The 56,144-nt window shown below is 50.4% G+C and carries 50 protein-coding genes and 1 pseudogene; 13 read left to right on the top strand and 38 right to left on the bottom strand.

Annotated elements, in window-relative coordinates:
- Positions 1-46: 46 nt before the first annotated feature.
- From HMPREF2696_RS10010 to HMPREF2696_RS10025, 4 genes are all read right to left on the bottom strand, one after another.
- Entirely contained in the window at positions 47-1,837 is a 1,791-nt protein-coding gene (locus HMPREF2696_RS10010; RefSeq protein ID WP_049344187.1) for an assimilatory sulfite reductase (NADPH) flavoprotein subunit, read from the bottom strand.
- Between the two features lie 190 nt (positions 1,838-2,027).
- Complete coding sequence (locus tag HMPREF2696_RS10015; RefSeq protein WP_004520006.1) at positions 2,028-2,351, bottom strand: DMT family transporter; 324 nt, start codon at positions 2,349-2,351, stop codon at positions 2,028-2,030.
- 27 nt (positions 2,352-2,378) lie between these two features.
- Complete coding sequence (locus HMPREF2696_RS10020) at positions 2,379-3,248, bottom strand: ABC transporter six-transmembrane domain-containing protein (protein WP_070588398.1); 870 nt, start codon at positions 3,246-3,248, stop codon at positions 2,379-2,381.
- Positions 3,249-3,263: 15 nt separating this feature from the next.
- Positions 3,264-3,689, bottom strand: coding sequence for a MarR family winged helix-turn-helix transcriptional regulator (locus tag HMPREF2696_RS10025; RefSeq protein WP_070588400.1), 426 nt, complete (start codon positions 3,687-3,689; stop codon positions 3,264-3,266).
- 182 nt (positions 3,690-3,871) lie between these two features.
- Here HMPREF2696_RS10025 and yddG point away from each other — a divergent pair, with 182 nt between their 5' ends.
- Both yddG and HMPREF2696_RS10035 read left to right on the top strand, forming a co-directional pair.
- Complete coding sequence (gene yddG / locus HMPREF2696_RS10030) at positions 3,872-4,786, top strand: aromatic amino acid DMT transporter YddG (RefSeq protein WP_039862220.1); 915 nt, start codon at positions 3,872-3,874, stop codon at positions 4,784-4,786.
- 129 nt (positions 4,787-4,915) lie between these two features.
- The gene (locus tag HMPREF2696_RS10035; RefSeq protein ID WP_004520002.1) at positions 4,916-6,226 is read left to right on the top strand and encodes a sulfate adenylyltransferase subunit 1; all 1,311 of its coding nucleotides are present in this window, start codon (positions 4,916-4,918) and stop codon (positions 6,224-6,226) included.
- A gap of 70 nt (positions 6,227-6,296) precedes the next feature.
- On the opposite strand, the gene glyA is transcribed toward HMPREF2696_RS10035, so the two are convergent.
- Both glyA and HMPREF2696_RS10045 read right to left on the bottom strand, forming a co-directional pair.
- Entirely contained in the window at positions 6,297-7,547 is a 1,251-nt protein-coding gene (gene glyA / locus HMPREF2696_RS10040; protein WP_004520001.1) for a serine hydroxymethyltransferase, read from the bottom strand.
- Positions 7,548-7,680: 133 nt separating this feature from the next.
- A complete protein-coding gene (locus HMPREF2696_RS10045) occupies positions 7,681-8,055 on the bottom strand; it encodes a hypothetical protein (RefSeq protein ID WP_039862199.1) in 375 nt (124 codons plus the stop codon).
- A 221-nt stretch (positions 8,056-8,276) separates the two neighbouring features.
- Between HMPREF2696_RS10045 and HMPREF2696_RS10050 the strand changes: the two genes are divergently transcribed.
- The gene (locus tag HMPREF2696_RS10050; RefSeq protein ID WP_003746288.1) at positions 8,277-8,495 is read left to right on the top strand and encodes an HP1242/YdcH family protein; all 219 of its coding nucleotides are present in this window, start codon (positions 8,277-8,279) and stop codon (positions 8,493-8,495) included.
- Positions 8,496-8,638: 143 nt separating this feature from the next.
- On the opposite strand, the gene HMPREF2696_RS10055 is transcribed toward HMPREF2696_RS10050, so the two are convergent.
- Genes HMPREF2696_RS10055 through HMPREF2696_RS10065 form a run of 3 tightly spaced genes read right to left on the bottom strand, consistent with a single transcriptional unit; the run spans position 8,639 to position 11,362 of the window.
- A complete protein-coding gene (locus tag HMPREF2696_RS10055) occupies positions 8,639-9,928 on the bottom strand; it encodes an ISL3-like element ISPpu12 family transposase (RefSeq protein ID WP_049331821.1) in 1,290 nt (429 codons plus the stop codon).
- A 21-nt stretch (positions 9,929-9,949) separates the two neighbouring features.
- A complete protein-coding gene (lspA, locus tag HMPREF2696_RS10060) occupies positions 9,950-10,462 on the bottom strand; it encodes a signal peptidase II (protein WP_003821921.1) in 513 nt (170 codons plus the stop codon).
- A 3-nt stretch (positions 10,463-10,465) separates the two neighbouring features.
- Entirely contained in the window at positions 10,466-11,362 is an 897-nt protein-coding gene (locus HMPREF2696_RS10065; RefSeq protein ID WP_070588402.1) for a cation efflux transmembrane domain-containing protein, read from the bottom strand.
- Between the two features lie 95 nt (positions 11,363-11,457).
- Here HMPREF2696_RS10065 and cadR point away from each other — a divergent pair, with 95 nt between their 5' ends.
- Complete coding sequence (cadR, locus tag HMPREF2696_RS10070) at positions 11,458-11,865, top strand: Cd(II)/Pb(II)-responsive transcriptional regulator (protein ID WP_004364961.1); 408 nt, start codon at positions 11,458-11,460, stop codon at positions 11,863-11,865.
- 242 nt (positions 11,866-12,107) lie between these two features.
- Positions 12,108-14,453 (top strand): FepA family TonB-dependent siderophore receptor, encoded by a 2,346-nt coding sequence (locus HMPREF2696_RS10075; protein ID WP_049336815.1) that lies wholly within the window; start codon positions 12,108-12,110, stop codon positions 14,451-14,453.
- A gap of 177 nt (positions 14,454-14,630) precedes the next feature.
- Here the strand turns inward: HMPREF2696_RS10075 and HMPREF2696_RS10080 are convergent, their stop codons facing one another.
- From HMPREF2696_RS10080 to HMPREF2696_RS11645, 4 genes are all read right to left on the bottom strand, one after another.
- Positions 14,631-15,293, bottom strand: coding sequence for an NAD(P)H-dependent oxidoreductase (locus tag HMPREF2696_RS10080; RefSeq protein ID WP_070588404.1), 663 nt, complete (start codon positions 15,291-15,293; stop codon positions 14,631-14,633).
- 245 nt (positions 15,294-15,538) lie between these two features.
- Positions 15,539-16,936: an aspartate ammonia-lyase gene (gene aspA, locus HMPREF2696_RS10085; RefSeq protein WP_049336813.1), complete on the bottom strand. Its 1,398-nt coding sequence runs from the start codon at positions 16,934-16,936 to the stop codon at positions 15,539-15,541.
- An 89-nt stretch (positions 16,937-17,025) separates the two neighbouring features.
- Positions 17,026-17,226 (bottom strand): hypothetical protein, encoded by a 201-nt coding sequence (locus tag HMPREF2696_RS10090; RefSeq protein WP_004519993.1) that lies wholly within the window; start codon positions 17,224-17,226, stop codon positions 17,026-17,028.
- Positions 17,227-17,417: 191 nt separating this feature from the next.
- Positions 17,418-17,564: a hypothetical protein gene (locus HMPREF2696_RS11645; protein WP_049336812.1), complete on the bottom strand. Its 147-nt coding sequence runs from the start codon at positions 17,562-17,564 to the stop codon at positions 17,418-17,420.
- A 297-nt stretch (positions 17,565-17,861) separates the two neighbouring features.
- Here HMPREF2696_RS11645 and HMPREF2696_RS10095 point away from each other — a divergent pair, with 297 nt between their 5' ends.
- The 3 genes from HMPREF2696_RS10095 to HMPREF2696_RS10105 all read left to right on the top strand — a co-directional run bounded on the left by HMPREF2696_RS10095 (position 17,862) and on the right by HMPREF2696_RS10105 (position 22,824).
- Positions 17,862-18,554 carry a VIT1/CCC1 transporter family protein gene (locus HMPREF2696_RS10095; RefSeq protein ID WP_004519991.1) on the top strand — a complete coding sequence of 231 codons (693 nt, stop codon included), beginning with the start codon at positions 17,862-17,864 and terminating at the stop codon, positions 18,552-18,554.
- Between the two features lie 131 nt (positions 18,555-18,685).
- Complete coding sequence (gene mfd / locus HMPREF2696_RS10100; RefSeq protein WP_070588520.1) at positions 18,686-22,090, top strand: transcription-repair coupling factor; 3,405 nt, start codon at positions 18,686-18,688, stop codon at positions 22,088-22,090.
- A 269-nt stretch (positions 22,091-22,359) separates the two neighbouring features.
- Positions 22,360-22,824, top strand: coding sequence for a hypothetical protein (locus HMPREF2696_RS10105; RefSeq protein WP_049336811.1), 465 nt, complete (start codon positions 22,360-22,362; stop codon positions 22,822-22,824).
- A gap of 208 nt (positions 22,825-23,032) precedes the next feature.
- Here HMPREF2696_RS10105 and HMPREF2696_RS10110 read toward each other — a convergent pair whose 3' ends face one another.
- The 13 genes and pseudogenes from HMPREF2696_RS10110 to HMPREF2696_RS10165 all read right to left on the bottom strand — a co-directional run bounded on the left by HMPREF2696_RS10110 (position 23,033) and on the right by HMPREF2696_RS10165 (position 37,975).
- Positions 23,033-23,335 carry an ArsR/SmtB family transcription factor gene (locus HMPREF2696_RS10110; protein WP_049336810.1) on the bottom strand — a complete coding sequence of 101 codons (303 nt, stop codon included), beginning with the start codon at positions 23,333-23,335 and terminating at the stop codon, positions 23,033-23,035.
- 79 nt (positions 23,336-23,414) lie between these two features.
- Entirely contained in the window at positions 23,415-23,936 is a 522-nt protein-coding gene (locus tag HMPREF2696_RS10115) for a rhodanese-like domain-containing protein (RefSeq protein WP_049336809.1), read from the bottom strand.
- A gap of 12 nt (positions 23,937-23,948) precedes the next feature.
- Entirely contained in the window at positions 23,949-24,143 is a 195-nt protein-coding gene (locus HMPREF2696_RS10120; protein ID WP_003746314.1) for a YgaP family membrane protein, read from the bottom strand.
- 445 nt (positions 24,144-24,588) lie between these two features.
- The gene (locus tag HMPREF2696_RS10125) at positions 24,589-26,685 is read right to left on the bottom strand and encodes a TonB-dependent receptor plug domain-containing protein (RefSeq protein ID WP_049344199.1); all 2,097 of its coding nucleotides are present in this window, start codon (positions 26,683-26,685) and stop codon (positions 24,589-24,591) included.
- Positions 26,686-26,996: 311 nt separating this feature from the next.
- On the bottom strand, positions 26,997-28,490 hold the full coding sequence (gene cls / locus HMPREF2696_RS10130; protein WP_070504698.1) for a cardiolipin synthase: 1,494 nt from the start codon (positions 28,488-28,490) through the stop codon (positions 26,997-26,999).
- Positions 28,491-28,634: 144 nt separating this feature from the next.
- Complete coding sequence (gene hemE, locus HMPREF2696_RS10135; protein WP_070504695.1) at positions 28,635-29,696, bottom strand: uroporphyrinogen decarboxylase; 1,062 nt, start codon at positions 29,694-29,696, stop codon at positions 28,635-28,637.
- 135 nt (positions 29,697-29,831) lie between these two features.
- The gene (locus HMPREF2696_RS10140; protein ID WP_070504692.1) at positions 29,832-31,055 is read right to left on the bottom strand and encodes a heme biosynthesis protein HemY; all 1,224 of its coding nucleotides are present in this window, start codon (positions 31,053-31,055) and stop codon (positions 29,832-29,834) included.
- Positions 31,052-32,323: a uroporphyrinogen-III C-methyltransferase gene (locus tag HMPREF2696_RS11875; protein WP_224783372.1), complete on the bottom strand. Its 1,272-nt coding sequence runs from the start codon at positions 32,321-32,323 to the stop codon at positions 31,052-31,054. Before HMPREF2696_RS11875 ends, HMPREF2696_RS10140 begins: the two co-directional genes overlap by 4 nt.
- Positions 32,324-32,536: 213 nt before the next feature.
- Positions 32,537-33,175 (bottom strand): annotated as a pseudogene (locus HMPREF2696_RS11880) (uroporphyrinogen-III synthase); the annotation flags it as partial.
- Positions 33,176-33,247: 72 nt separating this feature from the next.
- Positions 33,248-34,024 (bottom strand): ferredoxin--NADP reductase, encoded by a 777-nt coding sequence (locus tag HMPREF2696_RS10150; protein WP_003746329.1) that lies wholly within the window; start codon positions 34,022-34,024, stop codon positions 33,248-33,250.
- A gap of 85 nt (positions 34,025-34,109) precedes the next feature.
- Positions 34,110-35,876 (bottom strand): lipid A export permease/ATP-binding protein MsbA, encoded by a 1,767-nt coding sequence (gene msbA / locus HMPREF2696_RS10155; protein ID WP_004519977.1) that lies wholly within the window; start codon positions 35,874-35,876, stop codon positions 34,110-34,112.
- A 228-nt stretch (positions 35,877-36,104) separates the two neighbouring features.
- Positions 36,105-37,514, bottom strand: a complete 1,410-nt coding sequence (gene thrC, locus HMPREF2696_RS10160) for a threonine synthase (protein WP_070588405.1) — start codon at positions 37,512-37,514, stop codon at positions 36,105-36,107.
- Positions 37,515-37,600: 86 nt separating this feature from the next.
- Positions 37,601-37,975, bottom strand: a complete 375-nt coding sequence (locus HMPREF2696_RS10165) for a hypothetical protein (protein ID WP_063068685.1) — start codon at positions 37,973-37,975, stop codon at positions 37,601-37,603.
- Between the two features lie 151 nt (positions 37,976-38,126).
- Here HMPREF2696_RS10165 and HMPREF2696_RS10170 point away from each other — a divergent pair, with 151 nt between their 5' ends.
- The 4 genes from HMPREF2696_RS10170 (at position 38,127) to HMPREF2696_RS10185 (ending at position 42,866) form a co-directional block, all read left to right on the top strand.
- Positions 38,127-39,434 (top strand): replication-associated recombination protein A, encoded by a 1,308-nt coding sequence (locus HMPREF2696_RS10170; protein ID WP_049336804.1) that lies wholly within the window; start codon positions 38,127-38,129, stop codon positions 39,432-39,434.
- A 101-nt stretch (positions 39,435-39,535) separates the two neighbouring features.
- Positions 39,536-40,837 (top strand): polyamine export protein PaeA, encoded by a 1,302-nt coding sequence (locus HMPREF2696_RS10175; protein WP_003679774.1) that lies wholly within the window; start codon positions 39,536-39,538, stop codon positions 40,835-40,837.
- A 59-nt stretch (positions 40,838-40,896) separates the two neighbouring features.
- Positions 40,897-41,700, top strand: a complete 804-nt coding sequence (locus HMPREF2696_RS10180) for an RNA ligase family protein (protein ID WP_004519970.1) — start codon at positions 40,897-40,899, stop codon at positions 41,698-41,700.
- Positions 41,701-41,732: 32 nt separating this feature from the next.
- Complete coding sequence (locus tag HMPREF2696_RS10185) at positions 41,733-42,866, top strand: AAA family ATPase (RefSeq protein WP_004519969.1); 1,134 nt, start codon at positions 41,733-41,735, stop codon at positions 42,864-42,866.
- Positions 42,867-42,964: 98 nt separating this feature from the next.
- Here the strand turns inward: HMPREF2696_RS10185 and HMPREF2696_RS10190 are convergent, their stop codons facing one another.
- The 12 genes from HMPREF2696_RS10190 to HMPREF2696_RS10245 form a co-directional block, all read right to left on the bottom strand.
- On the bottom strand, positions 42,965-43,270 hold the full coding sequence (locus HMPREF2696_RS10190) for a hypothetical protein (protein WP_003746349.1): 306 nt from the start codon (positions 43,268-43,270) through the stop codon (positions 42,965-42,967).
- A gap of 26 nt (positions 43,271-43,296) precedes the next feature.
- On the bottom strand, positions 43,297-44,187 hold the full coding sequence (locus tag HMPREF2696_RS10195) for an NAD(+) kinase (RefSeq protein WP_036491160.1): 891 nt from the start codon (positions 44,185-44,187) through the stop codon (positions 43,297-43,299).
- Positions 44,188-44,214: 27 nt separating this feature from the next.
- Complete coding sequence (locus HMPREF2696_RS10200; RefSeq protein ID WP_004519967.1) at positions 44,215-44,787, bottom strand: ubiquinone biosynthesis accessory factor UbiJ; 573 nt, start codon at positions 44,785-44,787, stop codon at positions 44,215-44,217.
- Between the two features lie 50 nt (positions 44,788-44,837).
- Positions 44,838-45,611, bottom strand: coding sequence for a Rossmann-fold NAD(P)-binding domain-containing protein (locus HMPREF2696_RS10205; RefSeq protein WP_004519966.1), 774 nt, complete (start codon positions 45,609-45,611; stop codon positions 44,838-44,840).
- Between the two features lie 89 nt (positions 45,612-45,700).
- Positions 45,701-46,342 carry a TetR/AcrR family transcriptional regulator gene (locus HMPREF2696_RS10210; RefSeq protein WP_070588407.1) on the bottom strand — a complete coding sequence of 214 codons (642 nt, stop codon included), beginning with the start codon at positions 46,340-46,342 and terminating at the stop codon, positions 45,701-45,703.
- A gap of 18 nt (positions 46,343-46,360) precedes the next feature.
- On the bottom strand, positions 46,361-47,401 hold the full coding sequence (gene murB, locus HMPREF2696_RS10215; protein WP_004519964.1) for a UDP-N-acetylmuramate dehydrogenase: 1,041 nt from the start codon (positions 47,399-47,401) through the stop codon (positions 46,361-46,363).
- Between the two features lie 46 nt (positions 47,402-47,447).
- Entirely contained in the window at positions 47,448-48,221 is a 774-nt protein-coding gene (locus tag HMPREF2696_RS10220; protein WP_004519963.1) for an LEM-3-like GIY-YIG domain-containing protein, read from the bottom strand.
- Between the two features lie 63 nt (positions 48,222-48,284).
- A complete protein-coding gene (locus HMPREF2696_RS10225) occupies positions 48,285-49,664 on the bottom strand; it encodes an MATE family efflux transporter (protein ID WP_070588409.1) in 1,380 nt (459 codons plus the stop codon).
- Between the two features lie 103 nt (positions 49,665-49,767).
- Positions 49,768-50,205: an acyl-CoA thioesterase gene (locus tag HMPREF2696_RS10230; protein ID WP_004519960.1), complete on the bottom strand. Its 438-nt coding sequence runs from the start codon at positions 50,203-50,205 to the stop codon at positions 49,768-49,770.
- A 26-nt stretch (positions 50,206-50,231) separates the two neighbouring features.
- Complete coding sequence (locus HMPREF2696_RS10235; protein WP_070588410.1) at positions 50,232-51,161, bottom strand: LpxL/LpxP family acyltransferase; 930 nt, start codon at positions 51,159-51,161, stop codon at positions 50,232-50,234.
- Between the two features lie 4 nt (positions 51,162-51,165).
- On the bottom strand, positions 51,166-51,891 hold the full coding sequence (locus HMPREF2696_RS10240) for a glycosyltransferase family 2 protein (protein ID WP_070588412.1): 726 nt from the start codon (positions 51,889-51,891) through the stop codon (positions 51,166-51,168).
- Positions 51,892-52,036: 145 nt separating this feature from the next.
- The gene (locus HMPREF2696_RS10245; protein ID WP_070588414.1) at positions 52,037-53,803 is read right to left on the bottom strand and encodes an ABC transporter ATP-binding protein/permease; all 1,767 of its coding nucleotides are present in this window, start codon (positions 53,801-53,803) and stop codon (positions 52,037-52,039) included.
- 233 nt (positions 53,804-54,036) lie between these two features.
- Here HMPREF2696_RS10245 and HMPREF2696_RS10250 point away from each other — a divergent pair.
- Positions 54,037-56,144 (top strand): TonB-dependent receptor (locus HMPREF2696_RS10250; RefSeq protein WP_070588417.1); only part of this gene is annotated, 2,108 nt, incomplete at its 3' end.

Below are 56,144 nucleotides of genomic sequence, written 5' to 3' on the forward strand. Positions count from 1 at the left end.
CGTCTGAAAACTGAATTTCAGACGGCCTTTATTTTTGTTTATCCAATCAATAAATGTCGCGTTGGTAGCGTTTGTCTTCGCGCAGGTCGTTGAGGTAGTCTTCGGCTTCGTCACGGCTGAGTTTGCCTTGGGTTTCGATGACTTCGATCAGGGCGTTTTCGACATCGCGTGCCATGCGTGTAGCGTCGCCGCAGACGTAGATGTGTGCGCCTTGTTGCAGCCAGTTCCAAACTTCGGCGGCGCGTTCGGTGATTTTGTGTTGGACATAGACTTTGTGTTCGCCTTGTCGGCTCCATGCGAGGTCGGCGCGGGTGAGGAGGCCGTCTTTGCGCCAATCGCTCCATTCGAGTTGGTAGAGGAAGTCGTCGGCTAGGCGTTGGTTGCCGAAGAAGAGCCAGTTTTTGCCGCTGTCGCCATTGGCGGCGCGTTGTTGCATGAAGGAGCGGAAGGGGGCAACACCTGTGCCTGCGCCGATCATGATGATGGGTGTATCGCCCTTTTGGGGCAGGCAGAAGTTGGGGTTGGGTTCGACAAAGACACGGATTTCGCTGCCTTCTTCGAGGCGTTCGCCCAAGTAGCCGGAAGCTGCACCGGTGTAGGTGTGGTCGTGGTGGTCGAAACGGACGACGCCGATGGTGAGGTGGACTTCTTCGCCGACTTCATCTTGTGCGGAGGCGATGGAGTAAAGGCGAGGGGTTTGTGGACGGAAGAGGCTGTATAGGGTTTGTGCGTCCAGTGGGTGCGGATAGGCGGCAAGTACGCCTACGGGCGGTGTGGCGGCGAGGTAGGCATCCAGTTGGGCTTTATCTGCAACTATGGTTTTGAGTTCCTCGTTGTTTGTTAATTCGGCGTATTGTTGGACGAATGCCGGTGTGTTTTGGGTGATGTCTGCGGATTCGGTCAGGGCGGTGCGGATGTCGGTTTCGCGGCCGTCTGAAAGTTGGACGGTTTCGTTGCCGTTCAGTTGGTTGAGGTCGAGGATTTCTTGAACGAGGTCGGCGGAATTAAGCGGCCATACGCCGAGCGCGTCGCCTGCCTGATAATACAAACCTGAGCCGCTGAGATCGATTTCGATGTGTTCGACGTCTTTTTCCGCGTCGCGCGAGGTGATTTTTTGGCGCACGGATAGGGTGGCTATGTAGGGGTTTTCTTTGGTGTAGATGGCATCGTTGCTTGGTGTGGCTGAGCTGTTTGGTGCAGCGGTTGTACTTGGACTTGTTGCTTGGGCGGTTAACTCAGCCACTTTGGGTACGACGGCGGCAATCCATGCGTCGGCATCGGCCTGGAATTCTAAGTCGCAAATGCCCAAGTCGTTCAGACGGCCTGCACCCAGTTCGGCAAATTTGGCATCAAAGTCTTTGCCTGCTTGGCAGAAGTTGGGATAGGAGGAATCGCCAAGGCCCAAGACGGCAAAGGTGAGTTTGCTGAGATCAGGTTTCTTTTTGCCGTAGATGAATTTGTACAAGGGTAGGGCTTCTTCGGGCGGTTCGCCTTCGCCTTGGGTGGAGGTAACCAAAAGGACGATGTCTTCGTCGGGCAGGGTTTTGCTTTTGAAATCGCCTGCGCTGCTGAGGCGGGCTTCTACGCCGGCGGCTTGAAGTTTGGCGTGTAGGGATTCGGCAACGCTGCGGGCATTGCCGGTTTGGGAGGCGGAGAGGACTAACACGCGGCGGCTGACTGCCGAAGCGGCCGTTTGCAGGGCAGATGGTTCGGCTACTATACCGGATACGCCTTGGCTTTGCGCCCAGCAATAGCCGGAGAGCCAGGCAAGTTGGGTGGGGGATAGTGTGGAGAGTTGGACGGAGAGTTCGGGGGGAAGCGGATTGGCTTGGCTCATTTGGATTCCTTTATTGGACGGCTATAACCGATTGTTTGAATAATGGACAGTCGCCACTTTAAACAGGCCGTCTGAAAAAAGGAAAGAATGCTTGGTTTTAATTTAAGATGATTTCGTTATATTCGGGAAGGTATTAGGCCGTCTGAGCATACCTGTTCAGACGGCCTTGGATTGGATAGAAACGAGATTTTCAGTTTCCGCTGGAGAGTTTCATCACTACGACGCCGGAGATGATGAGAAATGCGCCAAGCCAGCGGCCGAAGTTGGCAGCATCGTTGAAAAATACAACGCCTACCAAAAAAGCCCCTGCCGCGCCTATGCCTGTCCAGACGGCGTAGGCTGTACCCATCGGAATACTTTTTTGGGCAAGGTAAAGGAAGTATCCGCTGCCGACGATGCAGGCAAGCGCGGCGGCAAAGCCATGCCAGCGGTAGCCTTCCTGTTGTGCCAGCTTCAAGCCCAATGGCCAGCCGATTTCCAGCATACCGGCTAAGATTAAATAAAACCAACTCATAATATGTCCTGATAGTGTGTTAAGGTTTCAGACGGCCTTAGAAAGATTGTTTTCTTCCGAAAGTTCAACGCGTTGTCCGATATCTTTTAGATTGGAGTATTGTTCGACCAAGCGCGGTACATCGTCCAAGCTCATTGCAAACATCCATAAATAAGTGCTGACGGAATAGATATGGCCGGCGCTTCCGTAGCCTTTAAGCGTCATGTGTATAAAGGCGAAGCCGAACAATACGCTCATCGCCATGCCGATACTGAGATAGCCTAAGGCTTCGCGGTTGGAAATCAGCACGCGTAGTTTGGCAAACCAGCCATAGTGGCGGTAGAGCTGATGCTCGTTGCCGTCGCGGATAAGGTGGTTGTCGCGTTCAAACCGATTGTTTAAATGGAAATATAGGTTTTCGCTGATGGCGGCAAAACGCGGCAGCAACCATAAAAACAGGGCAAGTATCGCGACAGCCAATACGCCCACCCAAAATTCCAATATCAGCAACATCATACATGCACCGAAGATGGAGACCAGCGAAGTAGCAGCGATGGGCAGGTGTTCTTCAAAAAAACTGACAAACTCGCGCGATAGGGCAACGCGTGCGGTAATGGCGGAATGCGGTACTTCTCGCTTGCGCTGTTCCAAAACGACCGGGACGGCTATTTCAGTATAGATTTTGGTAAATGTACGCGTATCGGCTATCCTTCGGGCGGCGCCGATTATCCACATTAATAAGACCACCACACCATACAACATTGCCTGCCAGACGTTGCCTTCCATAACGGCATTAATCGCCCAGCCTCCAAACACGGGATATACCAGCAAGAGCAGATTATCCAAGCCGACGAGAGAGAAGGTTGTGATGAGTTTGCGGCGGTGTGTTTGACCGATGTGTTTCAACATTTTCCACATGGTTGCCCTCCTTCCTTATTTAGTATTGAGGGTTTGCGCCATTAATTCGGCCAACGCGTCCAAATCGGCAAACAGTCGGGCTGCACGTTTTTCACCGAAGGCGGTAAAAATTCGTTTGCTGAATTCCTGCATGTTTTGCACCAATGGTGCGGCGGATTCTTTGCCTTGCTCGGTCAGCGACAATAAGCGTTCGCGTTTGTCTTGTTCGCTTTCGTGAAATGTCAGCAAGCCTTGTTCCGCCAGCGTTTTGCATGTGCCGGAAACGGTTTGCTTGGGCAGGCTCCATTCTTCGCCTATGTGTTTTTGAGTGCGGCTGCCTTCGGTGGCCAAGGTGTAGAGAACGGCGAAGGTATTGTAGTTGGTGTTTTGCTGTTTAATCCATTGGTCAAATGCGCTGTCTATGTGGCTGATACGCATGCCGAGTTGGTCGAGCTGATTCATAAATTGGTCTCAATATTGACTAATTGGATGCGGATTATAGTCATGTTTAGGACTAATTGCAAATGGAGGGCCGTCTGAAACAATCATTTTCAGACGGCCTTGAAACCGTTAAAATAATTAATGTAGAAACGATATATTCAAACTACGATAAACCTAATAAAACCATCTTCAGCACATACGCCATGATTCATTTCTTATCTCAAAACATCTCCTCTAAACAAGCCACTGCCATCGGGCTGCTTGCCGTTGCTTTGTGGAGCTTTGTCATTTCTCTGATACGCTCTTTGAGCCTGCATATGGGGGCAGTGGGCGGAGCGGCAATGATGTACACCCTGTCCACCGTATTGATTTGGCTGATTTTCGGCCGGCCGCATTTACGCAATTACAACCGCAGCTATCTGTTTTGGGCGAGTGTGTTTTTTGTCGGCTGCGAACTGTGTTTGTCGCTCTCGGTCGGTTTTGCGCAAAACGCGAGACAGGCGGTGGAAATCGGCATGGTCAATTATTTGTGGCCGACGTTTACCATCGTCGGAGCGGTATATTTCAACAAACAGCCGTCAAAATGGTGGATAGTCATCGGCTTTGTGCTGTCGTTTTTAGGGATTGCCACTGTATTGGGCGGCGATGTCGGCTTGTCAATTTCCGGCATCTACCACAATGTCCGCACCAATCCCGGCGGCTACATCATGGCATTTGCGGATGCGGTGTTTTGGGCGGCATATTGTACGCTGACGGCGCGCGTGAAAGCGGAAGGCAGCAGCGTCGGCTTTTTCTTTGCGCTGGTGTCGATATTGTTGTGGATAGAGTATTTTCTCAGCGGCGCGGATACGTTGAGTTTTGATTCCGTATCGCTCGGCTATGCCGTTGCCGCCGCGTCTTGTATGGGCTTGGGCTATGCAGTGTGGAATATCGGTATTTCGCGCGGCAACCTGACCGTATTGGCAGGCGCATCTTATTTCATTCCGGTATTGTCTGCGGTAGTGTCATCATTTTTGATTAGCGCGCCTTTGTCCATGACATTTTGGCAGGGTGCGGGAATGGTGTGCTTAGGGTCGATTGTATGTTGGTTGGCGACCCGGAGAAAACGGATGGTGTGAGGTAATATCCCATAGTTTTGCGATATAACGAAAACAGCTTTTTTAACAACCAAACATTCTTTCCCATTTTCAGACGGCCTGTTTAAAGTAGCAGTCAGTTTGAGAAATCACGAGAAATGGGAAAGAATCATGACCGTAGCTTCCGCTCCGCTTTTACGCTTCATTACCGCTGGCAGTGTCGATGACGGCAAATCCACCCTCATCGGCCGCCTGCTCTACGACAGCAAAACCTTACTGACCGACCAGATTGACAAGCTCAACCGTGCCACTGAAAACGGCGAAACGCCTGATTTTGCCAGTTTGACAGACGGCCTTGCCGCCGAGCGCGAACAAGGCATTACCATTGACGTGGCCTATCGTTATTTCGCCACGCCCAAACGCAAATTCATTATTGCCGACACGCCGGGACACGAGCAATACACGCGCAATATGGTTACCGGCGCATCAACTGCTGATGCCGCCATTATTTTGGTCGATGCCACGCGCGTCGATTTTTCCGGCAGCGAGCCTGTCCTCCTGCCCCAAACCAAACGCCACAGCGCGATTCTAAAACTTCTGGGCTGCCCCAACATCATCGTCGCCGTCAACAAACTCGACCTGCTCGACTTTGACGAAGCCAAATATCAAGCCATTATCGAGGCCTATCGAAAACTGGCGGAACAAATCGGCCTCAAAGCACAAATCCACTTCCTACCCATCAGCGCCTTAAAAGGCGACAATATCGTCAATGCCAGCAGCCAAACCGCGTGGTATGAAGGTTTGCCGCTTTTGCCTTTGCTTGAAAGCCTACCTGTCAACCGTCAAAATGCCGCTGACCAAGCCGCGCATTTTCCCGTACAACGCGTAGCGCGCCAAGATGGCAGCAGCAGCGACGACTTCCGCGGCTATCAAGGCAGATTGGAAGCAGGCCGTCTGAAAGTGGGCGATGAAGTTAAAGTTTTACCCAGCGGCCATGTTGCCAAAGTTGCCGAAATCTATAATGCAAACGGTAAAACCGAATCTGCCGAGGCAGGGGAAGTGTTGACTGTCGTTTTGGATACCGATATCGATATTTCACGCGGCAACAGTATTGTTTCAGCCGACAGCGCCATTGTTCCCGAACAACAATTTCAAGCCGCGCTTTGCTGGTTTGACGATATTCCGCTCAATCTGCGCCGCAAATATTTGCTGAAGCACACTACCCAAACCACGCCCGTAAAAATCAGCGAAATTGCCTATGTTTGGGACGTGAACACCCTCAGCCGCGTCGAATCCGCCGAAACGCTCAAGCTCAACGACATCGGCAGCGTCAGCCTCAAAACCCAGCAGCCGCTTTCTGCTGCCGCATACGAAGACAACCATGCACAAGGCGCGTTTATTTTGATTGACGAAGCCACCAACCATACTGTCGCAGCAGGCATGATACGCAAAGTCAGTGAAACAAACAGTTTTGAAATTTAAAAGAAAGTTGCAATAAAAAAAGGCCGTCTGAAGTTTCAGACGGCCTGTTATTTTATCCAAGGCGAAATGCTTATGCGCCGTAAACCGGATATTTATTGCACAAAGCAGTCACTTGTTCGCGGACTTTGGCGAGGTTGGCTTCGTCTTCAGGGTTGGCCAATACGTCGGCAACCAAGTTTGCCAATACGCGCGCGTCGGCTTCGTTAAAGCCGCGTGTGGTCATGGCGGCGGAGCCGATGCGGATGCCGGAGGTAACGAATGGTTTTTCCGGATCGTTCGGGATGGCGTTTTTGTTGACGGTGATATGAGCTTTGCCCAAAGCGGCTTCGGCGGCTTTGCCGGTGATTTTCATCGGTTGCAGGTCAACGAGGAAAACGTGGCTTTCAGTACGGCCGGAAACGATGCGCAAACCGCGTTTAACCAACTCTTCCGCCATAGCGGCAGCATTGATTTTCACTTGTTTTGCGTATTGTTTGAACTCAGGTTGCAACGCTTCTTTAAACGCCACGGCTTTGGCAGCGATAACGTGCATCAACGGACCACCTTGCAGGCTTGGGAAGATAGAAGAGTTCAGCGCTTTTTCGTGGGTATTGTCACGGCACAAAATCACACCGCCGCGAGGGCCGCGCAGGGTTTTGTGGGTGGTGGTGGTTACGAAGTCGCAGAATGGTACGGGGTTAGGATATTCGCCGCCGGCAATCAGGCCGGCATAGTGCGCCATGTCGACAAAGAGGTATGCGCCGACTTTATCGGCGATTTCGCGGAATTTTGCCCAATCGATTTGTAGCGCATAGGCAGATGCGCCGGCCACAATCATTTTAGGTTTGTGTTCAAGCGCCAAGCGTTCTACTTCGGCATAATCGAGAACTTCGTTTTCATCCAAACCATAAGTAATGGCGTTGTAGAGTTTGCCGGAGATGTTAACGCTTGCGCCATGGGTCAAGTGGCCGCCGTGTGCCAGAGACATGCCCAAAATGGTGTCGCCCGGTTTCAAAACTGAAGCATATACGGCTTGGTTGGCTTGCGAGCCGGAGTGCGGTTGGACATTGACATATTCTGCGCCAAACAACTCTTTAGCGCGGTCAATCGCCAATTGTTCGACAATATCAACGTATTCGCAGCCACCGTAGTAGCGTTTGCCAGGATAGCCTTCGGCGTATTTGTTGGTCAATTGCGAACCTTGGGCTTCCATAACGGCACAGCTGACGTAGTTTTCAGAGGCGATTAGCTCGACGTGGTCTTGCTGGCGCTTGTCTTCTTGGGCGATGGCTGCTGCCAAATCGGGGTCATATTGTGCGAGGGTAACGCTTTTTGAAAACATGTTCTCGATTCCTTTGTGATGGGCTGAAAATATGGGATGGAGTGCTGCGGATTGGTTCAAGATGAACTATTTTTCTTGCATTGTCAACAATTGTGTCGGGTGTTTGGTTTCAGACGGCCTGAGATTGAAGGGTTTATTTGAAAATATCATCTTGTTTTAAATGAAAATCCATTTTTTCCAGAAGTGCGACCAAATCGGATTCGGCTTGGGCGGCTTTAAGATTTTTTGCCAGTTCTACCAAGGCTACTGCATTTAATCGTTCTTTCTCCAACCGTAGAGCTTCTTCGCTGAAGATTTTGATATTGTCTGCCGATTCGGCGGCATCTATTTTTTCAAATGGATAAAATGATTCTTCGTGCACGGCCAAACCGTCAGGCAAGGGGGCAGCATGGTTGAAATCGGCATCATTGACCGGCATCCATGAAGGATGGTTTTCAAGCAGGATAAATTGTCCGTCCATGCCGTTGATATGACGGAATAGGGTGGTTCGGCCATTGTGTAAACGCATAAGCCCGATTGTATGCCCAAGTCGGCAAACCGTCTAGAAACCTGTTTCTTTCCATTGGGACGATGGCTAATGGTGATATTATTAATTTTGACATAAAACAGTTTCGGCTTAAAAAAGACTGGATAAAACGCCCGTGTTTGTTATAATGAAGCTAAAGATTAATTCGTCCTAGTTTTTGGCAGCAGTACTTTTTTATTTAATTAACAAGAGAGGAAAACAAAATGTTTCCAGAATATCGCGATCTGATTTCTAAACTGAAACAAGAGGATGCACACTTTGCCCGTTTGTTTGAGGAGCACAACGAGCTGGACGATAAAATTACCGGTTTGGTGAATAACGTGGTAACCAGCGGCGCCGAAGAAATCGAGGAGCTGAAAAAAGCCAAACTCAAACTCAAAGACGAATTGTATGCCCTTTTGCAAAAAGCAGCAGGCAAATAATTAAAATTTGAATAAGGCCGTCTGAACGGTATGATGGAAATCTCAGATTCCCTTTCATGCCGGTTTAGACGGCCTTTTTAATTATGGGTATACGGATTTAATGGTTGATGGGGCACCTTCACCCCATCAATCTGATACCACCCTCAGATGGTTGATAGATCGACTCCGTAGTTGAGTTCCTCTGCGAAGTCCGGCAGTCCGTAACCGATGGTTTTCTTGTAGAAAGGAGAGACCTTCGCAGTCGGTGCCTTCTTCTTGTGCTTCGTGGTGTAGAGCATTCGTGCCCGCATCACCTCGAAGGAGTAACCGCGCCCTTCACGGTTCTTGTCCTTGGCCAGTCGGTTGATGGACTCCGTGTAAGCGTTGGTGACGGGCATGTCCATCTCGAAGTAGGTCATGGTCTCTTCACGCCAGTTTCCCACTGCCCTGACCAGATCGCTCCAGACTTCCTTTTGGCCCTTCGGGATGGTGGCTATCCACTCGTCCAGGGCGGCTTCTGCCTGGAGCCGTGTGGTGGCGTCCCAGATGCCGTAGAAGCGCTCCTTGTGCTCGTAGGCGGCCAGCAGTTGCGGGAACGCGCCTGTCCAGGTCTCCATGATGAGGCGCTCCCGGTCTGAGACTTCGTGAGCGCGTTTCAGCAGGATTTTCCGGTCTCCCTTGAGAGTCCGGCTCTGGGACGGTTTCAGCTCCTTTCTGAGGCCCTTGCGCACTCTCTCTAGGGCATCGTTGGCCATGCGCACCACATGGAACTTATCGACCACGATACGGGCCTGGGGCAGTACAGCCTTGACCGCTGCCCGGTAGGGGTTCCACATGTCCATGCTGACGATCTCGACCTTCTGCCGGTCTTTCAGCTTCATCAGGTAGTTGGTCACCACGTCCTGGCGGCGGGTGGCCAGCAGGTCGAGCAGGGTTCGCTCCTCAATGTTGGTCAGAATGCAGCGGTAGCGCTTGTTCAGGTATAGCTCGTCAATGCCCAGGATGCGGGGCGTCTCGAAGCGGTGCCAGCGCCCCAAGAACTCGGCGCGGGCGTTGAAGATGTCGCGCACCGTCTTCTCGTCCAGGCCGGTCTGTGCCGCCACAAAGGTGTAGGGGTGGTTGAAGGATTCCTTCTCCACGTACTCATGCAGCCGCAGTGTCATACGGAATCCGTCCACCATCTCCGGTAGCTGGGGCCTGAATGTTGTCTTGCAGGCCCGGCAGGTGTATCGGCGGCGGACCACCCAGAGAGTGACCCGCTTGCCGTGGATGGGCAGATCACGATAGGGAACGTCACGCTTGCCGAACCGTACGAACTCACCCTGCACGCCGCATTCCTCGCAGGCGATGGGATCGGGCACGTCCACCTGGAAGTGCATTTCGTCGTCGGTTGATTTGCAGCCCAGTACTTGGTATTGCGGCAGGTGAAGGATGTTGTCGGGAAGTTCGGTCATGGTGTTGTATAGGCGTAGGTGTCAGTCAGATCCATCCGACTCGGCATTGGTGTTTGCTTTTTTACCCAACAAGCTGCTGGAAACGAAAAGTAAGGCACCGAGGACAATTGCAATATCAGCCAGGTTGAAGGCCGGCCAATGCCAGTCTCGCCAATAGAAATCAAAGGAATCCACAACATAGCCGCGAAAGACCCGGTCAATCAGGTTGCCCATGGCGCCACCGAGGATAAGACTGTAAGCGATGGCTTCTCCTTTATGACGATTTTCAAGGATCAGCTTGATCAGAAAAATCGAGACCACTACCGCGATTCCGATAAAAAAGTAGCGCTGCCAGCCTCCACCATTCGCAAAAAGACTGAATGCGGCACCGGTGTTCCATAGGTGCACCCAGTTAAAGAACGGGGTCACCGAAACATACTCGCCATAGGCCATTGATTGCTGCACCAGCCACTTTACAGCCTGATCAGACGCTGCCAGCAGGCCCGATATGGACAATAGGGCATACGGCGAGAGCTTTTTGCCAATAATGAGCATTATTTAACCCTTCAACGCCAAAATGCGTCTGGCACCGTTAAGTACAATCACCCCCGTGATGGTGCCGATAATCAGATCTGGATAATTGGAACCGGTCCACGCGACCAGGGCGCCGGCGGTGATGCCCCCCAGGTTGATCACCACGTCGTTGGCCGAGAATATCAAGCTTGCCTTCATGTGCGCCCCGCCTTCCCGATGTTTGGATATGAGCAGCAGACAACTGGTATTGGCAATCAATGCGACGAATGCGATAGCCATCATCACCAGAGATTCAGGCTCACTACCGAATACAAAGCGTCTCACCACCTCTACGAGCACGCCCACAGCCAAGATCAGTTGCAGTACACCAGCAAGATGCGCGGCACGTACCTGCATTTTCACGCTATGTCCAACCGCATAAAGGGCAAGCCCGTACACCGCCGCATCGGAAAAATTGTCCAGGGATTCTCCAATCAGGCCGGTGGACTGGGCGATCAGACCGGCAGTCATTTCCACTACGAACAGAAGTGCATTGATGCCGAGCAACCAGCGCAGGGTCCAGGATTCTTGCTTAGCAGAAGCTGCCGAAAACTCGGCGGCCTTGATGGTCTCTGGATTTGCAGCGACGGTTTCCTGAAGCGAGGCGCCTAGCCCCAAGGTCTTCAGTTTCGAGGTGACGGGCTCGATCTCGCCGTCATGCACGACCTTCAGCCGGCGGTTCGACAAGTCGAAGGACAGCGCCCGAATCTCCTCAAAGCCGTTCAGGGCTAGGCGAATCATTCGTTCTTCTGATGGACAGTCCATCTTCGGCACTGCATAAACACTGACCCATCTCCCTGTCGCCTCGGAGGAGGCCTGTATATCGGTATCCGCTGCGGACGTTGCATCACCGCCACAGGCGCCACCACAGGATTTGCTCATAATATGACTCCACTTGAACAATGTTGTGGTACCATTTTAAACTATAAAGCTACTATAAGGTCAATAGAGTAAAGAATCCGTTGGGGAGGAGGCTGATGCGCATTGGTCAGTTGGCGCAGTTGGTAGGGGTCGAAACACAGACGATCCGCTTCTATGAACAGCAGGGCTTATTGCCGCCGCCTGATCGGCAGGACAACGGTTACCGTGTCTATACCGAGAAGCATGGTGAGGGGCTGGCCTTCATCCGTCGCTGCAGAATCCTGGGCCTGTCACTGGCTGAGATTCACGAACTACAGAGCTATCAGGACGACCCTCATCAGCCTTGTACCGCCGTCAACGCCTTGCTCGATGATCACATCTCTCATGTGCGGTCGCAGATAACCGCTCTGCAAGCGCTTGAGAAACAACTCGTTTCACTGAGAGCGAGTTGCAACGATGACCGGGAAGTTGAGGCGTGTGGGGTTCTTGCTGGAATTAGCGAAGGAAACATGCACCAGCAGTAGGTGAAGCATCAACCAGATAATCCGATGAGATGCTAGTCTGTCTCACTCTCATGCAAAGGTAAGATCAACCATTTAATCCGCTTACCCTTAATTATTAGGCATTTGGTTATTTTTATTGGCTTAATTTAACGAATAATTGTAAATCACTCTTAATTGCATTGAAAACTCTGTTAAGTTTATTTAAAATCTCGAATAATTTTTATTTTGATTTTTAACAAACAAAGTTAAAGAGAAACGATGCAATGAAAACATTCACACTCGCCATTTTGCCTTTGGCGTTAATTAGTGCATTCTCACACGCAGCTGAAGAGAAAGCAGTTGAGCAGGCTGAAGTCGATACCGTTTACGTTACTGCCGAGAAGCAGTTGCAGCAATCGCTCGGCGTATCGCGTATTTCGAAAGACGACATTGACAAGCGTCCGGCCGTCAACGATATTTCCGAATTTGTCCGCACCATGCCGGGCGTCAACCTGACCGGCAATACAGCGACGGGTCAGCGTGGCAACAAACGCCAAATCGACTTGCGCGGTATGGGCCCTGAAAACACATTGATTCTGATTGACGGCAAGCCTGTGAACTCGCGCCAATCCGAGCGTATCAGTATGCGCGGCGAACGCAATACGCGCGGCGACAGCAACTGGGTGCCGGTTGAAGAAATTGAATCCATCACCGTTTTGCGCGGTCCGGCGGCAACGCGTTATGGCTCGGGTGCGATGGGCGGCGTGGTCAACATTGTCACCAAAAAAGTACCGAAAGAATTCAAAGGATCAGTGAACTATTACACTAACCAGCCGCAAGACAGCAAGGAAGGGGCAACCAACCGTGTCGGCTTCAACCTTGGCGGGCCGATTATCCAAGACGTATTGGGCTTCCGTATCTACGGCAATTTCAACAAAACCGATGCCGATTCCACAGACATTAACCGCGATTCTATCACCACTGTTACTACGAAAAACGGCCCGATACGGGAACGCGGACGTGTCGTTGTGCCTGCCGGACAAACCCGCACTGTTACCAACACCACCTATGGAGCGGCAGGGGTGGAAGGTGTGAAGAATAAAGACATAGCCGGCCGCCTACAATGGAAAATCAGTCCGTCACAAACCCTGATTTTAGACAGCAGCTACAGCCGTCAGGGCAATATCTACAACGGCGATTCGCAAAATTCCAATGCTGCCAATACACGGACCGTCATTACAGATACTGCCACAGGCGTGGTGATTTCCGACACCGATTCGACCCTGCGCGAAATTTACCGGAGCGGCATTAAGGAAACCGCTCGCCTCTACCGTTCCTCCTACGCCCTGACCCATGACGGCGCGTGGGACTGGGGCGACACCAAAAACGTATTGAGCTACGAACGCACCACCAACAGCCACCTGCCCGAAGGTTTGGCAGGCGGGCCTGAGGGCAGCTATGTCGGCACGGAATACGTCCAAAGCCGTCTGAAAAACCTGCGTTTCAGCAGCGAGGCCAACATACCGTTCAAACTCGGCGTAGAAAACGTACTGACCGTCGGTGCGGAATTTACCGACAGCAAACTGGACGATCCCTCATCCAACCGCCAAGGCTTTACCGACCAAGGCCAAACATCGACCTTCCCGGGCGTTTCCGCCATACGTGGCGGCAAAACATCGCAGCAGAACAAGGCAATCTATGTCGAAGACAATATTTCGCTGACCCCGTCCACCAAACTGATACCGTCCCTGCGCTACGACCACAACAGCAAAAGCGGCGGCAACTGGAGTCCCGCGCTCAACTTCTCCCAGCAGATCGGCGCAAACTGGCTGGTCAAAGGCGGCATCGCGCGCGCCTACAAAGCCCCCAACCTGTACCAAAGCAACCCCGAATTCATCCTGTACACGCGCGGTAACGGCTGCCCCGTGGAATTGGGCAGCGACCCACACTGCTACTTTATGGGCAATGCCAACCTAAAACCCGAAACCAGCGTCAATAAGGAAATCGGCATCGAATTCGAAAAAAACGGCTGGCAGGCCTCGGCAACCTACTTCCACAATGCCTACCGCAACAAAATCATCACCGGCACGGAAATCATAGCCCGCAGCAGCACCAGCTCAGGCATCCTCTACCAATGGGACAACTCACCGAGGGCGACTGTTTCCGGCCTGGAGGGCAACCTCGTCATCCCCCTGCACAACACGCTGAAATGGAGCAACAACTTCACCTACATGCAGAAATCGGAAGACTACAAAGGCAACCCCCTGTCGCTGATTCCGAAGTTCACTATCAACAGCACGCTGGCCTGGACGCCGAACGAACGCTTTGACGCCAACCTGACCTTCACCCAATACGGCCGCACCAAACCGCGTTCGGTCGCCATCAACAACATCGAACAAAGCGGCAGCGGCGGCAGCGGAGAAACCCTGGCTTCAGCCCGCAACCAAACCGTTTTGGGCGGATACAGCATCTGGGGCATCAACGCCGGTTACAACTGGAACAAACGCGTGGCCGTGCGCGGCGGCATCAGCAATCTGTTCGACAAAAAACTGTACCGCACCGGCAACGGCGCGCAGACCTACAACGAGCATGGCCGTGCCTTCTACGGCAGTTTGAAAGTATCGTTTTAAGTAGAAGCGTATTAAATCAGGCCGTCTGAAACGGTGTGAAATGAAATCTAGGATTTCTGACACATGGTTTCAGACGGCCTTCTGATTTTAAATTTAGAAGTATTTGTTGTTACGGAATTTGCTTCTCTTTTTGGAAAAGTAAAAGGGCGGTTTTGCCGCCCTGAGAATACAAACTACTTATTCGACCCAAGTCACCATTTCATCAATCGGCTTGCGTGATTTTTTAGTGATTTCTTTGGCGCGATAGCCGAATGTTGCCGCTACGGATACGCCCCATTCGTTGGCATCAAACAGGCCTTCTGCTGCCAATACTTCGTTCATTTTGTCGTAGTTGAAGCCTTCGATTGGGCAGGAATCGATGCCGATGGCCGCTGCACCTGTAAGCATATTGGCCAAAGCAATATAGGTCTGCTTGCCGCTCCAGTCAAAGAGTGCGCGTTGGTCGTCGGCAATTTTAATGTCGGTTTCTTGGAAGCTTTTGTATCTTGCCAATGCTTTTTCCAGTTGCTCTCCTTGCAGGCCCCTGCGTTCGGCAACACTGCGGAAGAACGGGGTATCGTAACGGGCATTTTTCTTGGCAAGGATAATCACCAGATGGCTGCAGTCATCCAGTTGCGATTGCATCCCCCAGCTGAAAGGCTTGATTTTCTCACACAGGGCTTTGTTTTGAATCACCAAGAATTTCCATGGCTCGGAGCCGACGGAGCTTGGGGAGAGGCGGGCAAATTCTAGAATCGCTGCAAAATCTTCTTGGCTGATTTTTTTGTTGGGATCGTAATAACGGGTGGAGCAGCGATTTTCGAATACTTGCAGCATTTGTTCGCGTGTAATTTGATTCATCTGGTTTTCCTAATAAATGAAGATGTTATTCCAATATCCGGTTCCTTTTGAGGCATCATTACCGGCATAACCTTAAGGAGGAAACAGGCTGGGGCAACACCATGTTAAATCAAACCTGACGGTCAGGCTATCTTTTAATTCTGAATTTCGCAAAAAAAATTCGATAAATATCAATATCAATACGAAAAGGCCGTCTGAAACTTTAAACGTTAAAGTTTCAGACGGCCTTTGATTTCAAATCCTAATTACAGATGAGGATTAATCAGGTTTTCTGGAGAGAGGATGCGGTTGAGCTCTTCTTCGCTCAACAGGCCGCGCTCCAGTACGACTTCGCGCACGCCTTTGCCGGTTTGGGCGCAGATTTTTCCGACCAAGTCGCCATTGCGGTGGCCGATGTATGGGTTCAGATAAGTGACCAAACCGATGGAGTTGAAGACGTAGTGTTCGCAGATTTCGCGGTTGACCGTAATGCCTTTGACGCATTTGTCGGACAGGTTGACCGCGGCATTGCCCAAGAGGGAAATAGTTTCAAACATACATTGGGCGATGACCGGCTCCATAACGTTCAGCTGCAACTGACCTGCTTCGGCTGCGAAAGTGATGGTGGTGTCGTTGCCGATGACTTTGAAGCAGACTTGGTTGACGACTTCGGGAATCACGGGATTGACTTTGGCAGGCATAATGGAAGAACCGGCCTGCAATTCAGGCAGGTTGATTTCTTTCAAACCAGCGCGCGGACCGGAAGAGAGCAGGCGCAAGTCGTTACAGATTTTAGACAGTTTGACGGCTGTGCGTTTCAATGCGCCGTGTACCATCACATATGCGCCGCAGTCGGAGGTCGCTTCGATCAGGTTTTCAGTCAGTTTGCAAGGCAGGCCGCTGACTTCGGAGAGTTTCTCAACAACCAAAGCCGCATAGCCTTTAGGCGTATTCACGCCGGTACCGATGGCTGTGGCGCCGAGGTTGACTTCAAGCAGTAGGGAGCGGGTACGGTCGAGGTTGAGGATTTCTTCTTCCAACAACACTTGGAAAGATTGAAACTCTTGTCCGGCAGTCATCGGCACGGCATCTTGAAGCTGGGTGCGGCCCATTTTCAAAACATCTTTAAACTCTTCGGCTTTTGCGGCAAAAGAGTTTTTCAAGATGGCCAGTTTGTCGAGCAATTCGCCGATGCTGTAATACACGGCAAGGCGGAAGCCGGTAGGGTAGGCGTCGTTGGTGGATTGGCTGGCGTTAACATGGTCCATCGGATTGACGATGTCGTAGTGGCCTTTTTCGTGACCCAAGACTTCTAATGCGAGGTTGGCAATGACTTCGTTGGTATTCATGTTGACCGAAGTACCGGCGCCGCCTTGATAAACGTCGGACGGGAATTGGTCGAGGCAGCGGCCTTTGACCAATACTTCATCGCAGGCTTTTTCGATGGCGGCCGCGATTTCCGGCTTGATGGCACCCAATGCGCCGTTGGCTTGCGCGGTGGCTTTTTTAACCATGACCATGCTGCGGACAAATTGCGGTACGTCGGAAATTTTTTGCGTGGAAATTTTAAAGTTTTCAATGGCGCGCAAAGTATGGATGCCCCAATATACTTCAGCAGGGATCTCGCGGTCGCCCAATAAATCGTGTTCGATTCGTACAGTCATTTCTCTTACCTTCTCGTATAGTTGTGTTGGTGTGCGTTATGCGTTTGGAACATTAGCCCAGTTTGGCAAGATTGTCCAGTCGGTAAGGCTTAATCGTCAGGGTGAAGGCGCGCTGCTTCGCGTTCCTTGGCAACCGTATCTTTGTCTTTCAGCTTCGCACCCAGGCCCAACATTTTTTCATATTCGGATTGTGGCGTTCCGTCATCCTGCATACCGAACGCGCTGGCGTTGACCCAGAGGGCGAGCAGGGAAACGATAATGGCGAAAAAGCTGACGATATACCAAAACATTTTTTTCTTCCTTGTGTGTCTGCGTGTGCAGATTGTTGTGGTTTGTAAAGATGTGAATGTAGCACAAACGCGGTTGGGTTTAAATTCTTCTCCCGCATCCTTTCATTGATTTACCTGTAATTGTTTAGAAAGGAAAAGGCCGTCTGAAAAGTAAGACTTTTCAGACGGCCTTGGGGGCTTTGTCGGGAAGATTAGCCGCCGCATGCGCCGCAGCAACCGCCTTCGCCATGACCGCCGCGTTTTTCTTCGTTGTTGATAACGGGCAGCTCGGTTTCTTCGGTTTGCTCTTTTTTATCTTCAGGCAAATCGTTTACTTTGATTTTGTTTTCTTCGGCCATGATACATCCTTTCAATGGATTGAGGAGTGGAAAGATTCATAAAGATAGCATCTTTAAACGAATAAACCAAGCAGCACAAAACTGCCTTGTGATAATGCCATGACTTGGAACAATAAATTTGCTTGTAAAAGCGTTAAGGCCGTCTGAAAAAATCCAAAGAGGAGTGTTGGTTTTATGGTTTGAAATGGCAGCAGAAAGATTTAAGAATGCTTGATTTGAAGGGATAAACTGACATTGATTTCAAAAAACAATACAATGTTATCATCATCTGGAAACAGCCAATTTATCGGAGCATATATGTATTCACACCACAGCGAACGCCATTTCAGCGACCGCAACAACTGGCTTCGGGCAAGCGTATTGGGTGCCAATGACGGCCTGATTTCCACTGCCTCGCTGTTGACGGGCGTAGCCGCTGCCGCGCCTGATTTCCAAACCCTGCTGTTGACGGGCGTTTCGGCGCTTATCGGGGGCGCAGTATCAATGGCGGCGGGGGAGTACGTTTCTGTGTCCAGCCAATCGGATACGGAAAAAGCCGATTTACACAAAGAGCGTTTTGAGTTGGCAAATAATCCTGATGCGGAGTTGGAAGAGCTGACGGAAATTTACCGCCTCCGCGGTTTGTCCGATGCGCTTGCCGCAGAGGTGGCCAAAGCCTTGATGGAACACGATGCGCTCGCCGCCCACGCGCGTGACGAAATCGGCATTACCGAAGCTTCTTCCGCCCGTCCCATGCAGGCTGCGCTGGCTTCTGCCGCTTCATTTTGTGCCGGCGCGATTTTGCCGTTACTGGTCGCATTGACAGCTTCTAGCGCCATTGTTCCGGCCTTGGCAGTTTCCACTTTGTGCGGACTGGCAGGACTAGGCTATGTCTCCGCCAAACTCGGTGGCGCGCCTGTTGTTCCCGCCGTTTTGCGCGTGTGCCTATGGGGCGTTGCGGCATTGGTGATAACCGGATTTATTGGAAAACTGGCCGGCGTGGCCGTCTGAATGTAAGGGCTTATATTCTTTTAAACCTGTATCCAGTAAAATTGAAAATCTATTTGATCGCTAAAGGCCGTCTGAAAATTTTTCAGACGGCCTATGGTGCTTGTATTTACTTACTTACAAACTGTTTTGTCATGACCTATCCGATTCCCAAACCTCGTGAAAAATCCCGTTGGCTCAATCTGTCTCAAGGCTCGCTGCCCTTGGCTTTGGCGCGTTATCTGCCGCATAAGCAGCTCAAGGTTGTCTTGACCCAAGATGCGGAACAGGCGCTACGCCTTCAGACGGCCTGGCTGTTTTTCCGTCCGCACGATACGGCGGTATTCCTGCCGGACTGGGAAACGCTGCCTTACGAGCGTTTTTCACCGCATCAGGATTTGGTGTCGGAGCGCTTGTCAGCATTGTGGCAGATTAAAAGCGGCACTGCGGATGTGTTGTTCGTACCGGTTGCCACGGCGATGCAGAAGCTGCCACCCGTGCCGTTTCTGGCAGGGCGTACGTTTTGGCTGAAAACAGGGCAGACTTTGGATATAGGCCGTCTGAAAAGTGATTTGGTGGATGCAGGTTATAACCATGTTTCCCATGTTGTCGCGGCAGGCGAGTTTGCCGTGCGCGGCGGTATAGTCGATTTGTTCCCGATGGGCAGCGAAATACCGTACCGCATCGATTTGTTTGACGATGAAATCGACAGCATTAAAACCTTCGATACTGAAACGCAACGCACCATTTCCCCCGTTTCCGAAATCCGCCTGCTACCGGCGCACGAGTTTCCCACCGACAGCGAGGCGCAAAAGATTTTCCGCAGCCTCTTTCGTGAGGAAGTCGATGGCAATCCGAACGATGCCGCTGTGTACAAAGCCGTCAGCAACGGCCACTTCGGCGCGGGCGTGGAATATTATCTGCCGCTGTTTTTTGAAAACGAGCTGGAAACGCTGTTTGACTATATCGGCGAAGATGCGCTGTTTGTCTCTTTGGGCGATGTTCATGCCGAGGCAAACCGTTTTTGGAGCGACGTCAAATCGCGTTACGCCATGGCACAGGGCGATGAAACATATCCGCCTTTGCTTCCACAGCATTTGTATCTCTCTTCTGATGTCTTTGCAGGCCATCTGAAAAACTACGGACAAGTGCTGCCCGATGTTTCCGGCAAGGAACACACCCTGCCCGACCTTGCCGTCAACCGCCAATCCGACGAGCCGTTGCAGGCATTGAAGGATTTTCAGACGGCCTTTGAAGGACGGATTTTGCTGTGTGCCGAAAGTCTGGGACGGCGCGAAACCATGCTCGGTTTCTTGCAGCAAAACGGCTTAAAAGTCAAAAGTGTATCCGACTGGCAGGGCTTTTTGTCGGCACATGAGCCGCTGATGATTACAGTGGCGCCGTTGGCTTACGGGTTTAAATTAGAAGATCAAAACATCGCGGTCATTACCGAATCCGATCTTTATCAATATGTTGCCCGCTCACGCAAACATCATCGTAAGAAACACGCCGCCGTTTCAGACGGCCTGTTGCGCGACCTTGCCGAAATCAATATCGGCGATCCTGTTGTACACGAAGAACACGGCATCGGGCGCTATATGGGCTTGGTCACAATGGACTTGGGCGATGAAACCAACGAAATGATGTTGCTCGAATACGCGGGCGAAGCGCAGCTTTATGTGCCTGTTTCGCAGCTGCATTTAATCAGCCGCTACTCCGGTCAGGCGCATGAAAACGTTACTTTGCACAAGCTCGGCAGCGGCGCGTGGAACAAAGCAAAACGCAAAGCTGCCGAAAAAGCGCGCGATACCGCCGCCGAGTTGCTCAATCTCTACGCCCAACGCGCTGCCCAATCGGGATACAAGTTTGAAATCAACGAGATGGACTATCAGGCGTTTGCCGACGGTTTCGGCTATGAAGAAACCGAAGACCAGGCCGCCGCCATTGCCGCCGTGATTAAAGATTTGACGCAGGCGAAACCTATGGATCGCCTCGTGTGCGGCGATGTCGGCTTCGGCAAAACCGAGGTCGCCCTGCGCGCCGCGTTTGTGGCGGTAATGGGCGGCAAACAGGTCGCCGTACTTGCCCCGACCACGCTTCTGGTCGAGCAGCACGCGCAAAACTTCGCCGACCGCTTCGCCGATTTCCCCGTGAAAGTCGCCAGCCTTTCGCGTTTCAACAACAGCAAAGCCACCAAAGCCGCGCTGGAAGGCATGGCGGACGGTACGGTCGATATCGTTATCGGCACGCACAAATTGGTGCAGGACGACATCAAATTCAAAAATTTAGGTTTAGTGATTATCGATGAAGAACACCGCTTCGGCGTGCGCCAAAAAGAGCAGCTCAAACGCCTGCGCGCCAATGTCGATATCCTCACCATGACCGCCACGCCAATTCCGCGCACCCTCAGCATGGCGCTCGAAGGTCTGCGCGACTTCTCGCTGATTACCACCGCACCCAGCCGCCGCCTCGCCGTCAAAACCTTTGTCAAACCCTTCAGCGAAGGCAGCGTGCGCGAAGCCGTGTTGCGCGAACTCAAACGCGGAGGACAAGTGTTTTTCCTGCACAACGAAGTGGATACCATCGAAAACATGCGCGAGCGGCTGGAAACCCTGCTACCCGAAGCCCGCATCGGCGTGGCGCACGGACAACTGCGCGAGCGCGAGCTGGAGCAAGTCATGCGCGACTTTTTGCAGCAAAGATTCAACGTGTTACTCTGTTCCACCATCATCGAAACCGGTATCGACATCCCCAACGCCAACACCATCATCATCAACCGCGCCGATAAATTCGGGCTGGCGCAACTGCATCAGCTTCGCGGGCGCGTCGGCCGCAGCCATCACCAAGCCTACGCCTACCTGCTCACGCCCGAATACATCACCAAAGACGCAGAAAAACGCCTCGACGCCATCGCGGCGGCAGACGAACTCGGCGCAGGTTTCACCCTCGCCATGCAGGATTTGGAAATCCGCGGCGCCGGCGAAATCCTCGGCGAAGGGCAGTCCGGCGAAATGATACAGGTCGGCTTCACACTCTATACCGAAATGCTCAAACAAGCCGTGCGCGACCTCAAAAAAGGCCGCCAGCCCGACCTCGACGCGCCGCTGGGCATCACCACCGAAATCAAACTGCACAGCCCCGCCCTGCTGCCCGAAAGCTACTGCCCCGACATCCACGAACGGCTCGTCCTCTACAAACGCCTTGCCGTCTGCGAAACCGTGCAGCAAATCAACGCCATACACGAAGAACTCGTCGACCGCTTCGGCCTGCCCGAACAACCCGTCAAAACCCTCATCGAAAGCCACCACTTACGGCTTGCGGCAAAAGAATTAGGCATTGATGCCATTGATGCGACCAGCGAAGCGGTAACGGTAACCTTTGGTAAAAATAACAATGTCGATCCAACCGAAATCATCCTGCTGATTCAAAAAGATAAAAAATACCGCCTTGCCGGAGCCGATAAGCTGCGATTTACCGCAGAGATGGAAAATATCGAAGTGCGGATTAATACGGTGAAGAACGTATTGAAGACTTTGAAAGACAGGGTGATAGCAAAGTAGAGGCTAGTGAAAAAAGGTCGTCTGAAATGATTTTTCAGCTTTCAGACGACCCTTTATAAAGACGATATGGAATATAAAAGCAATTAATCTTGTCAAATCTTTTAACCGCGTGCGTCCCAAACGTTCACTATAAATAGACTTCATGTAGGCTATGACTTGCTTAAACGCTCCGTCATCGCAATTTATTGTTATTTCAACGATAATATCGGGTTACAATCTAACATTTAGATTAAATTTATTCAGACAAACAATTATTTGGAGACAATAAAATGCTAGATGAAAAAAATAAGCTAATTTTTCAAACTTGTTTATTGCTGGTTCGTCATATTACAAATTTAGTTGAACACGAAAAGAGTACAGGAGTACGAATAGGTTACCATAGCCGAATATTCGATTCTTTATTACACCCACAAGAGTATTTTATTTCTTTAGGGAAATCAGAAAAATTATTAGATGGGGTTCAGGGTCGTATTGAGCACGTTGTCCCTTGTGCGTATATAGTTGAAAAGCTTGAAGAGTTAATTAAGGAGCAAAAATATACACAAGAAGAATTGGCGCATGCATTACAGAAAAATTGGAAGGTGGCACATATTACGAAAGAAGAAGCAAAGTTTATGGACTTCAATTTAAAACTCAAATCCACCATGCCAAAAGATTGGGATTTTATGACAGGAAGGCCTGAAATTAGATTGGAAGCAGCAGGAATCAGATTAGTCCCTAACAATCCACATTAAACAACACACGCTCATATTTACGTTGTTTATTTCAAGTGGCACACGATAGCAAGCCATAGCCTGCATTAAACCTGTAGGCAGGGTGTGTGCGGTACGCACGCGAGCTTTAAGTGTAAATATAGAAGCAGTATAAAAAGGTCATCTGAAAATAAATACAATAAAGGCCGTCTGAAAAATTTTCAGACGGCCTTCCTATTCCGGCAATATTTCAAGATTTTTCTGCGCAGAAAAAGGAATACAGCAACTGTATCATCTTGGTTACCCTCGGGTCGGCAATGTAATATTGCCGTTCCCGATGGTTCACTTCAAACGATACCAAACCGGCTTCACGCAGTAGGGCTAATTGGCTGGACATTGCCGCTTGTGGCAGTCCGGATGATTCAGCCAACTCGGTTACATTGTGCGGCCTTTCATGTAGTTTGCACAATACGGCGAGGCGGTTGGGATTGGCCAGTAGTTTGAGAAAAGCGGTGGCTTCTTCGTAGGGTGGTTGATTGTCGGCAGTGGTCATTTTTCACGCTTGTCGGCAAATGAGGAGGTCGAATTATCAGTCATAATAGTCTTAGCAGCAACTTTCAGACGGCCTTTGCTTAATGATTCCATGGCATTTTGGCCAGCAGGCGTGCCATGCCGCAGAATCCGGTTAACCCCGCCGTTAACAGGCCTGCACCGACCATTACGTCTATCAGATAAAACCAAGGCGATACCAGCCAACCTGCCAGCACGCCCAACAGAATCAAACTGCCCGCAATGGTTTGCACCTGCCGCATGATGTCCGGTGCGGCACGGTCGGCAACAGTAGGAAGCCCTGCAGCCTTCCATGCCTGTAAGCCGCCTTCTAGAATATAGCATTCTCGACCTTGGCCAAGCACTGACAATATTGTTTCTGCCCGTGTTGTACGTTTGCCGCTCAGGCAATAAAAAATCAGGCATGGGGCTGTATCATCGGGCAGTTTGTCTCGCTGCTGTTCAGGCGGAAGGGATAATGCACCGCCAATATGCCCGCCCCGATATTCGGCTTGGCTTCGGATATCGACTGCCAACGCGTCCTCACGGATTTTTGCCGTAGCTTCGGAAGGCGTGATTCGCGGGAGTTGTCCGACCGTACTCATGTTTTGTCTTCGTTATTTTTTGTTGATGCGGCAGGTGTTGATGCCCAATAAGCTGTACAGTGCGCAGTTGCCAATCAGTGCTGTGCCCAGAGGGACGATGCCCAGCCAACCCCACCAGCCAATTTGTCCGGTAGCGGCTGCAGCAATCAGCGCTACGCCGATAACAATACGGATTACGCGATCCAAAGTACCCAAGTTTCGTTTCATTTTATTGCTCCTTGTTTCAGAATGAATTGTCTATCAATAAATATATATAACAAAAATCATATATGAGAAATATTATAGCTTTAAAGATGACTTTGTCAAATGGTTTACAGTAAAAGTGTAATGAATATTTGGATTGTATTTTTAAACTCCAACGTCATGGTTAAATGTAAAAATACAGCCTTATATTTTCAGACGGCACTGGAGATGATCTATATAATATTTTATTTATATTGGAAGAATTGGTAGTCAGTTTTCAGAAGGAATCAAATCATGACCGATTTGGAAAAGAAGCCCAATGGAGAAGATTTGAAGACTGGATAATCCGTTGTGTAACTAGAAAGGGAGAGGAGATACTTTAAAATCAAATTGTCTACGAATTATAAAAGGCCGTCTGAAAACTGAATTTCAGACGGCCTTTGGTTTCTTTATAACGTCGTTCGTATCATCAGAAACGATAGTTCACGCCCAAGGCAAACTCGCGGCCGCGTTCGTAGAAGGGCATGCGTCCGTTGCCGTCAGGGAAGCGTTGGCTGTGCGAACGGTATTGCTTGTTGCCGATGTTGTTGACGGCGAAGTTGACGTTCAGGTTGTCTTTTTTCAGCGGCTGCCAGTTGGCGTAGATGTCGTGTACGCCGTAGCCTGATTTCTTGCCGTGTATCGTGCCTTGTCCGCGGGCGACGTCGGTGTATTTCACGCTTTGGGCGTAGCGGCCGCGCCAGCCGATTTCGAGTTTGGGGTTTTCAAACTGATAAGACAGACCGGTCAGCCATTGGCGGCCGGTGTTCCAGAAGGTGAACGAGCTTTCGTGGTCTTCCGCTTGAATCGGGCTTTCGCCGTAGTACATTTCGCCGTTCAGACGGGGTTTGACGTAGGACACGCCGGCGCGCGCGGTCAGACCGCCCCAGCGGTAGGATGCGTCAAGTTCGTAGCCGTAGGTTTTGAGCGTGCCGCCGTTGTAAATCTTGCCGCGTTCGGTGATGGAGGCGGTGTTGTTGTTGATTTTTGCCCAACGGTAGACGATGAGGTCTTTGATGCGTTGGTGGAACACGCTGCCGCTGACGTTGAAGTTATCGTTGCGCCATTTGAAGCCGAGTTCGGCACGGCGGGCGGTTTCGGCTTTGAGGTTGCTGTCCAAATCGGCGGCGGCGCCTGCGCGTTCGTTAGCCAACAGGGCTTCGTTCAGGCGGGGCGCGCGGCTTGCCTGATTGAGGTTTGCCAAGAGCGAGAAGTTGTCGTTGATGTCCCAAATCGCGCCGATGCTGGGGTTGAGCTGGCCGTGGGACGCGCTTTGTCTGCTGGCGGCGTTGTATTTGAAATGGTCGTAACGCAGGCCGGTGGTCAGGGTAACGGGGTGCAGGTTCCAGATACCTTCCGCGTACACGCCGTATTCGGATTTCTTCTCTTTGTCGCGGTCATACAGGCCGAGAATCTTCAGCCACGCGCCTTTGTCGGACGGCTCGGAGGTTTCGTGGCGGTAGTTGACGCCGTATTTCACCATGTGTCCGTCGCCGAAAGAGCTGGCGAGGTTCAGATTCGCGCCGGTTGCTTTGATTTTGCTTAACTCAAGCTGGCCAATGGGAACGCCGCCTTGCGCCGTGCCGGAAGCTTGGGCTTTTGGAGAAGGAGCGCCTTTAGGCGGTTTGGTGTCGTCGGTGTTGATTTGGAAGACATTGGCGTCGATTTTGTCGATGAAGCCGACGTTGCGGCCACGGTATTCCAGATTGTAGGTCTGCTCTTTTTGATAAGTGCCGTCCACGCCGACGTAGCTGTCAACGTTTTGGAACTCGGCTTTATCGGTGCGGTTGCCTTTTTGGTATTCCTGACGGTAGGTCAGGCGGATGCCGTGGTCGTCGTTGAAGTCGTAGCCGATTTTGGCGAGGTAGCTGTGCTGTTTCAGACGACTGCCGTGGTTGACATTGCCGTTGCCGTCTTTGTAGTCGCGGTTGTTGAGGAAGTTGCCTGCAAACAGGGCATCGAAGCCGTTTTGATAGCCGTAAACCGCCGCGTTGCCGGTTGAGCCTTTATTGCTGCTCAAGCCCGCGCCGAGTTTGAAACCGAAAGGTTTGCCGTCGGTCAGCAGGTCTTTCGCGTCAACCGTCGTCACGCGGATGGTACCGCCGACCGCGCCCAAGCCCGCGCTCGCCGCGCCCGTGCCTTTTTCGACGTTGATGCTTTTCACCAAAGCAGGGTCAAGCTGGAAGCGGCTTTGGTGGTGGAAAATTTTGGTGGATTGGCTGGTGCCGTCCACTTCCAGATTAATTTTGTCCTCGCCGACGCCGCGGATGCTGTAAAACTGCGCCACGCCGTTGCCACCGCCGACATCCATACCGATTTGGTCTTTCATGACTTGTTTCAAATCGGTCGAAGTCTCGCGGTCAAGCTGGTTGCGGGTAACGCGGGTCGGTACGGCGGTACCGGTAACCTTAATTTCATTCAGTTCGGCAGTTTCTGCGGGGTGCGTATTTTCGGCATGGGCGAAGCCTGTTGATAGTGCGAGTGTAATGAGACTAAGGCGGAATACAGGAAAAGAGGTTTTATTCATGATTTTTCCCAAGGAATAAAAAATTGACCGCTTATTCTAATTATTTTAATAATGATTATCAAACTACAAATAAATGTAAAAGAACATATTGGTCTCATTTTGATTTGTAGTTTGAATATTTTTATAAATATCAATCGGTTTATTTATGGTTAAATTTTGTAAAACTATTTTAAGAGAAAATATAGTGAGGCTTACTTTTTTGAAACTGAAGAAAAGGGATGAGTTGAATATTTATCGATGATCAATATTGTGTATAGGTGTTTTAAAAGGCCGTCTGAACAGTGCTTTCAGACGGCCTCACTACTTCTTTTTTACAGCAAAGGACTCATCAGGCGGACGGCATTTTCTACGAGGCCGCGGAGTTTGGAGCGTTGTTGCCATGATTTGATGGCAATGTAGCTGCTGTTTTTGAGGTAGTCACGTTGGAGGTTGCAGATTTGTTTGGTGGTGTCGCGATCGTAGATGGCGAGGCTGATTTCTAGGTTGAGGAAGAAACTGCGCATGTCCATGTTGACCGTACCGAAGAGGGAGTAGTCTTCGTCAATAGTCATGGTTTTGGCATGTAGAAGACCACCTTCAAACATGGCGATTTTGACGCCGGCTTCCAGCAGCATAGGGTAGTAGGCGCGTGAGGCGTAGCGTACCATCAGTGAATCGACTTTGGCGGGCAGTATCAGGGTTACTTTGACGCCGCGTTTGGCGGCGACGGTTAATGCCATGAGAAGCGGCTCGTCAGGGACGAAGTAGGGGGTGGTAATTGTGATTTGTTTGGTAGCGGCATAGATGGCGCTGATGATGGTTTCGTAGATGACGAAGCTGCTTTGCTCGGGGGCGGAGGGAATGATTTGGGCAACAATATTGCCTTGCTGCATTTTTTCGGGAAGGATTTGGGGCAGCAGGTTTTTTGCTTGGTTGAGGTATGTTTGTACGTTTTGGAGGTTTTTATCGGTTTCGACGGCAAGGTCGGCGAAGAAGACGGCTGACAGCTCCAGTACCATAGGCCCTGTGCAACGCATCATGGCATCTATCCATTCGCCGACGCCTGAGTTTTGTTTGAAGTAGCGCGGATCGACGAGGTTGAAGCTGCCGGTGTAACCGATTTTGCTGTCGATAACGAGGATTTTACGGTGGTTGCGCAGGTCGGTGCGCGTGAATAACGTACGCCAAATGCCGACAGGCAATGAGGTATGTACTTCAACGCCTGCTTGGCGCAGTATCTCTACCCAATCGCTTTCAAGAAAGCTCCTGCTGCCGACGGCATCGGCCAATATGGAGCAGTCTACGCCTCTGGCTTTGGCGGCAAGGATTTCATTTAGAATTTCTTCGATGCGGCCTTTGGGTTCGATAATGTAAAAGGCCAACAGGCAGGAATGGGCTGCGGCGCGTATGTCGGCAAGCATGCTGTCGATGATTGCATCGGTGGTCGAGAGCAGGCTCATGGCGTTGCCTTTGGTTGCGCCCAGCCCCGTTCCTTTTTCGGCAACTTTACTGATGCCGTGGTAACGTGATTTGACTTGGTCGGCAATGTCGAGATAGATATCGGCTAGATGGGTGGCGGCAAAGTTGCGGTAGAAGCGGTTCATTTCGCCGGTACGTTTGGCGCGGGCTGTGCCGAGACGAGGCTCGCCGATAAGGATGTAGGCGATGGTTCCGAATACGGGGAAAAGGAATAGGATAATCAGCCAGGCGAAGGTTGAGCCGATGTTTTTTTGTTTATACAACACGCGCAGCATGCAGACGAGTGCGGCGCAGGTGTGGGCGAAGATGAAAATTTCGGTCCAGGTGATGTCTTTTAAAAAATTCATATTCGGTAGCGGGAGTGGATGTGTTTTAAGTTTGAAGGTGTCAGCTGATAAGCTTCAGATATTAAGTATATAGAAAAACCGTCTGAAAACAAATTTACACGATAATTGTGTTTTTGTTTTCAGACGGCCTTTGCGTTGTTTCCATTAACGGTGATACTGACGGGACAGTTCGTGTACGGTATCGACCAAAATTTTGGCGTGTTCCGGGTCGGCGTGTTGATTGATGCCGTGTCCGAGGTTAAATACATGGCCGCTGCCGTTGCCGTAGTCGGCAAGGATGCGTGCGACTTCGGTGCGGATAGATTCCGGTGTGCCGAAGAGGGCAAACGGGTCGAAGTTGCCTTGCAGGGCAACTTGTTCGCCGACGCGACGGCGTGCTTCGCCGATGTTGTATGTCCAGTCCAAGCCCAATGCATCTGCACCGATTTCTGCCATGCTTTCCAGCCATAAGCCGCCGCCTTTGGCAAATACGATAACAGGCACGCGGCGACCTTCGCTTTCGCGTTTGAGTCCGGCAACGATTTGTCGGATGTATTTCAGGCTAAACTCTTTAAACGCTGCATCGCTCAACACGCCGCCCCAAGTGTCGAAAATTTGTACGGCTTGTGCGCCGGCATCGATTTGGGCGTTGAGATAAGCGGTAACGGCTTGGGCATTGGTGTCGAGGATTTTATGCAGCAAATCAGGACGCGAATACATCATGGTTTTAATGGTGCGGAATTCTTTGCTGCTGCCGCCTTCAACCATGTAGCAGGCGAGTGTGAACGGGCTGCCGGAGAAGCCGATGAGCGGAACTCGGCCGTCCAGTGCTTTACGGATGGAAGTTACGGCATCAAAGACGTATTGCAGTTTTTCCATGTCGGGAACTTGCAGTTTTGCAATGTCGGCTTCGTGTTGCAAGGCGCGTTCAAATTTCGGGCCTTCGCCTTCGGCAAAATACAGGCCCAAACCCATGGCATCGGGAACGGTCAGAATATCGGAAAACAGAATTGCTGCGTCCAGATCAAAACGTTCTAAAGGCTGGATGGTAACTTCGGTTGCCAGCTCGGTGTTTTTGCACAAATCGAGAAAGCTGCCTGCGCGTGCGCGTGTGGCTTTGTATTCAGGCAGATAGCGTCCAGCTTGGCGCATCATCCAGATGGGAGTGTATTCGACAGGTTGTTTGAGCAGGGCGCGGAGGAAAGTGTCGTTTTTCAGAGCAGTCATGATAAATAGGCTTTCTGATTTGGTATGTTGGACAAAGTTCAGACGGCCTTAGATATGTATAGAGGCTGTCTGAAATGATTAAATGGTTGGTTTTGTTGTAGATTTCATATTGTCGCTTAATGCGAAATCAGCACATCAATTTGGTTGAGGAAGGGCTGCCGGATGTTCTTCTTCGGCCACGCTTTCCAAAACTAGATTGCGTTGTTCTTGCGCTTTTTGCGGTTGATCGGTTTCATCAAACACGCGAGCCAAGACCAAATGTGCGGATACGCTGGGTTGCAGGGCGATACTGGCTTCGAGGTAGCCCTGGGCTTTGCCCCAAAGTTTTCGGCCGTAGGCCAGTTGGCCAAGATACATCAACAGCGGTGCATTGTCGGGTTGTTCCTGTAACCAAGAGTCTGCTAAGTCGATGGCTTTTTGTTGCTCGCGCTCGCTTAGGAAACGCACGGATTCGACAAATGCCTCCAAAAGCTCGGGCTGGCGGGTTTGCAGATAATGGGTTTTAACCCATTTGACTGCATCGGCATACAAACCCAAACGCTCGTATTTTTCGGCAATCGCGACGCACAATTCGCCAGACTTCACACTTTCGGGAATCTGTTTCAAACAGGCTTTCAGACGGCCTGCATCGGTTACTTCGCTCAAGAGGCGGCGATATGCCCAGTTTTGATACTGTTCGGCTTCGTAATCGTTGATGGCGCCGGCTTTGACCAGTTTTTCCGCTTTTGCCAAGACATCTGAAGCATCGCCGTGATCAAAGGCATAACGTAATTGCAGACGCACCAAGCGGCTCAAGTTGCCGTTGATTTTTGCTGCGGCTTCAAGGTTTTGTGCGGCAGTCGGATAATCGCGGCGGCTCAGTGCAGATTCGGCCAGCAAAAGATGACGGGAAAGCTGTTGTTTTTGTGGCAGGTGTTCGATTTCGTGTAGGTAGCGGTCGCGCAATTCGAAGTTTTCCATTTGGTCGGCTGCGTGCGCGCCCAACATCAAAGCCAGGGTGCGGTTGTCGCCGGCTTCTTTGTTTTGCAAGACTTTGGCAGCTTCTTGTTCGGCTTTTTCAAAACGACCTTCAAAATATGCCAGACCTGCGCTGTTCAAAGAGGCAGAAGCCTGACGGCCTTTGCGGGCAATGCCGAAGCGTTGCATACGCGCCGGAAGGTTCAAGAGGCCGAACACGAATTTAACCAGGAAATACAAAACGAATACGCTCAATAGCAGGCCTAAAACAAAGGCATGCAGATTGATACGTAGCATGGTTTGCTCAACCACGACATACACGTTACCTGTATAAATGCCGGAAGCCAACGCTAAACCAACGGCGGCTGCAAACAGAATGACAATCCAAACGACGGTTTTCATGCTTGCTCTCCTTTAATTTTGGCAGCAGGCTTGGTTTGGTTTTGTGGTTTGGCAGCTTCGGCGGCCGGTTCTTTTTTGTTTTCAGACGGCAAAGCAGGTGCTTCCAGAGATTGAGGTGCAGAAGCGGCAGTGGGTGCAGCAGTTGTGGCTTGTTCGGTAGCTGCAGCCGGAGCGGAAGCGGTTTTCTCGGTAGCTTGGGTTTGTGCAGCTTCTTCGGTCGTCATTTGTGTACGCGAACCTTCTTGATAAGCGCGAACGGCGCTCAAGCTGGCTTTCAAGCTGTCGTCTGAGATCATGCGGACATCAAGGGCTTTGAGTTCGGCCAACTCTTTCAACCATGACTGGGTAGCAGGGGATTTGCTGTCGAAGTATTGTTTTACAGTTGCTTCAACGTTGTTCAAATCGCTTTGATACACTTCGCCGTTGTGTTGCAACAGGGCAATGCGCGCATCCAAAAGGCGCAGGCGCAGGTTTTCACGGATGAAGTAGGTTTGATCGGGTGAAATCAACATGGCGTCGTTGCTGTCCAGATGACGGACTTCAACCAAGCCTTTGAGGGCATTGAGGGATTTTTCCCATGTGTTTTCCCACCAAGTTCCTGAATTGGCGGCTTCGACAGGCGCGGCACCTGGTTTCAATACGCCGTCCAAAACCAAAGGCAGGCCTGAAATACCGGTTTCCAAACGGTCGATACGCAAGGCAGTGGCGGAAATATCGACATAAGGACGGTTTTTCAGCGCGGCCAAATCATTGCTGATGGCTTGCTTGATGGGGATAAGCTCAGGCTGTTCAAAACGGCTTAAGCGGCTGTCGATGTGTTCCAATACGCTGACCGCGCCTTGAAGGTTGCCTGACAGCATCAATTGTTGCGAAGCAGTGTTCAACATGGATTCGGCTTCGTCGACCAACCAGTTGATACGACCTTTGAGTAACTCTTGATAAGCTTTCTGCGTTTGCAGGATTTGATCGCTATTGTTTTTTTGACCGTTGTTCAGGCGGTCTAACTCGGCCTGAATAGCGGTTTGGCGGTTGAGGTTGTCTTTTAAAAGGCTGGCGTTTTCAGATTCGCCCAATGCGGCTTTGTCGATTTTTTGGTTGAATTCGAGCTCTTGGTTTTTTAAAACATTTTGACCCTGTACAAACAGGAATCCGCTCGCGCCCAAGCTAAGCAGTGCCAAGACGGTTGCACCTGCAGCCAAGGCTTTGCCGCCAGATTGTTTGATGATAACAGGGGCGTTGTTTTGTGGGAGATTGTTGGACTCGGTCATGCTCGCCTCCACTCGCTGAGGTTGGGTAGGTTTGATTTGTTCAGAAGGCCTGGTGTTTTCAGAACGTTCAGGCGCCGGAGCTGCCGTATTGGCAACTTGTTGGGTATCTTTATTGTCTTCGACTGGGTTCACTGCTTGGCTCCTTTGTGGCATGGATAAAAGTGCAGCGGATAAAGAAGTGACGGTTTCTACATGTTTGGCGCCGACGATGCGAAGCGCATCGGCAATACGCGGATGGTGGGTGAAGTATAGCAAGGATTCGAAGAATCGGGAAAATTGCGGCGGAATCTGATGGAAAAATTCGCGCGCGAGCTCGCCGGATGTGACGTAGGCGGCGGCGATGTCTTCGGTTTTAAAGTTCTGCCAATCGATGGCGTGTGGCCGTCTGAAATAGATTTCGGCGATGTCGATTTGGAAACCCAGTTCGGTCAGTTTATCTGCTAAAAAATCACGGCCTCCATGGCCTCGAATGATTAGAACTCGGGCGTTGGGTGGCAGGTTTTTCCAAATAGGCATTCTCAAGACGGCTTCGCTGTCGTTGCCGTCTTCGGGAGAGAATACGGGATAGGGGGAGAATTGCGCCAAAGTATGTTGGCTGGTTTGGCCGACGGTAATGTGTGCTTTAGGGCCGTCTGAAAAGTTCAGATGCGGCGCTGCGGTTTCAATAGCGGTGGGGCTGACCCAAAACACGACATCGGCTTGCTTAAATTGTTCGGGAAGTTTGTTTAGTGCCGAACGGTCTGCCTCTATTTCGATCGGACTCAATACTTGAGCCTGCCAACCAGCTGCATGGCAGGTTTGGATATCTTGCTGTGGACGGTTGGACGGACGGATGATGAGTAGAGTAGGCATAATGTGGGATAAATTATTAAGGTTTAGGCCGTCTGAAAGAAGGGTTTCAGACGGCCTGCTGCCGGGGATACGTTATTGATCGACGAATGCGCGCTCAATCAGGTAGTCGCCGCGGACACCGGTTTTCGGAGAAACGGTCAGGCCGAATTCGTCCAAGACGTTGCAGGTGTCTTTCAACATAGCAGGGCTGCCGCACAACATGGCGCGGTCGTCTTGCGGATTGATTTTAGGCAGGCCGATGTCTTCGAAGAGTTTGCCGCTGCGCATTAAATCGGTCAGACGGCCATGGTGTACATAGTCTTCGCGTGAAACAATCGGATAGTAAATCAATTTTTCTTTAACCAAGTCGCCCAGGTATTCGTGTTCGGGTAATTCTTTGGTAAAGCGGTCGTAGTATGCCAAGTCTTTTTTGTAGCGTACGCCGTGAACCAAGATGATTTTTTCGAATTGCTCGTAAATTTCAGGGTCTTTGGTAATGCTCAAGAAAGGTGCGATGCCGGTACCGGTGCTCAAGAGGTAGAGGTGTTTGCCCGGATTCAGGTCGCCGGCAACCAATGTACCGGTCGGTTTTTTACTGATGAGGACATCATCACCGACTTTAAGGTGTTGCAGGCGGCTGGTCAATGGGCCGTCTTGTACTTTAATGCTGAAAAATTCCAGATGCTCTTCCCAGTTGGCAGAAGCCACGCTGTATGCGCGCATCAGCGGTTTGCCGTCAACCATCAGGCCGACCATGACGAACTGGCCGTTTTCAAAGCGCAAAGATTCGTCACGGGTGCAGGTGAAAGTGAAGTAAGCGTCGGTCCAGTGGTGTACGGACAAGACTTTCTGGGTGTTGAATGCTGCCATTGATATTTCCTGTCGGATAAGGCCGTCTGAAAAGGATAGGTCGGGGCGGCCAAGGTTAATAAAAAGAATGGAATATGCTGTTCAGCTACTTACTTGCCGGTTTGGCTGATTTTTCGCTGAGGCTGTGCAGGTCGGAATAGCGTCCGCCTGCGTTGATCAATTCATGATGAGTGCCTTGTTCGACTACATTGCCTTCATGCATCACAACGATGTTGTCGGCTTTTTCGATGGTCGAAAGTCGGTGGGCAATCACTAATGTGGTACGGTTTTGCATCAGGTTTTCCAATGCGGTTTGTACCAAACGTTCGGATTCATTATCCAATGCACTGGTGGCTTCGTCCAAAATCAAAATCGGTGCATTTTTCAAAAGCGCACGCGCAATGGCGAGGCGTTGACGTTGGCCGCCAGACAGTTTTAAACCGTTTTCGCCAACTTCAGTGTGCAGGCTTTGCGGCATTTTTTGGATAAATTCCCAAGCATTGGCGGCTTTTGCAGCATTGATAATTTCTTCTTCGCTGAAGTTACCGGCTTGAGCATAGGCAATGTTTTCAGCAATCGTACCATTAAACAGGACAACGTTCTGGCCGACGAAAGCCATGCGGCTGCGTAGGCTTTCGAGTGTATATTCATTGATGTTGATGCCGCTAATCAAAACCTTACCTTCATCCGGATTAAGGAAGCGCGGCAACATATTGGCCAAGGTGGTTTTGCCGCAGCCTGATGCGCCGACCAATGCGGTCACTTTGCCTTGCGGTACAAGCAGGTTGATGTGGTTCAAGCTGTTGCGTTCGGCTTCAGGATAGCGGTGTACAACGTCGCAAAATTCGATATCGCCAGGGTTTGGGCTGAGGATTTGTTTGCCTTCGTTGCTCTCTTCGGGTTGATCCAAAAAGGTGAAGACACTTTCAGCCGCCGCCAAACCGCGTTGAAGGGATTGCATCACGCCGGTCATGCGTTTGATGGGATCAAACATCATGATCATACTGGACAAAAACGACATAAAATCGCCTGCGCTGAAGCCGGAAAGCCCTGCTTGGCGTGCGGCTGCGTAAATAATCGCAGCCAGAGCAACCGAGGCCATTAATTGCGTAATGCCGGTACCGGCAGAGCTGGCGGAAACCTGTTTGAGCAGGTTGCGGCGAACATCATTGGCAATACGGTCGAAGCGGCGGTTTTCATAATCTTGACCGCCGTAGATTTTTACAACGCGTTCACCATTAATGCTTTCGCCCAAGACCTGCATCAGCTGGCCAAGATAAATTTGGTTGTTGGCAGACAGTTTGCGCAGGCGTTTGCTGACTGTTTGGATACATACAGCAACAACCGGCAAGATGATAAAAGTAATCAGGGTCAAACGCCAGTTCAGATAAGTCAGCAAGCCCAATAGGCCGACTACGCTCACGCCGTCTTTAGCAATCACGGTAATGACGTTAAACCCTGCATCGGTAATTTGATTGACGTCGTTCAAGATACGAGACATCAAACGGCCGCCGGTATTGCTGCTGAAATACGAAGTCGGCAGGTGCATCATTTTGTTGAACATTTCACCGCGCAAGCGCTGCACCAAGTGGCTGGACAGATACGTCGTGCAATATTCGTTGATGAAGTTAAACAGGCCGCGAACGAAAAACAGCGCCACAATTGCCAGCGGCAACCATGACATGCTTTTCATGTTTTTATCGACAAAACCTTCATTGATCAAAGGTTTGAGCAAGTAACCGAAAGCCGGCATCGTACCGGCGACAATCAGCATGGCCACTACGGAGACGATAAACATCTTCCAATAGCTTTTCAAATATCCAAGCAAGCGCTTGTATAGCTCCCAGTTGGATGTGGCTTGTGTTGTCTGCATATCAATCCAAATTTAGAGCAAACATGCAATTCTAAACGAAAATATCTGTCATTACAATGTTTGCAATTGAAAGTCAAAAGGAGTCGGTATTGTTTTAACGCCTTGATTTTATATTGGGAACGACTGCGGCGTGGTGGGTTTGGCAATAATGTTACCCACTTCTCAAATATCGGTTGCGGCCGTCTGAAACTTTTTCAGACGGCCTGTGCAGTCGTCAAGGACGGCCGGTTAAGCCAGGGCTTCCTTAATGATGTCTTTCACTGCCGTTGCATTATTAGGGACAACACGGACCCGTTGTGGCAGATTTTCCAAGCCTTCCAATGCGGCAGGGCGGGGGATGGAAACTTCGCCGACAGCCTCATGGATGGTGGCTTCAAATTTGGCAGCCAATGCGGTTTCGAGGCAGACAATGGTTTCTCCGGCTTCGCGTACTTCACGCGCTACTTTGATGCCATCGGCTGTATGCGGATCAATCAATTCATGATCTTGCTCGTAAACCTGTTTGATGCTGGCAAGGCGGTTGGCATGGGTCGATTTGCCGGAAACAAAGCCATATTGTTGATGTACTTTGTTTAACATAAATTCCAAATTAAAACCTTTACCGGAGCCTACTTCAGCCCATAAGGTTTTGATTTCGTCTGCATCGCGGTCCATCAGGTCAAACACAAAACGCTCGAAGTTGGAGGCTTTGGAAATATCCATAGACGGGCTGGATGTGACGTGGGTGTGTTCGCTGTTGCGCGGGCGGTATGCGCCGGTTTTGAAAAATTCGTCTAATACGTCGTTTTCATTGGTGGCAACAATCAAGCGGTGGATAGGCAGGCCCATTTGGCGGGCGATATGGCCGGCGCAGACATTGCCGAAGTTGCCGCTTGGCACGCAGAAGCTGACTTTTTCGTCATTGCTCGAAGTGGCATTGAAATAACCGGCGAAGTAGTACACAACTTGGGCGACAATGCGGCCCCAGTTGATGGAGTTGACTGTGCCGATGTGGTATTTGGCTTTGAATTCGGCATCGTTTTGTACGGCTTTGACGATGTCTTGGCAGTCGTCAAACATACCTTCAACAGCGATGTTGTGGATGTTGGCATCTTGCAGGCTGAACATTTGCGCGCGTTGGAATGCGCTCATTTTGCCTTCCGGCGACAGCATGAAGACATTAACGCCTTTTTTACCGCGCAGGGCATATTCGGCGGCAGAGCCGGTGTCGCCGCTGGTGGCGCCTAAAATATTGAGTTCTTTGCCTTCTTTGTTCAATACATATTCAAACGCATTGCCCAAGAATTGCATGGCCATGTCTTTGAATGCCAAAGTCGGGCCGTTGGAGAGGGCTTGAATTTTGATGCCGTCTGAAAGTGTACGAACCGGAGTAATGGCTTTGGTGCCGAATACTTCTTCGGTGTAGGTGCGGTTGATGATATCGCGTAAATCATCAGCAGGGATGTCGGTGGCAAACAGGCTCATGACTTCAAACGCCAGCTCTGGATAGCTGAGTGTGCGCCATTGGTCTAAAGTAGCACGGTCGATTTGAGGGTATTGCTCAGGCAGCATCAAACCTCCGTCAGGAGCCAAACCCATCAATAAAACTTCGCTGAATTGCTTGCGTGCGGTTGCACCGCGGGTGCTGATGTATTTCATGGTTTCTTCTCTATATATTTAAAATTCAAATAGAAAGTCAAAACGAATTCAGACGGCCTCGATATTAAAAAAGGCCGTCTGAACGATTATTTGTAGAGTCGTTTGAAGCAGGCGGTAACCGTTTTTGCGGTAACGGAAGCAATGGCCTGCTCGCGGGTTGCTGGGCTCAATACCTGCATCATTTCGGTTGCAGTCAATTGATTTGGCGCTTCTTCGCTGGCGCAGCCGCAGATTTTATTTTCCCATTCGGCTTGTTTTTCCGCACTCATGGCCAAAGCAATGACACGCCATTCGTTACGTTTGTTCAATTCGGTACGGCATTGGCTGTCTACCGCCATTTTCACTACGCTGCTGCCGATACCTGTACCGCTGCCCAAGCCGCCGAAAGATTCGCCGCCGGTAGCGCATGCACCCAATAAGAAAGCTGATGTAACAGCTGCCAAAAGAGTTTTTGAAGTCATGATGTTTCCTGTTAGCAAGGCCGTCTGAAACGCCCGAAGAGTTCTCAAAATAGCATGTATTATACCGTAATGCGGCCCGATATGTGAGTTTGCGAAACTGCCGTATAATGCTAGCGAGTTTTCTTTTTAATCAATCAGCACGAAAGCCGCTATGTCCGACCTTTTCGCCCGCCAACCCGAAGCCCCTTTAGCCGAACGCTTGCGCCCGCATTCTTTAGATGATGTCATCGGGCAGCAGCACTTAATCGGCGAAGGTAAACCTTTGCGCGTGGCGGTGGAAGGCGGGAAGCCGCATTCTATGTTGCTATGGGGGCCGCCGGGTGTAGGCAAAACCACGCTGGCACGGATTTTGGCGCAGAGTTTCAATGCCCAGTTTCTGCCGGTTTCCGCCGTATTTTCCGGCGTGAAAGACATACGCGAGGCAATCGAGAAAGCTGAAATTGCCTTGCAGCAAGGGCGCGCGACAATTTTGTTTGTTGACGAGGTACACCGCTTCAACAAAGCGCAGCAGGACGCATTTTTGCCTTATGTCGAAAGCGGCTTATTAACCTTTATCGGTGCCACCACGGAAAATCCGTCATTTGAAGTCAATCCGGCTTTACTTAGCAGAGCGCAGGTGTATGTCTTGCAATCCTTGTCTTCAGACGACCTGAAGAAGCTGATTACCAAAGTATTGGCTTTGCCTGAATACCAAGATTTCACGATTGAAGCAGATGCGCAAGAATTGCTTGTGAATACCGCCGATGGCGATGCGCGCAGATTGTTGAACTTGATTGAGCAGCTTTTACGCGCTGCTAATACACGCCGTCTGAAAACCCTGACCGCCGAATTTCTTGCCGACAGTTTGGGTGCGCAAATCCGTCGTTTTGATAAGGGTGGCGAGAGTTTCTACAATCAGATTTCCGCGCTGCACAAATCCGTGCGCGGTTCGCATCCTAATGCGGCATTGTATTGGTTCTGCCGTATGCTCGACGGCGGTACCGACCCGCGCTATCTTGCCCGCCGCATTGTCCGCATGGCATGGGAAGACATCGGCTTGGCCGATCCGCGTGCCTTAACGATTGCCAATGATGCCGCCGCTACTTATGAGCGCTTAGGTTCGCCAGAAGGGGAGCTTGCTTTGGCTCAGGCCGTGCTGTACCTTGCCGCCGCCGCCAAATCCAATGCAGGCTATAAGGCATACAACCAAATGCGCCGTTTCGTCAAAGAAAATGCCAGCGACGAAGTACCTGTCCACCTGCGCAATGCCCCGACCAAACTGATGAAAGAATTGGGTTATGGACGCGAATATCGCTACGCCCATGACGAACCAAATGCCTACGCCGCCGGCGAAAGCTATATGCCCGACGGCTTGGATGAACCCGATTTCTATCAACCTGTCCCTCGTGGATTGGAAATCAAAATTGGCGAAAAGCTAAAATGGTTGAAATCCTTGGATGAAGATGCGCTGGATGATTAAAACAATAAATGTACATCATACAAATCTAAGATCAAATTGAATTTTTCAGACGGCCTTTGCTGTTTGAATATTTTTAACCTATACCATACACAAACTTTTTCATGAATATTTTTGAAGCCTTACTATTATTGTGCCTGCTGATTGTCATTAGCGCGTTTGTATCCTGTTCCGAACTCGCGCTTGCTTCGGCACGCAAAATCAAATTGCAGGTCATGGCGAAAGACGGCGGCGATACGCGTGCGCTTGACGTCATCAATATGCAGCAGCAGCCGGGCAGTTTTATTACCGTTGTCCAAATCGGTTTGAACGCCGTCGCCATTCTTGCCGGTATTGTCGGCGAGGCAGCAATACGTCCGTATTTTGGCAAACTTTTGGAGAACGCAGGCAGTTGGGGCAGCACAGTTGCCTCTTTGCTGACATTCTCGCTGGTTACAGGCAGCTTTATTTTAATTGCTGACCTGATGCCCAAGCGTATGGCAATGACCCATCCCGAAGCGGTGGCGGTACGCATTGTCCGTCCAATGATGTTTTTGATTTTTATCTTAAAGCCCCTTGTCTGGGTTTTTGACGGATTGGCAAACGCAATATTCAAACTCTTCAAAATCTCAACCGTCCGTCAGGAGCAGCTTACCTCGGAAGATATTTATGCCGTCGTTGATGCCGGCGCGCAGGCTGGTGTATTGAAAGAACAAGAACACTATCTGATTGAAAACATTTTCGATATGCAGGAGCGCACGGTCACTTCCACCATGAGCACGCGCGAATATATCGCCTATTTCGATAAACACGACGACAGCGATACCGTGTTGGAAATGATGTCGGACAAACCGCACAACAAATTCCTCGTATGTGACGGCGACTTGGAACGCGTCATCGGCTATATCGAATCTCATACGCTGCTGACCTTGTTTTTAAAAGAAAAAGACGTCCGCCTGACCGACAAGCGCGTGTTGCGTAAAGCCTTGTTTATCCCCGACACATTGTCGCTTTATGATGTATTGGAGACCTTCAAAACTTCCGGCGAAGACTTCGCCGTAGTGGTGAACGAATACGCGCTGGTGGTTGGCGTGGTAACGCTGAAAGATGTGATGAGCATTGTGATGGGCGAGCTGGTCAATACCGAAGAAGAGCCGCAAATTATCCGCCGTACCGAAGATACATGGTTGGTAGATGGTGCTACGCCGCTTACCGATGTCATGCGCGCACTGGATATTGAAGAGTTTCCCAATTCGGAAAACTACGAAACCATCGCCGGCTTTATGATGTATTCCTTGCGCAAAATCCCGAAGCGCACCGATTTTTTGGTTTATGCCGGTTATAAGTTTGAAATCATCGATACCGAAAATTTGAAAATCGACCAACTTTTGGTTTCCAAACAAGGAAATATGGTGGGGAAAATGTAACGGGTTGCTGGGAACACTTGAAAAGAAAATTAAAAAATGAATAAAAAGGAAAAAATATTATGACGACAACTGAACCTCAAAAATACGCCCGCAGCCTGCACGCGCCCATCAGCCTCGGCACGACTTCAGACGACCGCTTTATGCCGCGCGGCTTTCTTTCATATTTTGCCTCGCTGCCGAAATTGGTTTTAACCGAAAAATTAGATGGGCAAAACAACTGCTTTGCCGCGCACGGCCTCTATGCCCGTAGTCATGCTGCACCTACCCAGCATCCGTGGGATAAACCTTTGCTGCAACGATGGCAGCAAATCAAAGATGATTTGGGCGATCTCGAACTTTTTGGCGAGAATATGTACGGCATTCATTCGATTGCCTATTCTCAACTGGAAAGCTATTTTTATCTATTCGCCGTCCGCCGTGGCGGACATTGGCTTTCATGGGAAGAGGTTAAATTTTATGCGCAGCTGTTTGATTTTCCGACTGTGCCAGAAATCCCAATTGTCCAGCCGCTTGCAGATTCCACTCAAAAATACGCCAATGAAGATATTGCTTTAGCGCAATGGCTTGCCGCTAATTTGGGAGAGCCGTGGACAGACAGCGTACAAACTGCCGGTAAGCTTGGCGGCTACGATCCGAAAACAGGAGCGGCATGCAGTGAAGGTTTCGTTATCCGGAACGCCGCTGATTTTGCCACCAACAACGGCAACCTGCCTGTTCAATTCAATGAATTTGATAATCTTTTCAAATTGGTGCGAGCCAAACACGTTAAAACCGACGTTCATTGGACGAAAACTTGGAAGCCTGCCCGTCTTATCGATTACGACAAATACCATTGGCAAAGCTGGCAGTTTCAGACGGCCTGAAGTCCAATTATCCAATAATAAGAAAGACAATTATGTGGACATTCCCAGATTACATACCCGGTCAACTTCCTGATTGGCAAGCCTTAGAACGTCGTTTCAGCTGGTTTGCCGATATGAAGGATGTTCTGCAAGACCCTGAGTGGCATGCTGAAGGCGATGTATTTACGCATACCAAAATGGTGTGCGAAGCCCTTTTACAACTGCCCGAGTTTCAAGCGCTTGATGAACAGGAGCAACATATTCTGTTTGCTGCCGCCATACTGCATGATGTGGAAAAACGCAGTACGACCAAGCGTGAAATAGAAAACGGTAAAGAGCGTATCGTTTCGCCGCATCACGCAAAAAAAGGCGAGCATACTGCCCGTACTTTACTGTATACCGAATTTGCCGCTCCATTTGCCGTAAGAGAAGCAATCGCCAAACTTGTGCGCTTGCACGGATTGCCTTTATGGGCAATTAACAAGCCTAATCCTGATCGAGCTGTCATAGCGGCCAGTTTGCAGGTTAACACTGCACATCTTGCCATGCTGGCTAAAGCCGATGTCCTGGGTCGTATATGTTGCGACCAACAGGATATTTTGCTGCGCGTTGATTTGTTTCGTGAACTCTGTGAAGAAAATGCTTGTTGGGGTAAGGCACGTACGTTCGCCAGCGATTACGGACGCTATCTCTATCTTAACGGCCGTAGCGAAATGCCGGATTATCAGCCATTTGATGATCAGACCTTTGAGGTGTACGCCATGTGCGCCATAGCAGGTAGCGGCAAAGACAGCTACATCAGGCAACATCTTGCCCATTTACCTATGCTGTCGCTCGATGAGATTCGCCGTGAGCGTAAACTCAATCCCGCAGATTCCAAACATACCGCCGAAGCAGTGCGTTTGGGTAAAGAGCAGGCAAAAGAATACCTGCGAGCCCGTACGTCATTTGTCTTCAATGCGACCAATCTCAACCGCGACTTGCGCAGTAAATGGCTGCCGATGTTTGCCGATTACGGCGCACGTGTGCATCTCATTTATTTGGAAGTGCCTTACACGCAATTACTATCGCAAAACCGTAACCGCGAACATTCTGTTCCGAATGATGTGTTGCACCGCATGATAGAAAAGCTGGAAATCCCTGATTACAGTGAAGCGCATACGGTAGATTTTGTGGTCTCTTCTTAAAAAGTAAAGGGTTTTTGTAAGTAGGCCGTCTGAAACAATCTAATGTTTCAGACGGCCTTTTTATGAAATTAAAATTACTAGAGCTAAGGGGAAGGTCTTTATTCGCAATTTAAGCCTTTTGTTTTTTCAGCGAATGTATCCATGGCAATTTGGCACATGCGTTCACGTTGGCCTACGTCGGCAGCAGGCAGGATTTGGCGCAGGTATTTTGTGTTGTCACGTTGGAACGATGCTTTATCGCCTGCTTTTTGGTAACACGCATCCGCACGGGTAAAGTATTGCTGGCAGATTTTCGGCAATTCTTCAAAGGACAAGGGTTTGCTTTTGTGCATGCCGTGTGCGGAGACGGAGAGGGAGGAAAGGGCGCACAGCGCGATGATTAAGGTTTGGGAAATGGTTTTCATGGTAAGCCTATTTATTGAAGTGGTGTTTAAATCAATTGTTCGCCCCAATGCAGCTTTTGGCGCAGGGTTTTGAAGTATTGGTAATCGGTGGGATGGAGGACGCGCAAGGGATTGTGATAGCGGCGAATGATGATGCGGTCGAAGTTTTGCACGTCGATATGGGATTGTCCGTCAAAATGTGCGCGTGCGTCGCCGCTTTTGGTAATGAGGATTTCGATTACGCTGGTGTCGGAGATGGCAATCGGGCGGTTGGTCATGGATTGCGGACAGATAGGCACAAGCGTGAAGGCGTGCAGACCGGCTTGCATGATGGGGCCGCCGGCGGCAAGTGCATAAGCGGTCGAACCTGTCGGCGTGGAAATAATCAGGCCGTCCGAACGTTGGGTATAGACAAATTCTTGATTGATAAATACTTCAAATTCAATCATTTGGCCTGCACCGCCACGAGACAGTACGGTGTCGTTGAGGGCTAGGGCGCGTTCGATGGTTTCGCCGTCACGAATGATACTGGCTTCAATGAGGATGCGCTCTTCGGGCAGATATTTGCCTTCCAGTACGGGGCGGATACCCTCAACCATGGTGTCGCGTGAGATTTGGGTGAGAAAGCCTAAGTGGCCTTGATTGATGCCGATGATAGGAACGGCGCGCGGAGCAACTTCGCGGGCAGCGGAGAGGAAGGTACCGTCGCCGCCGAGCACAATGACGAGGTCGCAATATTTGCCCAGTTGGGCTTTGTTTACGGTTTCGCAGTAGGCGGAATCTTGGATATAGACGCAGTGTTCTTCTACGCTCAATTCATCCAGATAGATGGTGAAGCCGTTTTCGCGCAGAAAAGAAACCAATGTGTGGACGGTATCTTGAATTTCGGGCGTATTGGGACGTGTAACGATACCGATGTTTTTAAATGGGCTTTTCATGATAGTAGGCCGTCTGAAATTAAGTGTCTAATCTATCCAGATATCGCGCTCGAGGCGATCGAGGCGTTCGTTTAGGCGGGCAACGTCGTCACGCAGTTTGTCCACTTCTTCCAACCATGCGGCAAGCGTGGCTTGGTCGATAACAGGGGATTCGGGTTCGCGTGAAAAGTCGCTGATTTGCTCGGCAATGCTTTTGCCGATTTTTTTCATGGTGCGGCCGATGTCGCCGGCGCGCGAGCTGATACTTTCTGCGGCCACATGACCGAATACACGCGCCAAATCTTCGCTCGGATAATAGCGCAGTCCACCCAAAATAGGAAGGACGGACATGCCCAAGACCAAGTCGCCTTCGAGGCTGATGTCGCCCACGCCGGGCTGGCCGCCTTGGAGGATTTTTTGGATGGCGCTGTTGTGGAATGTGATGTTGGTGTCGGCGGTTTCATTTGCGGTTTCAAGAAAACCTTGTTCGCTGATGCGTCCGGTCAGTCTGAAACCGGTCAGGCTGATGCAGATGATGCTGCCTGCAAATTCAGACAGCTCGCGCTGTTGCTCTGGATTTTGCTGTATCAGGTGGTTGATAAGGGGAAATAGGGCGGACATGGTTTACTCTAAATGCCGTCTGAAACGGATTAATGGGTTGAGTCGCAATTTTACAGGCTTAGCCCGTCTGCGCAAACGGTATTTACAATTTTGCCGTTGCTTTTGTCATCAACGATGAAATCAGGAGCCGGTAGCCCGAGTTTGGCCGCTTCGGCAGTATAAAATTCGGCCCGGCTTGGGTGGCGGGGTTCGACAATATTGCGGATACGCTTGCCGTCAGCTTGGCAGGCCGTTTGAAAAAGGACTTGGACGGCAAGATCCTTATGAAGAATATTGACGGGTTGATTGCCGCCTTGAATGCGTGTTTTCTGAACCAGCTTGGTAACGGGATGACGGTCGGCAGAGTAAAGCCCGCCCAGTCGCAGTATATCGATATGGGGGACGGCGCTTTCAAGCAGGGCTTGCTCGACTACGAGGATTTGACGGGCAGATTCGGTTTGCGGATCGGGCGGCGTGCTTTCATCGCATATGCGTGCTTGGTCGCCATACACGCTGGTGCTGCTGGTAAAGATGATGTGTTGTACCTTAGATTGCTCGGCAAGTTGAATCCATTTTTTTAAGGTATCGGCGTAATGGTTTAATGATGAAGGCGGAAGCAGGCAAAACCATGTCGGCTTGTTGATATGGTTTTGCCATAAGGTCGAACTGTGAAAAATATCGTTTTGGTTTAAATCGATAATGTCGAGTTCAATTGGCAGATTGATGTCGTCGGAGGTCAGGTTGCGTTTGACGGCGGCTACCTGACTGCCTTGCTCATAAAATTTTTGTGCCAGCGGCAGGCCGAGATAGCCTAAGCCGAGAATGGAAATATCGGGAAGGTGCATAAATAAAGCATCCGAAAATTAACAGGCCGTCTGAAAATAGCTTTAACTTGGTTAAAGCCACGTTTTCAGACGGCCTTTGTATGGAAAAATTAATGGTTGCTGCCGATTTTTTGGTCGAATTCGGCACGGTGTTCCGGCAGGAGGTAGGGGCGTAACAGGCTGAGTGTGCGGCTGATGCCCCGTACTTTGGAATCCTCGGTCAACTTGGCTCGACCGCGCAGGGAGCTGTCGAAGTCGAACCAGTATTTCGTCACCACCCACATATTGACGGCAAGGTCGTTCATGGCGGTTTGGTCTGCGCTGATGATGTTCAGACCGTTGAGCTGGGTCAGCAGGTTGACCAACAGCGGGGACACTTTGGCTTGGGTAAAGGTATTGTGCTCGCCCAATAATTCGGCACTGCGGGCAAGCAGGGTATTCACATCGCTGAAAAGGAAACGGTATTCCCACATCACATCATAAATACCGGCCATGTAGTTGATGGAGTCTTCCACATTAGACGGCAATACGGCTTCGTTAAGGTAGACAAGCAGGGCTTCGCTGTAACGCTTGAACAATTGGACAATAATTTCGTCTTTGTTGCGGAAATGGTAGTAGAGGTTGCCCGGGCTGATGCCTAAGTGGGCGGCAATATGGTTGGTGCTAATATTGCGCTCGCCTTCTTCGTTGAACAAGGCGAGGCTGGCATTGATGATTCGTGTGTAAGTGTTGACTTTAGCAATGCGCGGCATGGAATACACTCCTTTGTTTTATAGGCTGTATGAAGTCGGCAGCCAGTTGGGTTCTGCGTGTAATTCTACCTGAAATTGAGTAAATACTGTATTACAAACATATTGTGCCAGCTGGTGGACATCTTGAGCGGACGCATTGTTTTTATTCACCAAAACCAAAGCCTGTCTGTCATGCACAGCCGCCCCGCCGATCTGATGGCCTTTCAGACGGCATTGGTCAATCAGCCAGCCGGCCGCGAGTTTGACCGAACCGTCAGGCTGCGGATAGCGTGGCATATTGGGGTATTGTTGCAACAAATCGGCAGCTTTTTCAGCGCTGACAACAGGGTTTTTAAAGAAACTTCCGACATTACCAAGCACGTTAGGATTAGGCAGTTTACTGTTGCGGATTGCACACACTGCATCGGAAACATCTTTAGCCGTTGCCTCGCGGTCTTGGCTTAGTTCGGCAACCGCTGCCGCCAAATCGCCATAGCCCAAGTTCGGCACAAAATGCTCTTTTAACGCGAATACAACCGAAACAATCACATAACGGCCTTTGCCTTCCTGTTTGAATAGGCTTTCACGATAGGCAAAGTCACAGTCGGCATTGGAAAGCTCGACAAAGGTTTCCGTATCCAAATCAAAGCAGCGTACGCTATGGATAACATCTTTCGCTTCAACACCATATGCACCGATATTTTGTACCGGAGACGCGCCGACCGTGCCCGGAATCAGACTGAGGTTTTCCAGCCCGCTTAAACCCAGCCCAACCGTGTGCAAAACAAAATCATGCCAAATTTCCCCAGCCTGAGCCTCGATATAAACCAGGCCGTCTGAACGCTCAATTTCGCGTATTCCCTTGTTTTCCATATGCACAACCAGACCGGCATAGTCCTCCATCAAAAGGATATTGCTGCCGCCGCCGAGCCATAAAACAGTATTTCGGTTGAACTCGGGCAGCCGGACGATGTCGCGCAACTCGTCGGCGTGTTTGAGTGCGATAAAGGCTTGGGCTTGGGCGCGAAGGCCGAAAGTGTTGTAGGGGGTGAGGTCGGTTTGGTATTGGATGGGTTGCATGATGATTTGTGATTTTGTGGATTCAGGTCGTCTGAAAACTTACTATTTAACAATTACGATAGGTAATGGGGTTTTGGGGCGCTTTATAGTTTTCTTGGGAAGAATAGGTCAGCTTGTCCACGATTTCTTGATAAATATTGGACTCTTTTGGTAACGGCTTGCCTTCAAACATCCAACGACCTTGAATAATATCGTCGGCAGAAATCCATCTTTCAATTTCATATACTGCCAATGTCCAGCCGCGATAGACTGCAACTGCATATTTTGCTTTTTCACGCCTACTTCCGATTTTCCAATATTTCCGTGTGCGCTCATAAATTTCCTTATGCCTATCGGCTTCAGGAATATTCCCTGATCTGATGTCTTTTTTCAGTTTCTCGTATTCGTTATTAATCGTAATTAAAACAATAGGTTTATCAGTTTTCAATTCTTGCGCATCATATTTTCGTTTTAATTCGGACAAGCTCATCAATCCTACTTCAGAAGAATGCGTGCCGCCTTGAATATTAGTCAGCGGCTGCTGGCTCGGCTTGACTAGGGAGAGTAGGTCTATTGCCATTGCTTCATATTCAAAAGCCTGTTTGTCTGTTTGGATGTTGTGCCGCAGAATGTAATACACGGGCTGGTTTCCGCTTTTATGTATTTCCCTAATCAAAGCAATTTTATCACTTGGCGTTTCTGTTTCTTGTAATGAACCTAGGGCATGATGGAAAACGCGATTGCCCACGCCTTTACCTACATAGAAAATATTGCCATCTCTAGGGTCAATCAAGCAATAAATATAGTAAGCAAGTTTTTCTATAATGGAAGTTGAAAACATTTTTTTCCTTAAGAGTGAATAAGCCGTAAATGAAATATCAATGGAGGTCGTCTGAAAGAAATTTCAGACGGCCTTATGTGATTTGACCATCTCTTTACTGCAAAGCTCCAAGCACCATACCAATGCAATGGCGGCAATCGTCAGCGAAACGGTCAGCGCGGTCCAGAAGCCGTAAATGCCCATATCGGCATGATAGGCAAGCAGGTAGCCGGGCAACAGGCCGCAGCCCCAGAAAGCCACGGCATGGATGAACATCGGCATTTTGGTCACTTTATAGCCGCGCAGCGCATATGAAGCGATACATTGGGTGGCATCTGCCAGTTGGAATAGGGAAGCGAAAAATAAAACGGTTGCGGCAATGCCTAATACTGCCGCATCGTTGGTGTACATACCTGCCAACTGAAAGCGAAAGACAACCAAGAGCAGCGCGGTGCAGGTGGCAAGTAGCCAGCCCAACACCAGCGAAACGCCTGAAATATAACGCGCCCGCAAAAAATCGCGCCGCCCGAGCGAAAAGCCAACGCGTACCGTGCTTGCCGAGCCGACACTTTGCGGAACCATATACAAAATGCCCGACAGGCTGATGACGACTTGTTGGGCGGCGACATAATCCTCGCCGAATGGCGCCACCAAAAAGACGATAAACGAAAACGCGCTGGCTTCTAAAAAATAAGACAAGCCGATGGGTGCGCCGATTTTCCAAATCTGTTTGAAAGCCGCCAAATCGGGTTTGCCGATTTTTGCCGTTAAGCCAAACGGACGAAAGAATTTTTCTTTGGCAATATAAAGCCACAAAGCCAATGCGCTGAACCAAAATACCGCTGCCGTTGCCACGCCGCAACCTGCGCCGCCTAAAGCAGGCATACCGAATTTGCCGTAAACGAACACATAGTTCAGCGGCACATTCAACGCAAATGCCGCGAAGCTGACCAACATAATTACGCGTGGGCGGTTTAAGCTGGAGGCATAAGCGTGCAGGGCGCGGTGTATCATGGCGGCCGGCATTGCCAAGCTGGTAAAGAGCATATATTGCGCCATAGTGTCTTCAACATAATCGTTCAATGTCAGCCAATGACGGAAAGGCATAATCATCGCCCACATCAACAGCATGCCGAATACACCCAAACACAAGCCAAACCAAATGCCCTGCATTCCTGTTTTGCCGACTTCTTCGGTTTTACCTGCGCCGTACAGCTGAGCAATCATCGGGTTCAACGCCGCCATCACGCCCATAAAGGTAATGTAAATCGTCGAGAATGCGCTGCTGCCCAAAGCCACCGCGGCCAAATCTTCCTTACCTGAGCCACCGGCCATCACCGTATCGACGAAACCTATACCCACTTGCGCCACTTGCGCCAACAGCATAGGCAGGGCGAGGGCAGTAAGTAGGCGGATTTCTTTTAAGAAAACAGGAAAGGTAAAGCGGTTGAGGTTCAGTAGCATAATGATATGTGGATTGAGGATAAAGGCCGTCTGAAATGGAAACTTAAAATTATAAAGGGTAAAGCTGATAAGCAGGCAATATCTTGTTTAATCGCTAAATTTTTTAGACGGCCTTAAATGTCGGATGTCTTTTTACTGCTTCCAACCAGCTGTCCGGCGTTTGAAACTGCATCAGGCCGTCTGAAAGCGAAACAGCGGCTTGGGTAGTCGAAGCGCGGGTCAGTTTTTCATTGGTTTCGGCATCGTAAATGGTGTAATCGATACGCAGGCAGCTTTCGATCTCGACGATGTCCATATCAACGCGGATTTTTTGGCCGAAACGGGCAGGGCGGATGTATTTGAGGTTCATCTGCACAATCGGCCAGCTGTACCCTTGCCGTCCCATTTCGTTATAGTCGTAACCGATGGAAGACAGAAAAGCACAACGCGCGGTTTCAAGGTATTTGACATAGTTGCCGTGCCACACGATGTGCATGGCATCTACGTCAAAAAAAGGAACTTCAGTTTCAAAGCTGTGTTGGCAGTAGATGTGTTTTTTCATGGTTTAAAAGAGTGAATGTGATGGTTTCAGACGGCGTCTTCGCCCCAAAAATCATAAAAATTGAACCATTGTAGCGGATTTTGCGCACATTCTTGCGCCAAAATGTCGGCAAAACCCTGCATCGCGTCTTTGACGGTAGCCTCGCGCTTGCCGCGTTTCCAGCTGGAAGTATCGGTAAAGCGGCGCAGTTTCAAATGATAGCGGCCGTTTTGTTTGACGCAAAACAGCGTGTTTACCTGCGTTTTTAAAAGCGAAGCCAATAGCCATGCGCCTTGCGGCATAGGGGCGGTGTGGCCTAAGAAATTAATGTCGGCGGTTTTCTCGCCGCGTACAGGCACGCGGTCGGCCGCAATGGCAATCCATTCGCCGTCTTCGATACGGCGGTTTAATTCCATCATCAGGGTGGTGTCCAAATCTGTTACTTGAATCAGACGGATATGATCTGCGCCGGCTTTTTGCAATGCCTCGTTAAATGCCTGCGCGTGTTTGCTGTGCACTAATACATTGAGTCTGAAATTTTTATGGTGCGACACCAGCGCACGGCAAACTTCGGTATTGCCCAAGTGCGAACAGGCAAAAATCTGGCCGCGTTCATTGCGCTTGACTTGCGAATAGATATCGTCCGGATCTTCAATCACCAAATCTTCATAACGGATTTTGCGTTGCCACACGGCAAAACGGTCGCAAACTGCTTCGCCAAATGCGACGAATTGTTTGAATACGCTGTGTTTCGGCAGGACGGTGTGGGGAAAGGCCGTCTGAAGACGGGTTTGATAGCGTAAGACATGACGGCGCGGTTTGGGTGCGGTTGCATAAAAATACAGCACCACAAACCAAATACACGGCCTCATGAAAAAAGCCGGCAGATAGCGCACCATCAATGTGGTCAGAGCGAGAAACAGGCGGCTGCCGCGTTCGGGCTGCGCCGCCCAATGGGTTTGTTTATTGTCGGTCATGGTTTCAGACAGCCTTTCCGAAAACTTTACCCAGTCGGTGTTTCAACATACCGAAAAACAGCCGTGTGTGCATTTTGCTGATGCGGACATTATCGGCAAAGGCATCGAAGTGGGACACGCCGTCGGCGGCGTATTGGACGGGCGTTTTAATCCAAACCGGTTTGACGTTTCGCCAGTACAGGCGGATAAGGATTTCCGTATCGAAGTCCATGCGATCGCCTACGGTTTCTTCGCGGACGACGGACAGCGCGGGTGCAAGCGGATAGAGGCGGAAGCCGCACATACCGTCTTTGATGTCGCATGACCAAGTGTGCAGCATATTCCAGAAATCGGTAATTTTGCGTCCGTAAAGCCGTGCTTTGGGCGCGTCATCGCCGTATTGCGGCCAGCCGCAAACAACGGCTTCGGGATTTCGTTCTGCTGCGGCGAGGAGTTTAGGCGTATCGTTCAAGCAATGCTGGCCGTCTGCATCAACCTGCAAGACGTGGGTATAGCCATGTTCTTGAGCGTATTCCAAGCCGGTTTTGACCGCTGCGCCTTTGCCGCCGTTGATGGGACGGTAAAGGACATCAATGCCGTCTGAAACCAAAGCCTGCAATACAGGTTTGCATTCTTCGCGTGAACCGTCGTCCACAATTAAAACGTTTAAACCGAAGCCACGCATGGTTTGGGCAACGTGGCTGATGGTGGACGGGTGGTTGTAATGTGGAATAAGGGCCAGGGTATTCATAAATATTTTTTAGACGACGTTAACACAATGCAGAGTATAGCAAATAAACATGCCATGGCGTTTGAAAAGGCCGTCTGAAACGGCGATGACAAAATCTTTGATTTCGTTTTTCACTGTTTCAGACGGCCTTTGGTATGCCATTAATTCAGCATTGTACATGACCGACATCGAGACATAAATCATGGAACTCATTGAGCGTGCTGCGGTGGCCGATACTGATGATGATGCTGTCGGGCAGTTTTTGCTTTAAGGCGCGGTAGAGCATGGCTTCGGTCGGTTCGTCTAAGGCGGCGGTGGCTTCATCAAGCAGGATGACTTTGGGCTGCGAGAGTAGGGCGCGGACGAAGGCGACGCGTTGCAGTTCGCCCGGGGAGAGTTTGTGCTGCCAGTCATCGGTTTTATCTAATTTATCAACCAGATAACCTAATCGACAAGTATTCATGGCTTCGATCAGTTCCGGATGCTGCTTGTCGATGTCGGGGTAACAAATCGCATCGCGCAGACTGCCTTGTGCCGTGTACGGGCGTTGCGGCAGGAAGAGAATCTCTTGATGTGGCGGATGACTGACCTTGCCGCTGCTGCCGAAAGGCCAAAGTCCTGCCAGCGCGCGCAGCAACGAAGTTTTGCCGCAACCGCTTGGGCCGCGTATCAGCAGGGAATTGCCGCTTTTGAGGTTAATATTGATACCGTCTAATAAAACTTCGCCGTTGTGACGGTATAGGGCAACGTTTTCTAAGATCAGGCCGTCTGAAACTTCGGTAAGGTCGGGTTGTCGTGCGGTGTGTTTTTCTTCCGTACTCAGCAAAAAGCCGTACAGACGCTCCAATCGGGCGCGGTAGGCGGTAAATTTGTTGTAGAACATTCGGAAGAAAGACAGCGCGTTTTGCAGTCGTGCGAAAGCTTGAACGGTCTGCTGGATGTCGCCGATTTTGATTTGTCCGGCAAACAGGCGCGGAGCTTGCAAAATAATCGGGAAGAGTTTGATGCCGTTGGTGAACATATCGTTAAAACCACTCAGGCAGACGCTTTGCCGCGCAATGCGCCAACGGTTGCGGATAATGGCTTTAAAACGGTCGGAAAGCTGGTCGTGTTCGTGTTTTTCGCCGCTGTAAAACGCTACGCTTTCGGCGTGGTCGCGCACGCGGATGAGGGAATAACGATAGTCGCCGTTGAGCTTTTCGTTTTCATAGTTGTAACGAATCAACGGGTTGCCTATCCACATGGCGATAAAGGTCGCCAAAATCACAAACATATAGACAAACCAAACGATGCCGTGCGGAATGTCGAAGCCGAACACGGTCAGGATGCCCGCCAATCCCCACAAAACAACGGCAAATTCCAATGAGGTAACGACCGAATTGACCATACCGCGCACAAATTCGATGGTTGAGGCGATGAAATCCTGCGCGTCTTGTTGGATACGCTGGTCGATATTGTCCGGCGCGTGGCGGCGCATTTGCAGGCGGTAGTAGTTTTTGTCGCCAAGCCAGCGTGAAGTCAAAACTTCATTGAGCCGCTCCGACCATTTAATCGCCAAACCTTGATCGAGAAAGTCGTTGACGACGTTGTTAAACGCCCGTATCAACACCACGCCCGCATTCATCGCTGCAAACATCCAAAACGCGGAGGCATTCAAATCCTGCATCGAGTCGTAAAGCCCTTTGGACATAAAGGTACTCAACACATTCAGCCGTACTTCGGTCAGCAGCAGCGTAATCATCGCCGTAATCAGCAGCAAGACTTTGACCGCGCTTTTCGGTGTTAGGCACAGCCGCAGGATATAGCTAAACTCGCGCCCGAAGCGTGTATTGCGTGCAAAAAACAGAATGACCGCCGAGGCTGCAGCGACCATCAATAAGGTCTGCAATAGCCAAGACGGCGTGGAATAAAGCTCGATTTGCCATTTTTGCATGGGGTTTTCTCTGAAAGGAAGTAAAGGCCGTCTGAAAGGACGGCAAATTTATTTGACTATGGTAACTGTAATAATAGTTTTCTGAACTGTTGTATTTTTTTGTATGTACAAACGGTTCTTATTTGTTTTTGTGGAAGGCGGAAATCTTATCAAATATAATCGCAAAACCAAATTACTTTGTAATTTTTTACTCGATATAAGAATTATTAATATTTCAAACCAGAAGGTATTTTATGAACAGCAAATTAGCCCTGATGCCGCTTGTGGTTGCAAGCGCATTCGCCTACGCCGCCGATGAAACGACACCCGAAACCCCCGTGCAACAGCAGTTGCAGGAAGTCAATGTCCGCGCCGACGCCAAACGCGTCAAAGCCGCCCGTTCTTATTCCATCGCCAGCGACGGCGACTTGCGCGACCGTGTGAATTTGGGTGTGTTAGGTAAAGCCAACGCCTTTACCGCTCCGATTACTGTGGTCAATTACGACGAAAAAGCCCTCAACAACACCGAAGCGCGTACTTTGGTGGATGCCGTAGCGAAAAAAGACGCTTCGACTTGGCAGTTTGGCGGCGAAAGCAACACCTTGACCGGCCTGTATTTCCGCGGTTACCAACTTGATGCGCGCCAATTCAGCGTCAACGGCTTAGCCGGTATGTACGGCACACAAGGTACGGCCAGCGTGCAAGTCGGCTCCGCGCAACTGATTAAAGGCGCATCCACTGCCGTAAACGGCATGGACCCTGAAGGCGCGGTATCCGGTTCCGTCAATATCGAAACCAAAAAAGCCGCTGACGAAGGCAACCGCAAAATCGGTTTGGGCTGGTTCAGCAACAACCGCGCCCAAGGTACGTTCGACTTGGGTCAACGCTTCGGCGAAAACAAAGAATTCGGTGTGCGCGCCAACGGCAAACTGCGCCACGGTGATACTCCGCGCCACGGTTACAGCGAAGACAACAAAGAATTTGCATTGAATGCCGATTATCGCGGCGAAAAACTGCGCGTGGCGTTTGACTCCATCTACGCGAAACGCAAAACCAACGGCGGCCGCGCGCGTATGCAGGACATTCAAAACCTGCAAGGCCGTCTGTTTGATGCACCTGACGGTAAAACCAACCTGCTGCCTTCTTGGAACTGGCAAAACACTGTCGGTCAAACCAATATGCTGACGTTTGAATGGGATGCGTTTGACAATGCACAGATTACAGGCGGTATCGGCTACAACAAAGCGCGTTATTACGGTACGCTGATTTCCCCGACCGTATGTTTGAATGCCACCAGTACTTGTACCGATACGCAAAACACAAACACCAGCGGCAAAGTAACGGCCCGCAACTATGACTACAACACCGGTACTGCCCGTCTGACCGACCAATACTTCCGCACTTTAAGCATGAACCTGTCTGCGCGAGGCGAATTTGAAACCGGCCCGGTTACGCACAACTGGAGTACGGCTTTTGACCGCGTTATCCGTCAACGCGCCACTACGCGCGGTTTGTCTGCAGACAGCAGCAGCGCGAAAATTTCTGCAAGCGGCGATATTGCAGCGCAACTTGATTCTTTCCAACCGGACTATGCAACCGATTGGGAAAGCTCTGCCTATCTTGATGCCAATATCAAAGTCAACAGCTTGGCCTTGTCCGACACACTGGGCTTTGCCGACAATAAATACCGCCTGACGCTGGGCGGACGTTTCCAAGCAGTTGAATACACCAATAAAAAAGAAGGTCAAAGCGGCGATGCCAAACGCTTCAGCCCGATGCTGATGGCCGCATGGGTGCCGCAACCTGATTTGGTCGTTTACGGCAACTACATGGAAGACTTGGAGCCTGCCGACATCAAAACCGATGATGACAACCATACCACCATGTCCAAACCGCGTGTCAGCCGTCAGTTTGAAGTGGGCGTGCGTAAAAACTGGGGCAATTTCGTGACCACGTTAAACGCGTTCCAAATCAAACGTCCGGGTTACTGGAGAGGCCAGACAACCACTAATGCAAAAACTAAGAAAAAAACGCTGACCTATGGCAACAATTCCGCTTTTGCCCGTTCCGGTGCTGCGGCAGGCGACGAACAAGGCATGGAACGTAGCCGCGGTATCGAGTTCAACACCTACGCGAATTTGCTCAACAATACTTTGCGTCCGACTTTGGGTCTGATGTATCTGCAATCGACCGTGAAAGACTATCCAAATTCACGCGATATGCTGGTCAGCGGCGTACAAGTCGCCAACCCACGCGTGATTGCCAAAGCAGGCGTTGAATGGGACACCCCGTTTGCTAAAGGCTTGACCTTGAACGGTAATGTTTCGTATTTCGGCAAGTCTTACCAAGACACGCAAAAAAA

Source organism: Neisseria sp. HMSC058F07 (genome assembly GCF_001810035.1).
Classification (GTDB): Bacteria; Pseudomonadota; Gammaproteobacteria; order Burkholderiales; family Neisseriaceae; genus Neisseria; species Neisseria perflava.

What these genes read in the sequence shown, in the direction of transcription:
- cls (WP_070504698.1), bottom strand. Translation starts at nt 28,490, where the DNA reads ATGAATTTTTTAAAAGACATCACCTGGACCGAAATTTTCATCTTCGCC.
- HMPREF2696_RS10080 (WP_070588404.1), bottom strand. Translation starts at nt 15,293, where the DNA reads ATGAATCAAATTACACGCGAACAAATGCTGCAAGTATTCGAAAATCGC.
- HMPREF2696_RS10090 (WP_004519993.1), bottom strand. Translation starts at nt 17,226, where the DNA reads ATGTTTTGGTATATCGTCAGCTTTTTCGCCATTATCGTTTCCCTGCTC.
- HMPREF2696_RS10240 (WP_070588412.1), bottom strand. Translation starts at nt 51,891, where the DNA reads ATGAATACCCTGGCCCTTATTCCACATTACAACCACCCGTCCACCATC.
- HMPREF2696_RS10200 (WP_004519967.1), bottom strand. Translation starts at nt 44,787, where the DNA reads ATGTCCGCCCTATTTCCCCTTATCAACCACCTGATACAGCAAAATCCA.
- hemE (WP_070504695.1), bottom strand. Translation starts at nt 29,696, where the DNA reads ATGACTGCTCTGAAAAACGACACTTTCCTCCGCGCCCTGCTCAAACAA.
- aspA (WP_049336813.1), bottom strand. Translation starts at nt 16,936, where the DNA reads ATGACTGTACGAATCGAACACGATTTATTGGGCGACCGCGAGATCCCT.
- cadR (WP_004364961.1), top strand. Translation starts at nt 11,458, where the DNA reads ATGCGCATTGGTCAGTTGGCGCAGTTGGTAGGGGTCGAAACACAGACG.
- HMPREF2696_RS10205 (WP_004519966.1), bottom strand. Translation starts at nt 45,611, where the DNA reads ATGCACCTTCCCGATATTTCCATTCTCGGCTTAGGCTATCTCGGCCTG.
- HMPREF2696_RS10075 (WP_049336815.1), top strand. Translation starts at nt 12,108, where the DNA reads ATGAAAACATTCACACTCGCCATTTTGCCTTTGGCGTTAATTAGTGCA.
- HMPREF2696_RS10025 (WP_070588400.1), bottom strand. Translation starts at nt 3,689, where the DNA reads ATGAATCAGCTCGACCAACTCGGCATGCGTATCAGCCACATAGACAGC.
- HMPREF2696_RS10140 (WP_070504692.1), bottom strand. Translation starts at nt 31,055, where the DNA reads ATGAAAACCGTCGTTTGGATTGTCATTCTGTTTGCAGCCGCCGTTGGT.
- HMPREF2696_RS10150 (WP_003746329.1), bottom strand. Translation starts at nt 34,024, where the DNA reads ATGGCAGCATTCAACACCCAGAAAGTCTTGTCCGTACACCACTGGACC.
- HMPREF2696_RS10010 (WP_049344187.1), bottom strand. Translation starts at nt 1,837, where the DNA reads ATGAGCCAAGCCAATCCGCTTCCCCCCGAACTCTCCGTCCAACTCTCC.
- HMPREF2696_RS10190 (WP_003746349.1), bottom strand. Translation starts at nt 43,270, where the DNA reads ATGAAAACCATTTCCCAAACCTTAATCATCGCGCTGTGCGCCCTTTCC.
- HMPREF2696_RS10050 (WP_003746288.1), top strand. Translation starts at nt 8,277, where the DNA reads ATGTTTCCAGAATATCGCGATCTGATTTCTAAACTGAAACAAGAGGAT.
- murB (WP_004519964.1), bottom strand. Translation starts at nt 47,401, where the DNA reads ATGCAACCCATCCAATACCAAACCGACCTCACCCCCTACAACACTTTC.
- HMPREF2696_RS10235 (WP_070588410.1), bottom strand. Translation starts at nt 51,161, where the DNA reads ATGACCGACAATAAACAAACCCATTGGGCGGCGCAGCCCGAACGCGGC.
- HMPREF2696_RS10225 (WP_070588409.1), bottom strand. Translation starts at nt 49,664, where the DNA reads ATGCTACTGAACCTCAACCGCTTTACCTTTCCTGTTTTCTTAAAAGAA.
- HMPREF2696_RS10015 (WP_004520006.1), bottom strand. Translation starts at nt 2,351, where the DNA reads ATGAGTTGGTTTTATTTAATCTTAGCCGGTATGCTGGAAATCGGCTGG.
- glyA (WP_004520001.1), bottom strand. Translation starts at nt 7,547, where the DNA reads ATGTTTTCAAAAAGCGTTACCCTCGCACAATATGACCCCGATTTGGCA.
- HMPREF2696_RS10045 (WP_039862199.1), bottom strand. Translation starts at nt 8,055, where the DNA reads ATGCGTTTACACAATGGCCGAACCACCCTATTCCGTCATATCAACGGC.
- HMPREF2696_RS10165 (WP_063068685.1), bottom strand. Translation starts at nt 37,975, where the DNA reads ATGACTTCAAAAACTCTTTTGGCAGCTGTTACATCAGCTTTCTTATTG.
- HMPREF2696_RS10110 (WP_049336810.1), bottom strand. Translation starts at nt 23,335, where the DNA reads ATGACCACTGCCGACAATCAACCACCCTACGAAGAAGCCACCGCTTTT.
- HMPREF2696_RS10115 (WP_049336809.1), bottom strand. Translation starts at nt 23,936, where the DNA reads ATGAGTACGGTCGGACAACTCCCGCGAATCACGCCTTCCGAAGCTACG.
- HMPREF2696_RS10170 (WP_049336804.1), top strand. Translation starts at nt 38,127, where the DNA reads ATGTCCGACCTTTTCGCCCGCCAACCCGAAGCCCCTTTAGCCGAACGC.
- HMPREF2696_RS10125 (WP_049344199.1), bottom strand. Translation starts at nt 26,685, where the DNA reads ATGAATAAAACCTCTTTTCCTGTATTCCGCCTTAGTCTCATTACACTC.
- HMPREF2696_RS10230 (WP_004519960.1), bottom strand. Translation starts at nt 50,205, where the DNA reads ATGAAAAAACACATCTACTGCCAACACAGCTTTGAAACTGAAGTTCCT.
- HMPREF2696_RS10175 (WP_003679774.1), top strand. Translation starts at nt 39,536, where the DNA reads ATGAATATTTTTGAAGCCTTACTATTATTGTGCCTGCTGATTGTCATT.
- HMPREF2696_RS10180 (WP_004519970.1), top strand. Translation starts at nt 40,897, where the DNA reads ATGACGACAACTGAACCTCAAAAATACGCCCGCAGCCTGCACGCGCCC.
- HMPREF2696_RS10105 (WP_049336811.1), top strand. Translation starts at nt 22,360, where the DNA reads ATGCTAGATGAAAAAAATAAGCTAATTTTTCAAACTTGTTTATTGCTG.
- HMPREF2696_RS11875 (WP_224783372.1), bottom strand. Translation starts at nt 32,323, where the DNA reads ATGACCGAGTCCAACAATCTCCCACAAAACAACGCCCCTGTTATCATC.
- HMPREF2696_RS10120 (WP_003746314.1), bottom strand. Translation starts at nt 24,143, where the DNA reads ATGAAACGAAACTTGGGTACTTTGGATCGCGTAATCCGTATTGTTATC.
- HMPREF2696_RS10020 (WP_070588398.1), bottom strand. Translation starts at nt 3,248, where the DNA reads ATGTGGAAAATGTTGAAACACATCGGTCAAACACACCGCCGCAAACTC.
- HMPREF2696_RS10185 (WP_004519969.1), top strand. Translation starts at nt 41,733, where the DNA reads ATGTGGACATTCCCAGATTACATACCCGGTCAACTTCCTGATTGGCAA.
- HMPREF2696_RS10095 (WP_004519991.1), top strand. Translation starts at nt 17,862, where the DNA reads ATGTATTCACACCACAGCGAACGCCATTTCAGCGACCGCAACAACTGG.
- HMPREF2696_RS10220 (WP_004519963.1), bottom strand. Translation starts at nt 48,221, where the DNA reads ATGTTTTCAACTTCCATTATAGAAAAACTTGCTTACTATATTTATTGC.
- HMPREF2696_RS11645 (WP_049336812.1), bottom strand. Translation starts at nt 17,564, where the DNA reads ATGGCCGAAGAAAACAAAATCAAAGTAAACGATTTGCCTGAAGATAAA.
- msbA (WP_004519977.1), bottom strand. Translation starts at nt 35,876, where the DNA reads ATGCAGACAACACAAGCCACATCCAACTGGGAGCTATACAAGCGCTTG.
- HMPREF2696_RS10035 (WP_004520002.1), top strand. Translation starts at nt 4,916, where the DNA reads ATGACCGTAGCTTCCGCTCCGCTTTTACGCTTCATTACCGCTGGCAGT.
- mfd (WP_070588520.1), top strand. Translation starts at nt 18,686, where the DNA reads ATGACCTATCCGATTCCCAAACCTCGTGAAAAATCCCGTTGGCTCAAT.
- thrC (WP_070588405.1), bottom strand. Translation starts at nt 37,514, where the DNA reads ATGAAATACATCAGCACCCGCGGTGCAACCGCACGCAAGCAATTCAGC.
- HMPREF2696_RS10065 (WP_070588402.1), bottom strand. Translation starts at nt 11,362, where the DNA reads ATGAGCAAATCCTGTGGTGGCGCCTGTGGCGGTGATGCAACGTCCGCA.
- yddG (WP_039862220.1), top strand. Translation starts at nt 3,872, where the DNA reads ATGATTCATTTCTTATCTCAAAACATCTCCTCTAAACAAGCCACTGCC.
- HMPREF2696_RS10245 (WP_070588414.1), bottom strand. Translation starts at nt 53,803, where the DNA reads ATGCAAAAATGGCAAATCGAGCTTTATTCCACGCCGTCTTGGCTATTG.
- HMPREF2696_RS10195 (WP_036491160.1), bottom strand. Translation starts at nt 44,187, where the DNA reads ATGAAAAGCCCATTTAAAAACATCGGTATCGTTACACGTCCCAATACG.
- HMPREF2696_RS10055 (WP_049331821.1), bottom strand. Translation starts at nt 9,928, where the DNA reads ATGACCGAACTTCCCGACAACATCCTTCACCTGCCGCAATACCAAGTA.
- HMPREF2696_RS10210 (WP_070588407.1), bottom strand. Translation starts at nt 46,342, where the DNA reads ATGCCGCGCATTGCTAAAGTCAACACTTACACACGAATCATCAATGCC.
- lspA (WP_003821921.1), bottom strand. Translation starts at nt 10,462, where the DNA reads ATGCTCATTATTGGCAAAAAGCTCTCGCCGTATGCCCTATTGTCCATA.